At 68.0% G+C, this 44,413-nt stretch carries 47 protein-coding genes, 1 tRNA gene and 2 pseudogenes; 27 read left to right on the top strand and 23 right to left on the bottom strand.

The window, feature by feature from the left end; all coding sequences use genetic code 11:
- The first annotated feature begins 25 nt into the window (after positions 1-25).
- Both QK291_RS14295 and QK291_RS14290 read left to right on the top strand, forming a co-directional pair.
- The gene (locus QK291_RS14295) at positions 26-1,033 is read left to right on the top strand and encodes a glycosyltransferase family 2 protein (protein WP_282383053.1); all 1,008 of its coding nucleotides are present in this window, start codon (positions 26-28) and stop codon (positions 1,031-1,033) included.
- Between the two features lie 173 nt (positions 1,034-1,206).
- Entirely contained in the window at positions 1,207-1,818 is a 612-nt protein-coding gene (locus QK291_RS14290) for a DUF1992 domain-containing protein (RefSeq protein WP_282383048.1), read from the top strand.
- A 37-nt stretch (positions 1,819-1,855) separates the two neighbouring features.
- Here the strand turns inward: QK291_RS14290 and QK291_RS14285 are convergent, their stop codons facing one another.
- The 3 genes from QK291_RS14285 to QK291_RS14275 all read right to left on the bottom strand — a co-directional run bounded on the left by QK291_RS14285 (position 1,856) and on the right by QK291_RS14275 (position 4,021).
- Entirely contained in the window at positions 1,856-3,175 is a 1,320-nt protein-coding gene (locus QK291_RS14285) for a S8 family serine peptidase (RefSeq protein ID WP_282383045.1), read from the bottom strand.
- Positions 3,176-3,415: 240 nt separating this feature from the next.
- Positions 3,416-3,733 (bottom strand): DUF6221 family protein, encoded by a 318-nt coding sequence (locus QK291_RS14280; protein WP_282383043.1) that lies wholly within the window; start codon positions 3,731-3,733, stop codon positions 3,416-3,418.
- 63 nt (positions 3,734-3,796) lie between these two features.
- Positions 3,797-4,021 (bottom strand): hypothetical protein, encoded by a 225-nt coding sequence (locus QK291_RS14275; protein ID WP_282383040.1) that lies wholly within the window; start codon positions 4,019-4,021, stop codon positions 3,797-3,799.
- A gap of 196 nt (positions 4,022-4,217) precedes the next feature.
- Here QK291_RS14275 and QK291_RS14270 point away from each other — a divergent pair, with 196 nt between their 5' ends.
- Positions 4,218-4,970: a GAF and ANTAR domain-containing protein gene (locus tag QK291_RS14270; RefSeq protein WP_282383037.1), complete on the top strand. Its 753-nt coding sequence runs from the start codon at positions 4,218-4,220 to the stop codon at positions 4,968-4,970.
- Positions 4,971-5,001: 31 nt separating this feature from the next.
- On the opposite strand, the gene QK291_RS14265 is transcribed toward QK291_RS14270, so the two are convergent.
- Positions 5,002-5,736 (bottom strand): GAF and ANTAR domain-containing protein, encoded by a 735-nt coding sequence (locus QK291_RS14265; RefSeq protein WP_282383034.1) that lies wholly within the window; start codon positions 5,734-5,736, stop codon positions 5,002-5,004.
- Between the two features lie 282 nt (positions 5,737-6,018).
- The gene (locus tag QK291_RS14260) at positions 6,019-6,270 is read right to left on the bottom strand and encodes a DUF2630 family protein (RefSeq protein WP_282383031.1); all 252 of its coding nucleotides are present in this window, start codon (positions 6,268-6,270) and stop codon (positions 6,019-6,021) included.
- Positions 6,271-6,488: 218 nt separating this feature from the next.
- Between QK291_RS14260 and QK291_RS14255 the strand changes: the two genes are divergently transcribed.
- A complete protein-coding gene (locus QK291_RS14255; RefSeq protein WP_282383029.1) occupies positions 6,489-7,055 on the top strand; it encodes a type 1 glutamine amidotransferase domain-containing protein in 567 nt (188 codons plus the stop codon).
- 143 nt (positions 7,056-7,198) lie between these two features.
- Positions 7,199-7,606 (top strand): VOC family protein, encoded by a 408-nt coding sequence (locus QK291_RS14250; protein WP_282383027.1) that lies wholly within the window; start codon positions 7,199-7,201, stop codon positions 7,604-7,606.
- 67 nt (positions 7,607-7,673) lie between these two features.
- Here QK291_RS14250 and QK291_RS14245 read toward each other — a convergent pair whose 3' ends face one another.
- Complete coding sequence (locus QK291_RS14245; protein WP_282383026.1) at positions 7,674-7,919, bottom strand: hypothetical protein; 246 nt, start codon at positions 7,917-7,919, stop codon at positions 7,674-7,676.
- 181 nt (positions 7,920-8,100) lie between these two features.
- Between QK291_RS14245 and QK291_RS14240 the strand changes: the two genes are divergently transcribed.
- From QK291_RS14240 to QK291_RS14210, 7 genes are all read left to right on the top strand, one after another.
- The gene (locus QK291_RS14240; protein WP_282383024.1) at positions 8,101-8,310 is read left to right on the top strand and encodes a hypothetical protein; all 210 of its coding nucleotides are present in this window, start codon (positions 8,101-8,103) and stop codon (positions 8,308-8,310) included.
- Positions 8,311-8,389: 79 nt separating this feature from the next.
- Positions 8,390-9,196, top strand: coding sequence for an alpha/beta hydrolase (locus tag QK291_RS14235; RefSeq protein WP_282383022.1), 807 nt, complete (start codon positions 8,390-8,392; stop codon positions 9,194-9,196).
- Positions 9,193-9,876: an alpha/beta hydrolase gene (locus tag QK291_RS14230; protein WP_282383016.1), complete on the top strand. Its 684-nt coding sequence runs from the start codon at positions 9,193-9,195 to the stop codon at positions 9,874-9,876. Before QK291_RS14235 ends, QK291_RS14230 begins: the two co-directional genes overlap by 4 nt.
- An 82-nt stretch (positions 9,877-9,958) precedes the next feature.
- Entirely contained in the window at positions 9,959-10,162 is a 204-nt protein-coding gene (locus QK291_RS14225; protein ID WP_282383014.1) for a hypothetical protein, read from the top strand.
- Between the two features lie 8 nt (positions 10,163-10,170).
- The gene (gene mgtA / locus QK291_RS14220) at positions 10,171-12,897 is read left to right on the top strand and encodes a magnesium-translocating P-type ATPase (RefSeq protein ID WP_282383012.1); all 2,727 of its coding nucleotides are present in this window, start codon (positions 10,171-10,173) and stop codon (positions 12,895-12,897) included.
- 100 nt (positions 12,898-12,997) lie between these two features.
- Positions 12,998-14,356: a phosphoribosyltransferase gene (locus QK291_RS14215; protein ID WP_282383009.1), complete on the top strand. Its 1,359-nt coding sequence runs from the start codon at positions 12,998-13,000 to the stop codon at positions 14,354-14,356.
- Positions 14,353-14,766 carry a DUF302 domain-containing protein gene (locus QK291_RS14210; protein ID WP_282383006.1) on the top strand — a complete coding sequence of 138 codons (414 nt, stop codon included), beginning with the start codon at positions 14,353-14,355 and terminating at the stop codon, positions 14,764-14,766. The genes QK291_RS14215 and QK291_RS14210 overlap by 4 nt, the downstream gene beginning before the upstream one ends.
- A 4-nt stretch (positions 14,767-14,770) precedes the next feature.
- Here QK291_RS14210 and QK291_RS14205 read toward each other — a convergent pair whose 3' ends face one another.
- From QK291_RS14205 to QK291_RS14185, 5 genes are all read right to left on the bottom strand, one after another.
- Entirely contained in the window at positions 14,771-15,523 is a 753-nt protein-coding gene (locus QK291_RS14205; RefSeq protein ID WP_282383004.1) for a hypothetical protein, read from the bottom strand.
- A 127-nt stretch (positions 15,524-15,650) separates the two neighbouring features.
- Positions 15,651-16,349: an SRPBCC family protein gene (locus QK291_RS14200; RefSeq protein WP_282383001.1), complete on the bottom strand. Its 699-nt coding sequence runs from the start codon at positions 16,347-16,349 to the stop codon at positions 15,651-15,653.
- The gene (locus QK291_RS14195; RefSeq protein WP_282382999.1) at positions 16,346-16,477 is read right to left on the bottom strand and encodes a hypothetical protein; all 132 of its coding nucleotides are present in this window, start codon (positions 16,475-16,477) and stop codon (positions 16,346-16,348) included. The genes QK291_RS14200 and QK291_RS14195 overlap by 4 nt, the downstream gene beginning before the upstream one ends.
- Positions 16,478-16,483: 6 nt before the next feature.
- The gene (locus QK291_RS14190) at positions 16,484-17,434 is read right to left on the bottom strand and encodes a hypothetical protein (protein ID WP_282382997.1); all 951 of its coding nucleotides are present in this window, start codon (positions 17,432-17,434) and stop codon (positions 16,484-16,486) included.
- Positions 17,431-17,895 carry a universal stress protein gene (locus QK291_RS14185; protein ID WP_282382994.1) on the bottom strand — a complete coding sequence of 155 codons (465 nt, stop codon included), beginning with the start codon at positions 17,893-17,895 and terminating at the stop codon, positions 17,431-17,433. The genes QK291_RS14190 and QK291_RS14185 overlap by 4 nt, the downstream gene beginning before the upstream one ends.
- 199 nt (positions 17,896-18,094) lie before the next feature.
- Here QK291_RS14185 and QK291_RS14180 point away from each other — a divergent pair, with 199 nt between their 5' ends.
- The 3 genes and pseudogenes from QK291_RS14180 to QK291_RS14170 form a co-directional block, all read left to right on the top strand.
- Positions 18,095-18,967, top strand: a complete 873-nt coding sequence (locus QK291_RS14180; protein WP_282382991.1) for an NAD(P)-dependent oxidoreductase — start codon at positions 18,095-18,097, stop codon at positions 18,965-18,967.
- A gap of 11 nt (positions 18,968-18,978) precedes the next feature.
- The gene (locus tag QK291_RS14175) at positions 18,979-20,010 is read left to right on the top strand and encodes an aldo/keto reductase (protein WP_282382989.1); all 1,032 of its coding nucleotides are present in this window, start codon (positions 18,979-18,981) and stop codon (positions 20,008-20,010) included.
- Between the two features lie 3 nt (positions 20,011-20,013).
- Positions 20,014-20,388, top strand: a pseudogene (locus tag QK291_RS14170) (enolase C-terminal domain-like protein); the annotation flags it as partial.
- Between the two features lie 155 nt (positions 20,389-20,543).
- Here the strand turns inward: QK291_RS14170 and QK291_RS14165 are convergent.
- Together QK291_RS14165 and QK291_RS14160 are read right to left on the bottom strand one after the other, a co-directional pair.
- Positions 20,544-20,753, bottom strand: coding sequence for a hypothetical protein (locus QK291_RS14165; protein WP_282382986.1), 210 nt, complete (start codon positions 20,751-20,753; stop codon positions 20,544-20,546).
- Between the two features lie 63 nt (positions 20,754-20,816).
- Positions 20,817-21,950, bottom strand: a complete 1,134-nt coding sequence (locus tag QK291_RS14160; protein WP_282382984.1) for a DNA alkylation repair protein — start codon at positions 21,948-21,950, stop codon at positions 20,817-20,819.
- A gap of 122 nt (positions 21,951-22,072) precedes the next feature.
- Here QK291_RS14160 and QK291_RS14155 point away from each other — a divergent pair, with 122 nt between their 5' ends.
- Together QK291_RS14155 and QK291_RS14150 are read left to right on the top strand one after the other, a co-directional pair.
- Positions 22,073-22,855, top strand: a complete 783-nt coding sequence (locus QK291_RS14155; protein WP_282382983.1) for a phosphatase PAP2 family protein — start codon at positions 22,073-22,075, stop codon at positions 22,853-22,855.
- Positions 22,856-22,908: 53 nt separating this feature from the next.
- On the top strand, positions 22,909-23,133 hold the full coding sequence (locus QK291_RS14150; protein ID WP_282382981.1) for a hypothetical protein: 225 nt from the start codon (positions 22,909-22,911) through the stop codon (positions 23,131-23,133).
- A 49-nt stretch (positions 23,134-23,182) separates the two neighbouring features.
- Here the strand turns inward: QK291_RS14150 and QK291_RS14145 are convergent, their stop codons facing one another.
- Positions 23,183-23,476, bottom strand: a complete 294-nt coding sequence (locus QK291_RS14145) for a MerR family transcriptional regulator (protein WP_282382979.1) — start codon at positions 23,474-23,476, stop codon at positions 23,183-23,185.
- Positions 23,477-24,336: 860 nt separating this feature from the next.
- On the opposite strand from QK291_RS14145, the pseudogene QK291_RS14140 reads away from it, so the two are divergent.
- Both QK291_RS14140 and QK291_RS14135 read left to right on the top strand, forming a co-directional pair.
- Positions 24,337-24,740, top strand: a pseudogene (locus tag QK291_RS14140) (hypothetical protein).
- Between the two features lie 106 nt (positions 24,741-24,846).
- The gene (locus QK291_RS14135) at positions 24,847-26,373 is read left to right on the top strand and encodes a family 1 glycosylhydrolase (protein WP_282382977.1); all 1,527 of its coding nucleotides are present in this window, start codon (positions 24,847-24,849) and stop codon (positions 26,371-26,373) included.
- Positions 26,374-26,493: 120 nt separating this feature from the next.
- On the opposite strand, the gene QK291_RS14130 is transcribed toward QK291_RS14135, so the two are convergent.
- A complete protein-coding gene (locus QK291_RS14130; protein WP_282382975.1) occupies positions 26,494-27,564 on the bottom strand; it encodes a phosphatase domain-containing protein in 1,071 nt (356 codons plus the stop codon).
- A 59-nt stretch (positions 27,565-27,623) separates the two neighbouring features.
- Complete coding sequence (locus QK291_RS14125; RefSeq protein WP_282382973.1) at positions 27,624-28,379, bottom strand: DUF72 domain-containing protein; 756 nt, start codon at positions 28,377-28,379, stop codon at positions 27,624-27,626.
- Between the two features lie 138 nt (positions 28,380-28,517).
- Between QK291_RS14125 and QK291_RS14120 the strand changes: the two genes are divergently transcribed.
- From QK291_RS14120 to QK291_RS14100, 5 genes are all read left to right on the top strand, one after another.
- Entirely contained in the window at positions 28,518-30,317 is a 1,800-nt protein-coding gene (locus QK291_RS14120) for a glycoside hydrolase family 15 protein (protein WP_282382971.1), read from the top strand.
- A 117-nt stretch (positions 30,318-30,434) separates the two neighbouring features.
- Entirely contained in the window at positions 30,435-30,743 is a 309-nt protein-coding gene (locus QK291_RS14115; protein WP_282382969.1) for a DUF1508 domain-containing protein, read from the top strand.
- Between the two features lie 43 nt (positions 30,744-30,786).
- Entirely contained in the window at positions 30,787-31,497 is a 711-nt protein-coding gene (locus tag QK291_RS14110) for an HAD family hydrolase (protein WP_282382968.1), read from the top strand.
- Positions 31,498-31,569: 72 nt separating this feature from the next.
- Entirely contained in the window at positions 31,570-31,890 is a 321-nt protein-coding gene (locus tag QK291_RS14105) for a hypothetical protein (protein WP_282382966.1), read from the top strand.
- Between the two features lie 82 nt (positions 31,891-31,972).
- The gene (locus tag QK291_RS14100) at positions 31,973-32,734 is read left to right on the top strand and encodes an SDR family oxidoreductase (RefSeq protein WP_282382964.1); all 762 of its coding nucleotides are present in this window, start codon (positions 31,973-31,975) and stop codon (positions 32,732-32,734) included.
- 16 nt (positions 32,735-32,750) lie between these two features.
- On the opposite strand, the gene QK291_RS14095 is transcribed toward QK291_RS14100, so the two are convergent.
- The 3 genes from QK291_RS14095 to QK291_RS14085 are packed head-to-tail and all read right to left on the bottom strand — an operon-like array spanning position 32,751 to position 35,865.
- Positions 32,751-33,158, bottom strand: coding sequence for a sterol carrier family protein (locus QK291_RS14095; RefSeq protein WP_282382963.1), 408 nt, complete (start codon positions 33,156-33,158; stop codon positions 32,751-32,753).
- A 2-nt stretch (positions 33,159-33,160) separates the two neighbouring features.
- Positions 33,161-34,177, bottom strand: coding sequence for an asparaginase (locus tag QK291_RS14090; protein WP_282382961.1), 1,017 nt, complete (start codon positions 34,175-34,177; stop codon positions 33,161-33,163).
- Between the two features lie 35 nt (positions 34,178-34,212).
- The gene (locus QK291_RS14085) at positions 34,213-35,865 is read right to left on the bottom strand and encodes a molybdopterin-dependent oxidoreductase (protein ID WP_282382960.1); all 1,653 of its coding nucleotides are present in this window, start codon (positions 35,863-35,865) and stop codon (positions 34,213-34,215) included.
- Between the two features lie 338 nt (positions 35,866-36,203).
- On the opposite strand from QK291_RS14085, the gene purD reads away from it, so the two are divergent.
- Together purD and QK291_RS14075 are read left to right on the top strand one after the other, a co-directional pair.
- Positions 36,204-37,508, top strand: coding sequence for a phosphoribosylamine--glycine ligase (purD, locus tag QK291_RS14080; RefSeq protein ID WP_282382958.1), 1,305 nt, complete (start codon positions 36,204-36,206; stop codon positions 37,506-37,508).
- 2 nt (positions 37,509-37,510) lie between these two features.
- A complete protein-coding gene (locus QK291_RS14075) occupies positions 37,511-38,488 on the top strand; it encodes a phosphoribosylaminoimidazolesuccinocarboxamide synthase (RefSeq protein ID WP_282382955.1) in 978 nt (325 codons plus the stop codon).
- Positions 38,489-38,538: 50 nt separating this feature from the next.
- Here QK291_RS14075 and QK291_RS14070 read toward each other — a convergent pair whose 3' ends face one another.
- Positions 38,539-39,804 (bottom strand): helix-turn-helix transcriptional regulator, encoded by a 1,266-nt coding sequence (locus tag QK291_RS14070; protein WP_282382952.1) that lies wholly within the window; start codon positions 39,802-39,804, stop codon positions 38,539-38,541.
- A gap of 144 nt (positions 39,805-39,948) precedes the next feature.
- Between QK291_RS14070 and QK291_RS14065 the strand changes: the two genes are divergently transcribed.
- On the top strand, positions 39,949-40,194 hold the full coding sequence (locus QK291_RS14065) for a hypothetical protein (RefSeq protein WP_282382950.1): 246 nt from the start codon (positions 39,949-39,951) through the stop codon (positions 40,192-40,194).
- Positions 40,195-40,351: 157 nt separating this feature from the next.
- Here QK291_RS14065 and QK291_RS14060 read toward each other — a convergent pair.
- From QK291_RS14060 to QK291_RS14050, 3 genes are all read right to left on the bottom strand, one after another.
- Positions 40,352-40,428: transfer RNA gene (locus QK291_RS14060), tRNA-Pro, on the bottom strand.
- Positions 40,429-40,533: 105 nt separating this feature from the next.
- Positions 40,534-42,363, bottom strand: a complete 1,830-nt coding sequence (locus tag QK291_RS14055; RefSeq protein ID WP_282382948.1) for an ABC transporter ATP-binding protein — start codon at positions 42,361-42,363, stop codon at positions 40,534-40,536.
- Positions 42,360-44,192 (bottom strand): ABC transporter ATP-binding protein, encoded by a 1,833-nt coding sequence (locus QK291_RS14050; protein WP_282382945.1) that lies wholly within the window; start codon positions 44,190-44,192, stop codon positions 42,360-42,362. The genes QK291_RS14055 and QK291_RS14050 overlap by 4 nt, the downstream gene beginning before the upstream one ends.
- Positions 44,193-44,413 lie beyond the last annotated feature (221 nt).

Genomic DNA, 44,413 nt, shown 5'->3' with positions numbered 1-44,413 from the left:
ATCACCATGGCGAAAGGAGCCTAAAGTGCTCGACTTCAATTTCCGGCCATCCGCGTCGGTGGTTATCTGCTCCTATACCGAGCAGCGCTGGGACCTACTGATGGACGTCATCGACTCCGTCCACGCCCAGACGCTCCGGCCCAAACAAGTGATAGTTGTGGTGGACCACAATGAGGACCTGTACAAGAGGCTGGTGGCCGCCGTGCAGGACGTAACACTGGTGGAGAGCTCGGGACTTCAAGGGCTCTCCGGAGCCCGTAACACGGGTGTAGGGCTGGCCACCTCCGACATTGTGGCGTTCTTGGACGACGACGCCGTGGCGGCTCCGGACTGGCTCGAAAAGCTAACGGCCCTCTACGACGATTCCGACGTACTGGCCGTCGGCGGAAAGGTCGATCCTGTCTGGGAAGGCGGCCGGCCCGGTCATTTCGGCCCGGAACTTGACTGGATCGTCGGCTGCAGCCACCGCGGCATGCCGAAGGTGGCATCCGAAGTGCGCAATGTCATCGGCGCCAACATGTCCTTCCGGCTTCAGGTGCTCCAGCAGGTTGGCGGATTCAATCTCGCCCTCGGACGCCAAGGCACGAAACCGCTGGGATGCGAAGAAACCGAAATCTGCATCCGCGCTGCGATTGGCTCCCCGGGGTCGCGCGTCGTGTACGAGCCGGCAGCCATGGTGCGTCACCACGTCCCGGTCCATCGGGGGACCTTCCGCTACATGCTGGAGCGTTCCTGGTCGGAGGGCATTTCCAAAGCCCAGGTCAGCCAGGTGGTGGGCCATAAGAGGGCCCTCGGCCCCGAGCGGCGGTACGTGCGCAGCGTCTTGCCGCGGGCGGTCGTTTCCGCTCTGGCGGATTGGAGCAGGGGGCGGGACCCCGAGGGCTTGCGCCGTGCCGGGGCCTACGTGGCGGTTCTCGCGTTCACCGCCGCAGGGTACTTCCGTGGCCGGCGACTCGCCCAAGGCTCCGGATCCCTCCAGACCGGTTCGGCACCCCTGCCCCATCGCAGCCCTCCCTGGCGGGAAGCCACCTGATCGAGGCCGGAAATGAGTCTGCGCTGACATCCCGGGACTCCACGGGCTATCACCGTGCGTGCTTGCCGGTGCGCAGCGGGCCGTCCGTCCTCGACCTTCCGTCCTTGGCCGCCGGGGCTTTGATTCGCATACTGGAAGCAGGCGTATAGCCGCGCTGACAGGAAGGGGAATCCATGGGAGGCGGGTCAAACGGGTCGTTCCGGCGCCGGGTGGAGCGTGCGGCGGAACTTCGCTCCTTCCGGGTGAGCGGAATGACGGTCCAGGAAGAGGAGGAACTGGCCGCCGCCGACGAGAAGGAAAGGGAGCTGCGCGCAAAATTCGACGATGCCGCCAGAGCTGAGTACCTGATCCGCGACGCCATGGCGCAGGGCAAATTCGACCATCTAAAATACGCCGGAAAACCCATCCCCGGGCTGGGGGAGAAGTACGACCCCGACTGGTGGGTCAAGGGCCTGATGGAACGCGAAAACATCACCGGGATGGGTCCCAAGGCCATCCTGCTCCGCACCGAGGACGCCGGGCTCGATGACCGGATCGACGAGCAGCACTCCGAAACGCAGGTCCGCCAGCTGCTGGAAGACTTCAACGCCCGCGTGATCGATGCCAGGCGGCAGCTGCAGGGCGGTCCGCCGGTCGTCACCAAGACCCGCGACGTCGAGTCCGAGGTGCGACTCTGGGCGGAACGCCGCGCGGTCCGTGCCGCCGTCGTCGCTGAACTTGAAGCGCAGCTGGAACCGGACCGGATTCGCCGCCGGTGGTGGCGGCGGTTCTGGCCCGGTTCCTAGCGGGCTGGCGCCTCTTGGCCCGTGGCCGCGACCCGGTTCAGTACCGTGCGATCTGGGTCAGATAACCGTAGTAGTGCCCATCGATCGGGCGCAGTGGGTCGCCCTCGAAGCCGAAGTCGCGGTGTTTCTGGTTGTACGAGGATGTGATGTCCAGGAACTGGGACATCACATCCTCGCCCGAACCCTCACACTCCCCTAAACCGATGCACAGCGCCACGGAGCCGGCGACAGCAGGGCTGGCAAAGCTGGTTCCGTGGGCCACGGAATAGCCGCCCGGCGCGGTGGAGGTCACACAGACCCCTGGGCCGGCAATGGTGTGGGCCTTGTCCCTGGCCTTGCTGGCGTAGTTGGAGAAGAACGCCGGACGGTCATCCAGCTGCCCCACGCCAGACCAGTCCTCGGCCCCGCATACCGGGGCCCCGAGGCCGTCAGGTTTTCCGTCGAAGTCTGCCATCGCCGTGGCGGTCAGCACCTCGTCGTACGTGGCAGGGACCGTGCCGGCGATGTCCTCACCGGAGTTTCCGGCGGCGACGGCGTACACGACTCCGGCCTTCACCGAGCGGCAGATGGCGTAGTGCATCGGATCCGTGCCCTTGCCGCAGTCGGCGGTATCGGCACCCGGACCGCCGATGCTGATGTTGGCCACCTCAATGTCGTTCTTCGGGTCCTCGTCCTTGCGCGTCGCCGTTACCCAGTCGATGGCGCAGATGAGCATGTCCTCCGTGATCACGCCGGCGTCGTCAACTACGCGAACGGACCACAGCGGGGTTCCCGGTGCCGCGCCGATCACGCCCTCGTTGTTGTCCTTCGCTCCGATGACCCCGGCCACAAAGGTCCCGTGTCCAACGTCATCCGTGGGGTCCACCTTGACCGGCGACCCGGTGGAGCAGTCGATGCCGCCGCGCACGTTGAGGTCGGGATGGCTACCGTCGATGCCGCTGTCAATCACGGCCACGTTGACGCCTACGGGATCCGCGCCTGCGTCGGAGTCCGTGGCCGCAGAGGCAGAGCCGCCGATCCTCAGCCACCAGAGCGGTTCCACCTGGGTGCCCGGCCCGGGGGCCCGGGGCTCCTCGAAGGCCCGGGCAAGAGTGACGAAGTCAACGCCGGGGTCAGCAGCGAGGCGGGCCGCGACGGATGCCGTCATAGTGGCGGCGTACCCGCTCACGGCGGCCCGGTAGACCGTGGAAACGGAAAGGCCATAGCTGCTCTGTTGTGTCGCGGCCGCTGCGCCGGCGTCAACAACGCCGTCCTTGAGCACCACGATGTAGCGTTGTTCCTGCTCGGCGCCGGTTGAGGGGGCTGCCGCGACAAGGCCTCCGGCCACGGCCAGGGTCAGCGCTGCGAGGCCGACCACGAGTCGCCGGAACCTCGACGTCATTTTCGGCGGTGGCGCGGCGGTCCCAGCATTCCGGTGAGCCCCCGCGGCTGCACGCACTGGTTCCCGTGATGATCCCGGACGGCGGACGTGGCTGAACATAGTGGCCTCCCTTAAGCGTCTACGCTACTGAACGCCCCCCGCTCATAGCTTAGGCCCGCAACTGTCTCTTGCACACGGACCTTTGGCATTACTTGGAAAAAGGGCAGCGCCGGGCCCCTAGGTGCGGAGCCAGTCCTGATCGAAGTCCGGGTGGTCGTAATAGGGCAGGGCCAGGGCGTTCAGCGACTGCTCAAGCCATTCAAGTGATTGCGGGATCCAGCCGGCGTCCTGGGCCGTGTCGCTGACCAGTGACGCGAGGGCCGCCTGGCGGGCGGATTCCACGACGCGGATCAGTCGCCGCTTGGCTTCGCACTCGAGCAGCAGGCGTTGTTCGTACCAGGCGCCGGATTGCGAAACTGTCCGGTCGCCGAGGAGGGTCCGCGCCACGGCCTCGTCCTCTGTGATCCGCTCAGACAGGAAATCAACAATGTCCACACCGCGAGCGTACGCGCGGTGCTTGGCCGGCAACCAGCCCCAACCGCCCTGCCGCCACGGCGCTTAGTGCACTGCCAGGTTTTCCGCGTCCTCGGGACCGACGAAGCGGCAGGATCCCTCGTGACGCTCGGGCACATCACAGGTCCGGCCGGTCGGCAGGTGGACGTTGCCGCATAGTCCAGTGATGGCCACGTCCTCGCGGACGTGCAGGCTGCTCAGGTCGGGCCGGCCCTGGCTTTCCTCGTGGATCTGGGGGAGGGCGGGGGAACTCTGCTCTGGACTGTTCATGTCTACTGCTCCTTGGAGGGCTTGCTTTGCAGGGAGGTGCCAGTCTCGATTGAGTCCGATGCCCCAGTCTCACACGGCCACGTTGATACCTGGAGACCGCCCCGCCAGATATTTGCTTCGGGCCCGGTTCCGGTGGCGTTCGCGGGGGTATATTTCGAAGGAGAACCGTGACTAAACCAGGTGGAAAGGGTGCGCCATGATGGTGCCAAATTCGGCGGACATCGGTGACCGGGGACGGGACGTCCAGACCGAGGAGCCGATCACCGCGGACGCCCTTGCCACCCGGCTGGGTGACATTGCCCGGGAACTCCAGCACGAGGAAAACCCTGACACCGTGCTGGCCGGGATCGTGCACGCCGCGTTGGAACTGGTTCCGCATGTGGCCGCCGCCTCGGTCAGCCTTGTCACGGGCCGCCGGACGATCGACTCGCGGGCTGCTTCCAGTGATCTGCCGCGCCGGGTGGATGCCCTCCAAAGCGAAACCGGGCAGGGGCCGTGCCTGGACGCTTCCTATGAAGAGCTGATTGTCCGCGTTCCGGACCTGAGCTCGGACCAGCGCTGGCCGGATTTCTCGCGGGCGGCGTTCAAGCTTGGAGCGCGGAGCATGCTCTCCTTCCAGCTCTTTGTGGACGGCGCCCACCTTGGAGCTTTGAATCTGTTCGGGAGCGAAGCGGGCGCCTTCGACGCCGAATCCGAGCGGATCGGGGCACTGGTGGCGGCCCACGCCGCCGTCGCCGTCGCCGGCAGCAAGCAGGTCAGCCAGCTCACCCAGGCGCTGGACACCCGGGACCTGATCGGGCAGGCCAAAGGAATCCTGATGGAGCGCTTCAAGATCACGGCCCAGGAGGCGTTCCTGCTGCTCTCCCGGGCCAGCTCGGAGCTGAATATCAAGCTGCACGACGTGGCGGAGCAGCTGACCCTCAGCGGGGAGATGACCAAGAAGCGCTGACGCCGGCCGGGCTCGCGCCCCGGCGCGGGTTTCAGCTGCCGGCGGGCAGCTGTGCACCATCGACAAGCCCGGAGCACACCACGGACAGCGGTGTTCCGTCAGCCCGGGCGCGGCGGAGCAACTCCCTCAGGGCCTGCTCCGCCGACAGCCCATGGCGTTCCATCAGGATCCCGCACGCACGGTTGGTGTTGTCCCGGCCGTAGAGGGCTCCTTTGAGCGGGCCGCTGAGGTGCCGGGGCGTCTCGGAGCTTTGAACATGGGCGATCAGGGTCGCAGCGGGCACCGCGAATTTCTCGAGCAGCAGCACGGTGGCGGCGGTATAGGCTGCCGGCAGGACTGCGTAGATTTTCAACGTTCCGATGGGTCCGCTGGCGGCGGCCAGCGGCGTGCTGACGACGGAGCGGACGGGCAGCGACGCGACAGCCTCGCTCCAGAGCGGCCACCGGTCATCCGCTGCGGCGTCGTGGACCAGCACGGGTGTCCCTGCCGTCCAGGCCTCGACACACGGGCCCTGACCCAAGTCGTGCTGGGCGGCGTCCGCCTCCCCCACGAGCTGTGCTGTCGACGCGGTGCTGCTTCCGCGCCCTTGCTCGTCGAACAGTGAGATGCCGGCGCCGGCGGATCCCGGAATGGCATCCCGGACGGCCTGGACAAGCAGCTGTAGGGCGCGGTCTACCTTATCCTCGGTCAGGAGCAGGCCTTTGATGCGCGCGAAGACTGCGGTGAGTTCATCGAGGGGGAGGGGATTGAATGGCTGGTTGAGCACTTGCGGGCCTTATGGCGTGAGGGCACAATCGCCCTGCTTATGCCCCCTGCTGAGCCGGGACGCCCTGAAGGACGGTCCACCTCAAGCATAACCCGCTCCGCTGTCCGGTGGGTAAGCAACGGGTAACGGTCGACGACGGCGCGACGTCCCGCCGTCGTCGACCGGCCCTCCCGGCCCGTGCGGCCACTCCCGACCAGTCCCGGCCGCGCCGGGCCCCGCCGGATGGAGCGCCACCTCGTTGGATAGGAGCAGTCCAATCAACATCGCATTCCCGCCTGGGGCTCAGGACTCGTAGTTTTCCACCTGCTTGACGGGGCGGGGCTCCGCCTCGTCGGGGTTTTCGCCGTACTGCAGCTTGGCCCGGCGCTGCCGCAGGAGGTCCCAGCACTGGTCCAGGTCCTCCTCGATGCGCTTCAGCCGGGCGTGCTCGGGGCTGTGCTCGTAGTCCGGCGAGGAGGACGGGGCCTTCTCGCGGAGCGCCTGTTCTTCCTCCACCAGCGCTGAAATGCGTTCCAGGATGTGTCGTTCGTCCATGACGGCCTTCTTTCGGGTAGCAGTCCTTCCGCCAGAGTAGCGAGGCGGTGACGCACTGGCCAGAGGACTGTTGACCGGAGACGGCCCCAACATAATCAGCTTGCTTATCAGTTTGTCGCTTCCTAAAGTGGGACCTGTAAGCCATCAATCTCTCCGCGCGGAGGGTCCCGGCCGGTCCACCGGCTGCGTGAACCTCCCCGGGCACCAGAGGAGGACCCATGTCAGAGCACAATATTTCCGGTAAGAAGGTCGCCTTCCTGCTCACGGACGGCGTGGAGCAGGTGGAACTGACCAGCCCCTGGAACGCGGTGAAGGAGGCCGGCGGAGAGCCCACGCTGGTGGCCCCCACGGGAGGTAAGCTCCAGGGCTACAACGGCACCGAGAAGGGGCAGCAGTTCGACATCGACCTCACCGTGGCCGAGGCGAACGCCTCCGATTTCCACGCGCTGGTGATCCCCGGCGGGGTCGTCAACGCGGACCACCTCCGGGCCGACAAGGGCGCCCAGGCCTTCACCCGGGCCTTCTTTGAGCAGCACAAGCCGGTGGCCTCGATCTGCCACGGCCCCTGGCTGCTCATCGACGCCGGCGTCATCAGCGGCCGGCATGTCACCTCCTACCACACGCTCCAGACCGATCTGAAGAACGCCGGCGCCAACTGGAGCGACCAGGAGGTCGTGGTCGACCAGGGTCTCGTGACCAGCCGGAACCCGCACGACCTTCCCGCCTTCAACGACAAGCTGCTGGAGGAAATCGAGGAGGGCGAGCACGCCGGCCAGACGGCCTGAGCGGCGCCGCCACTGAAAAAGGGACGGGCGGCGACACCTACCCTGGTGGGCTGATCTGGGGCAGGATATGCCCTGTAACGTGCACGGCCAGCGTGCGCCACACGGCACCCTGGCCGGCACCCCATCCGCAAGGAGTCCCGGATATGACCACGCTCAACCCGTACCTGAGTTTCCGCGACAACGCGAAGGAAGCCATGACCTTCTACCAGTCGGTATTCGGCGGGGAACTGAACATGAGCACCTTCGGCGAATACCACGCCAGCGAAGATCCTGCCGAGCAGGACAAGATTATGCACGCCATGCTGAGCACGGCCAACGGGATGGTGCTGATGGGTGCGGACACACCCAACGGCATGGACTACAAACCCGGCAGCAGCGTTTCGGTGTCGCTCAGCGGCTCCGATGAGGCCGAACTGCGCGGCTACTTCGACAAGCTCGCCGACGGCGGACAGGTGACCGTCCCTATGGAGAAAGCACCCTGGGGAGACGTCTTCGGCATGTGCACGGACCGGTTCGGGACCGACTGGCTCGTCAACGTCGGCCCCGCGTAGCCGGGCCCGACTGCGCACTGAGGCCCGCCGGCTGCTGGGCCGGGCGGCCCAGGGGGTAGCCAGGGTCCTAGTCCGGGCTGGAATCCGTCGTGAGCCCGCGGCCGTCGGCGGACTGCTCGTCATGTTCCTGCGCCGGGCCTGTGGCCTTGTTGTCGTCCGTCGCCCCGACTGTTGCCTGGGCCTCGGTGGAACCTGACCCCGCCGGGCTCCCCTCCTGGCCCTCCTCGCGGGCCACAGGCGCTACACCCGGCTCGCTTCCCTCCCCGACGCCGTCCTTGACGATGTCCTCGGGGTCCTTGCGTTCGCTGCCCATCGGGTCCTCCCCGCTCCGGCTACTCCGGTCAGATTGACTGGGCCGGGTTGCGGGCCCTGACTGCCCAAATTACACCGCGGCCCGGCCGGCGTATTCCACTCTTAGTTGACCACAGCTATTCTGAAGGCGGCCGGGACGCAGAAATTCGAGTCCACTTTCCCCTGCCCAGAGAGGCATTGACATGACCGAGAAGTTGCACCTCACGCCGGAGGATGAATTCCCGGAGGACCTTTCCGAGGTGGAGGACAAGGATCTGCAGGTTCTCGACAGCCAGGTCCAGCGCCAGCTGGACCACGAATACGTGGCGGACGGCGAACCGAACCCGGAGACCGAATTCAGGCACTACGACCTTGATGAGGAGTTCAGCGAGCGCGACAAGAGGAGTGACTGACCGGCGGGTTCTGTCAGTATGCTTACTAGACGCTGACGAGTGGCGCTGAGCTAAAGCGCCGAACAGAAATGAGCCCACCATGAGCAGGCCCGACCGCATCGAGATCGAGGCCGCAGGCCAGCTGGGCCACGTGTTCGTCTCCACACGACCCGCCGGCGCCGCCGCCGGGGAGGCGGGTCCCGCCGTCGTGCTGATCCACGGAATCGGCGTCTCGCACCGCTATTTCAGCCGGCTCCACGGCCTGCTGGCGGAATCCGTTGACACCTACTCGATCGACCTGCCCGGCTTCGGCGCCACGCCACGCCCGGAACACACCCTCACGGTCGCCGACCACGCCACCTATATCCTCGGCGCCCTGGAACAGCTGGGGGTCCTGGAGTTCGTTCTGGTCGGGCACTCGATGGGCACCCAGTTCGCGATCGAAGCGGCGTTGCAGCAGCCTGGCCGGATTTCCCAGCTTGTCCTGATGGGACCGGTAGTCGATGCGAAGCGCCGCACCGTGGTGCAGCAGGCCCTGGCGCTGGGCCGGGACAGCGTGTTCTTCGAGAGTTTGTCCTCGAACGCCCTCGTCTTCACGGACTATTTACGCTGCGGGCCCGCCTGGTACCTGAAGACCCTGCGCGTCATGATGGGCTACCCCACGGAGCAGAAGGTCACCGGGGTGTCTGCCCCGGTCCTTGTGGTGCGGGGCGCCGACGATCCCGTCGCCTCCGCTGACTGGTGCCGCCGGCTGGCCGCGCACGCGTCCCAGGGGCACCTGCTCGAAATCGAGGGCACCGGACACGTGGTGCAGCACAACCGCTCCGGGGAAGTGGCGGGCGCCATCCTGGACTTCGCCGGGCTCCGCCGGACCGCCGGAGAGGCTTCCCAGGGGCGCCCGGCATGAGCCGGGTCCTGCAGGCCGCCCGCTGGTGGGCCCAGGACTACCTTTATGCCGCCGGCCGGCAGGTCCTCAGCGCTGTGGCGCGGACCAGGCCGGAGGATTTCCTCGGCGGGACCGGACGGCCCGTGGTGGTGATTCCCGGGGTTTACGAGGATTGGCGCTTTATGCTGCCGCTGGTTCAGCGGCTTCATGAGGCCGGCCATCCGGTGCACGTGCTGACCCTGCTGCACCGGAACCGGCTTGCGGTGCCCAAAGCTGCGGACCTGATTGCCGGATACATCCGGGACCGTGACCTCTCGGACGCGGTGATCGTGGCCCACAGCAAAGGCGGACTGATCGGCAAATTCGTGATGATGCAGCTGGATCCGGATCGCCGGATCGCCGGCATGGTGGCGGTCTGCTCACCCTTCTCCGGCTCACGCTATGCCTCGTTCATGCTGCTGCCGAGCCTGCGCGCCTTCTCGCCACGGAACGCCGTGACCATGCAGCTCTCCCGTGAAGAACGCGTCAATGAGCGCATCACCTCGGTGTACGGGCGCTTTGACCCGCATATCCCTGAGGGGAGCATGCTCCCCGGCGCCCGGAACATCCAGCTCGAGACCGCCGGCCACTTCCGGATCCTGGCCCACGAGGACACGATCCGCACCATCCTGGACGTAGCAGCTGCCCCTCCGCGCCAATAGTCGCCCCGCCGCCCCTCGACGGCTACTCTGACAGTGAACGAATCAATGTCCGGATCCCGGACTGACCTTTCAAGGGTTCAGCATGACTCCTCGCCGGCCACAACCCGCGGCCGGGGCGTCGCCCCACGTTGTCGACGGCGTTCCCCCCGAGCACCTTGTCCGTGCCCTCAAAGCCACGTCCGAGCTCGCCCTCATCACCGAAGCGAAGGTGCTGGATTCCGACGGCGGCTCCCGGCCCGCCGTCGCCGTCGATTTGCCGCTCCGGGAAATCCGGCGGGGGGCCTAGACATCGAAATGCGTCCGCTCGATGTCCGGGAACCTCACTCCCTGCCGTTAGCGATCTCCGACGCTGCCCACCGGCCAGCCGAAGAGGTCGCCGCCCGGCTTGGCTCCGGCGCGGGGGGCCTGGGCAGCGGCGAGGCCGCCCGGCGCCTCGCCGAGCTGGGACCCAATGCGCTCCGCACCCACAAGGCCAGCGCATTATCGGTCCTGGGGCGGCAACTACGCAGCCCTATCCTGATCCTGCTGCTTGTCACCGCCGGGCTTTCGCTCTTCCTCGGCGATGCCACTAACGCGATCGTGATCGGCGTCATCCTGGTGGTCAGCGTCGGTCTGGGGTTCAGCAACGAGTTCCGTGCCGAACGCGCCGCTGAGGCGCTGCACTCCCGCGTCACCCACCGCGCCGTTGTGGTCCGCGACGGAACGCCCCAGGAAGCCGACGTCACCGTCCTGGTGCCCGGCGACGTCGTGCACCTGGCTATCGGCGCGATCATCCCCGCCGATATGCGGCTGCTGACGGCGAAGGACCTGCTCTGCGACGAAAGCATCCTTACGGGTGAATCGATGCCGGTCAGCAAGGACCCCGCCCCCGTGCCCGGCGCCGCGGCGCTGGGGGACCTGACGTCGTGCCTGTTCATGGGAACCGTGATCCAGGCCGGCAGCTGCACCGGGGTGGTGGTCTCCACCGGCGGCCGAGCCGAATTCGGCCGGATTGCCCTCGGCCTCGGCGAGCGCCAGCCCCAGACCGAATTCCAGCTGGGCCTGCAACGCTTCTCCTACCTCCTGCTCCAGGTGGCCATCGGCCTCACGTCCCTGATCTTCATCGCCAACCTGCTGCTGCAGCGGCCGGTGATTGAATCGCTGCTGTTCTCCCTCGCGATCGCCGTCGGGATCACGCCGCAACTGCTGCCCGCCATCGTCAGCACGAGCCTGGCCACCGGAACCCGGCAGCTGGCCAAACGCAAAGTCCTCGTCAAACGTCTGGTCTGCATCGAGGACCTCGGCGACATGGACGTATTGGTGACCGACAAAACCGGGACGCTGACGGAGGGCCGGATCAGCTTCACCGCCGCCCTGCCCGCTGCCCCCGGCATCTCCGCCGGGGAGCTGCTCACCCTGGGGCTGCTGGCCACCGAGGCCGACTACGTGGAATCCCAAAGCTCCCCGGTGGGCCTGAACCCCCTGGACGCCGCACTGTGGGCTTCCGCCGGCGCCGCGGCCTTCCGGCCCGTCCGGTACGAGCGACTCGACGTCATCGACTTCGATCATCTGCGGCGCCGGACCAGCGTGCTGGTCCGGGAAGCAGGCGCCCCGGCCCGGATTCTCACCAAGGGGTCACCGGAAGACGTCCTGGCGCTCTGCGCCGACACCCCGGCCAGCGTGCAGGCAATGCTGGACGAACAGTTCGACGCCGGATCCCGGGTGGTTGCCGTCGCCACCCGGGCCGCCCCGGGCCTGACCGCGATCGGGCCCGCCGACGAAAAAGAGCTGGTCCTCGCCGGTTTCCTGATCTTCCTGGACCGGCCCAAGGCCACCGCACGAGCCTCCCTGGACCGGCTCGAGGAACTCGGCATCACCGTCAAGATCGCCACCGGGGACAACGCCAGGGTGGCCGAAAAGGTCTGCGACGAGCTCGGAGTCCTCTCCGGCGGAACACTGACCGGCGCCGCGGTCGAGGCGATGTCCGATCCGGAACTGGCCGCCGCGGCGCGGGAGGCCAGCATTTTCGCCCGGGTCTCGCCCGAACAGAAAGCCCGGATCATCAGGCTGCTGCGGCAGAGCGGAGGGTCCGTCGGCTTCATGGGCGACGGCGTCAACGACGCCCTCGCCCTGCACGCCGCGGACATCGGCATCTCCGTCGACAGCGCCACCGACGTCGCCAAGGACGCGGCCGACGTCGTGCTGTTGGACAAGGACCTCGGCGTCCTGGCCGAAGGCGTGATGGAGGGCCGGCGGATCTTCGCCAACACCATCAAGTACGTTCTGATGGGGACCTCCAGCAACTTCGGCAACATGTTCAGCGCGGCCACGGCCTCGGTGGCGCTGAGCTTCCTGCCGATGCTGCCGGGGCAGATCCTGCTGAACAACCTGCTTTACGACGCCGGCCAGCTCGCCATCCCGGGGGACCGGGTGGACAAGGAACAACTGCTGGCGCCCTCGCACTGGGACATCGGTTTCATCCGGCGCTTCATGTTCCTTTTCGGCCCGATCAGCTCCCTCTTCGATTTCGCCACGTTCGCCCTGATGCTGTTTGTCTTCGACGCCGTCCCCGGCGAATTCCGGGCCGGCTGGTTCATCGAGTCCATCGTGACCCAGACGCTGATCATCTTCGTCATCCGGACCCGGCGGGTGCCCTTCTTCCGCAGCCGGCCGTCGGTGGGCCTGGTCGGAGCTTCGCTGGGCGTCGTGGCCCTCGGGGTGTACCTTCCGCTCTCGCCGCTGGCCGGGGTGCTTGGCTTCGATCCGCTGCCCGTCCCGTTCTTCCTGGCCCTGCTCGGGATGGCCGCGGTGTACCTGGTGATGGTCGAAGTGGCCAAACTCTGGTTCTACTCCCGCGCCGCGCAGCAGCCCGTCCTGCCCAGGCCTGCGGGGGTCCGGCGGCGCGTCCGGACCCACCACATCGCGCGCCGGGCCGCGCGGTTCAGCACCGCGACAACGGGCCATATGCTCCGCCGCCGCGGCCCCGGGCGGGGGCGCCGGCCAATCCGGGCACAAAGGCCCTCACGTCCCGGGACCTCCTGACAGATAGTGGGAGAGAGCGGCCAACTGGTCAATTTCCGGGCCTGCAAAGCGCACGCCTGGATGAGGTCACGGCCGATGTCCCGATTGGAAAGCCATACCGATGACCATTTTCGAAGACAGGGTCGACGCCGGCCGGCAGCTGGGAAGGCGGCTCGCAGAATTCCGCGGCCAGGACATCGTGGTCCTGGGTCTGCCCCGCGGCGGCGTCCCCGTGGCCTTCGAAGTCGCCGCAGCCCTCGACGCGCCGCTGGACGTGATCGTGGTGCGGAAGCTGGGCCTTCCCTACCAGCCGGAGCTTGCCATGGGAGCGATCGGGGAGGGCGGCGCCCGCGTGCTTGAAGAACACGTGCTCGCCCATGCCCGGGTCAGCGACGCAGAGTTGCAGGCCGTCGAGGACCACGAACGCGCCGTTCTGGAGAGCCGTGTGGCCCGGTTCCGGAATGGCCGGACCCGGCAGGACCTCACCGGGCGCATCGCCATTATTGTCGACGACGGGATCGCCACCGGATCCACCGCCCGGGTCGCGTGCCGGACCGCGCGGAAGCTCGGTGCCGCGAGGGTCATCCTGGCCGTCCCGGTCGCCCCCGCCGACACCCTCAGGAGCCTGGCCGAGCCTGACGAGGTGGTCTGCCTCGCCACCCCGCACCAGTTCTCCGCGGTCGGTTACCACTACCGCGATTTCTCGCCCACCGAAGACGAAGAGGTTGTGCAGCTGCTCGATGCCGCGACCAAGCGCCTGCAGAACTCGCAGCCCGAGTCCCGGAAGCCCGCCGCGGCCAGCGTGCAGGATGCGACGGTGTTCGATGCGGAAGTCGAAATCCCGTCGCGCGGAGTACGGCTCCAGGGCCAGCTGCACCTGCCGGTCCCGGCCCGCGGCGTGGTCCTGTTCGCGCACGGCAGCGGCAGCAGCCGGCACAGCCCGCGGAACCGGTACGTGGCCGGAGTCCTCCAGCAGGCAGGGCTCGGCACTCTGCTGCTGGACCTGCTGACCCCGGCGGAGGAACAGAACCGGGCCAACGTCTTCGACATCGAACTGCTGGCCCGCCGGCTGTCCGCGGCCACCGACTGGCTCGCCACCCGCCAGGACACGGCCGCCTGCACCGCCGGCTATTTCGGCGCCAGCACCGGTGCCGGCGCCGCGCTCTGGGCCGCCTCCGAACCAACCGCCAGGATCGACGCCGTCGTCTCCCGCGGCGGCCGCCCGGACCTGGCCGGCCCTCGGCTGTCCGCCGTCCGGGCGCCAACCCTCCTCATCGTGGGCAGCTACGACCACGAGGTGCTGGAGCTGAACCGCAAGGCGAAGTCCATGATGCGCTGCCCCAACCAGCTGGCCGTCGTCCAGGGCGCCACGCATCTCTTCGAGGAACCCGGTACGCTGGCCGCGGCAGCCATCCTCGCCAGGGACTGGTTTGTCGACTACCTTTTGCCGGCCAACACCACTCCAGGAGCAACTGCATGACCTACACCTACACGGCCGTTGTCCCGCTGAGCTGGGAGGACGCCGTCGAAAAGACGCGTGCCGCGCTAGCCGCCCAGGGGTTCGGGATCCTCTCGGAAATCGATGTGCGCGCGACCTTTGCCGCCAAACTCGGCGAGGACGCCGCGGACGCCCTGGGGGACTATGTCATCCTCGGTGCCTGCAATCCGATGCTCGCGAGCCGGGCGCTCGCCGCCGAACCGGAAATGGGGGCGCTCCTGCCCTGCAATGTGGTGGTGCGCCGCGGAACGGACGCCACTGCGACGACGGTCCAGGCCATCGACCCGCAAACCATGGTGCAGCTCAGCGGGAACCCCGCGGTCCGCGACGTGGCGGACGACGCCGGCACACGCCTGCGGGCGGCCATGGCCGAGCTGGCCGGGGACAGCTGATCCGTCAGGCCCCGTGCACCTTGTGCTGGCCGCCGGTGCGGTGGCGGTAGGCGTAGACCAGCAGCGCCACGCCGGCGAGGACCAGGAGCACCGGGACGAAGTACTCGCTCGCGGTGAGTAATGTCGTAGCCTGCACGGCGAAAATCAGCCCCAGCATGGCCAGGACCGCGGCCGGAATCAGGGGCCACTTCATCCTGGCCGGTTCCGCATCCCCTTGCTTGCCGGCGACGGCGGCAGGCTGGCCGGGGCGGGCGGCAGGCTGGCCGGGGCGGGGTTCGGGCATAACGGGAACCAGGGCAAGCACCACGAACGTGGCAGCCAGGCCCAGGAACAGCACGGCGGCAACCGGCATGCCCTGCCAGGTCGGAGGGAGGGCCACCACCAGTGCCAGCGTCAGCATCACCCCGCAGGGGATCAGTGCCCACCAGTTGGAGCGTTCGCGCACATACACCGCACCGAAGCCTGCGCCCATGAACAGGAACAGGAGGGCACCGGCCCAATAGGCGGCCGGCCCCGCCCAGAGCTGGGTGGCCAGGACAACCGCCGCCAGCCCCAGGAACACCGAGCCGGGGATGGCGGCCCACCAGTTGTCCCGGCTGCGGACGAACAGGACCACGAACGCGGTCCCTGCCGCAGCGAAAATCAACGGCCACACGATGGCCGCGCTGTCCAGGATCCCGAGCAGATCCAGCAGCAACAGGACTCCGGCCGCCATTAGTGCAATGCCGGCGATGATGCTGGTATTGGCTGATTTCACGGTTTGCCTCCCGGAACCCGGCGGGCGGACGCGCACCGCCCTTGAGCTTTCAGGCTATTCCCGAGTCGGCAGCCGGCGTAGGGCACAAGGTCATGAAGGCCCCGCGGGGCGACCAGCTCGCGCCCGGCTACCGGCGAAGGCCTTCTGCCCGGGACTTGATGCCCAGGAGCATGTGCCGTTCCAGCATGAACTGCAGTGGTTCCAGCACTGGCCGGAGGATCAGGCCCACGGGCAGCGGGGAATAATCGTAGCGTGTCCGGGACAGAAGCCGCGTGCCGTCCCCGTTCACTGGCTGCAGCACAAACGTCCAGCCGAGCTCCACCCGCGGCCCGGCGGGAGCACCGCCGGAGGGTTTGATCTGTCCGGTGCGCGGATCCATCGTGCCGCCGAGACCCAGCACCGATCCGTCCTCCACGCGCCGGACGGGAATCCCCACGTCCCGCCCCCTCCTGAATACCAGCGGGACGGCATCACCGACGTCGAGCTGCTGGAATTCGGGAAGGATCCGGTCTGCGCTGTGCAGGCCGGGGCCCGCGGCGTTCCCCCGCAGGTCGTAGCCGTACAGCCCGCCGCGTCCGGCCCCCAGCTGGACCAGCCAGGGCCAGACGCTCGCGGGCGGCGCGTTGATGGTGACGGCCCGTGTGCTCTGCATCCGGGGGGTCCGCACGAGCTCGTCGCCCGGAAGCGGGGCGGCGGTCTCCTGGGCGCTCGCACCCCAGTGCAGCATCCGGGGACGGACGGCGAGGACGTAGCCGGCGGCAACCGCTGCCGCCGCCAGGGCAGCCAGCGGTCCACGGAGCAGGAGGGAGGCAGGGGTCCGGCTCATCGGATGCGGCTTCCTTCCAGTGTTTGCTGGATCCCGCCGGTGAAGAGGAAGAAGCCGCCCACGATTCTTCCCGGCCGTCCGGTTCGCTCCGCGTGCCGGACCTGGTCCGCGGCCTGCAACTGTGCCATGAGCTCCTACCTCCCCGGACCGGGTCCCGGACCCGCGCCCGGAACGGCGTCGGCGCCCGGACCGGAGCCCGCGCCCCTTCCTCGACCCGCGCCCGGACCGGGAACGGCGTCGGCGGCATCCGCCGTTTGGGTCAGGGGAGTCCGGGTGCGCCGCGCCGCGCCGCCGCCGGGATTCAAATCCAGCTTCCAGAGGTGCAGCCCGCCCACCAGCAGGAACAAGGCCGAGAGCAGTACCGAGGACCACAGGGACGACGCGGAGACCGGGACGTTGAAGAGCGGCTTGAACAATTCCCCCAGCGCCAGGGAAAGGATCAGCGTGAAGCCGAGCAGATCGAGCGAGGGCATGAACACCAGCCCGGGCCAGCGGCCGCGGAACGTCAGGACGGCGAGGATGAGGAACGCCGGCATGATGAAGCACAGGTCAAGGACGAAGACGGAATAGAGCGAATCGATCTGATCGCCGGTCCGCATCAGCGGAAGCAGCATGGCGATCCACAGCGGATAAAAGATAAGCGGCTGCAGGAGTGCGCCCGAGGCGGACAGCAACCGGATGCCCCTTTGCAACCGCGCCCGCCTCGGCCCGTCCGCCCGGAGCTCCAGGGCCGTGTAGACCATCCCCCAGAAGGACAGGGCAAAGACGGCCAGGTAGACAAGGTAGAAGCCGTTGTACGTCCGCTCGATGGAGTAGATGCCGTACGCGTAAAACAGGTAGCCCAGGATTCCCAGCGCCACGACCTGCACCTTCGAAGACCCCCGCCGGTCGGCGAAGGCCAGGACCGGCAGGGCAACGCCGGCGACGGCGGACATCAGGTCCTGGGACACCGCGCCGGGCAGGAGTTCCGCTGCCACGACGCCCCGGTAGATCTCCGGGATCAGCAGCCCCGTCACCGCGGCGGGGAGGGTCAGCACACCGGTGAGGGTCCAGAGGGCCCGCGCCGGCCACCGGCTGCGGTTCATTCCGCAGCCTGGCGTTTTTCCTCGTCGTCGCCGACCACCAGGACCGGGCAATGGGCATGGGCCGCGCAGGCCCCGCTGACCGATCCCATGATCTGGGCGAGGAAGCCGCCGCGGCCGCGCCGGCCGACCACCAGGAGCTGGGCATCCCGGCTCGCCTCGACCAGGACCTTGGCCGGCGGGCCGAACTGCACGGTCCGGGTCAGGGCTGCCGGGACGTCGCCGCCGAAGGCCCGCTCCAGGGATTCGTCGACGAACCGTTTCGCCGTCTCCTCCAGTTGGGTGGTGGTGGGGGAGCTCTCTTCGGGCAGGTGCGAGGCCAGGAAGAGGTCCGAGGTGCCCAGGCAGGTGACGACTTCCAGCGGAGCATCCAGGCTGCGCGCCATGCGCCCGGCAAGCCGGAGCGCCTTCGTCGAGAAATCCGAACCGTCCACGCCCACGACTATCCTTTGATCAGCGTTCATGGCCCCAGCCTGACCTGTCACCCCGGCCGCGCCTAGGGCCAAAAGTCACGCGGGGGCGCCCGCAACTGGACTCGGAGCCGAGCGGGAACCCTGCCTCGGGGCTCCGGTTCCGCGGGCGGGCCGGCCAGGGGTGTGCACCGGCCCCGGCCCCCTCTAGGGTGGGACACACGCCACACACCACATGATGCGAGGAGTACTGATGAGAGTTGCTGTTACCGGAGGAAGCGGAAAGCTCGGCCGGAGCGTCGTCCGGCGGCTGGGCGAGGACGGGCACGAGGTCACCAACCTGGACCGCACCGGCACTCGCGGGCACGGGTTTACCGAGGTGGACCTGCGCGACTACGGCCAGGTGGTGGACGTGCTCCTGGGCCTGGAGGACCGGCACTCGGGGTTCGACGCGCTGGTGCACCTGGCCGCGATCCCGGCACCAGGCCACGCCCCGGATGCTGCAACCTTCGAGAACAACATGCAGGCCACCTACAACGTGTTCCAGGCGGCCCGCCGCGCCGGGATCAAGAAGATTGTCTACGCATCCAGTGAGACGGTACTGGGACTGCCGTTCGACGTCGACCCGCCCTACATCCCGGTCGACGAGGAGTACCCGGCCCGGCCGGAAAGCACCTACTCCCTGGTGAAGCACCTGGAGGAACAGATGGCGGTCCAGCTCACCCGCTGGGATCCGGAGCTGAGCATCATAGGCCTGCGCTTCTCCAACGTGATGGACCCGGAGGACTACGAGGCGTTCCCCGGCTTCGACACCGACGCCAGGCTGCGCAAGTGGAACCTCTGGGGCTACATTGACGGCCGGGACGGCGCGCAGGCGGTCGCCCGCGCCCTCGAGCACGGCACGCCGGGGTTCGAGGCGTTCATCATCGCCAACGCGGACACGGTGATGAGCCGCTCCAGCGCCAGCCTCGCCGCGGAGGTGTTTCCCAACGCGCCTGTGGTCAAGGACCTCGGCGAGCACGAAACCCTGCTTTCGATCGACAAGGCCAAGCGGCTGCTGGGCTACGCGCCCGAGCACAGCTGGCGGAACTACCACCCGCTGCGCACCACTCCCACCGAAGACTGAAGAGGAGTCCCATGCGCTACCGCACCCTGGGCACCAGCGGCGCCGTCGTCTCCAGCTACGCGCTGGGCACCATGACCTTCGGCGCCGAAGCCACCGAGGAACAGTCCCACGCCCTCCTGGATGACTACCTCGCCGCGGGCGGCAACTTCATCGACACCGCCGATGTCTACGCCGCAGGGGTCTCGGAGGAGATTATCGGCCGCTGGCTCGCCGCGCGCCCGGAGGTCCGGGACCGCGTGGTGCTCGCCACCAAGGGCCGCTTCCCGACCGGCAAGGCCCCGAACGACGTCGGCACCTCCCGCCGGCACCTGAACCGCGCGCTGGATGACTCGCTGCGCCGCCTCGGCGTGGAGCAGATCGACCTGTACCAGCTCCACGCCTGGGATCCGATCACGCCGCTGGAGGAATCCCTGCGGTTCCTGCACGACGCCGTCTGCAGCGGCAAAATCGCTTACTACGGCTTCTCGAATTTCCTGGGCTGGCAGCTGACGAAGGCCGTCCACGTGGCCCGTGCCCACGGCTGGAACGGACCCGTGACGCTGCAGCCGCAGTACAGCCTGCTGGTCCGCGAGATCGAGTCCGAGATCGTTCCGGCCTCGCTCGACGCCGGGATCGGGCTGCTGCCCTGGTCGCCGCTGGGCGGGGGCTGGCTCTCCGGGAAATACAAAAGGGACCGGCAGCCCGCCGGAGCCACCCGGCTGGGCGAAAACCCGGAGCGCGGCATGGAGGCGTGGAAGGCCAGGAACGCGGACCCGCGGACCTGGGAGATCGTGGAGGCGGTGCATGAAATCGCCGGGCGGCACGAGGCCAGCGCCGCCCAGGTGGCCCTGGCCTGGCTGGCGGCACAGCCGGCCGTGACCTCCGTGATCCTGGGTGCCCGCAGCACGGCACAGCTCGCCGACAATCTCGCGGCCGCCGACCTCCTGCTGACCGAGGGGGAGCTGCTGCGGCTCAGCGAGGTGAGCCGGCCGCGCGTCGGGGTCTACCCGTACGGGCCGATGGCCCAGGAGCAGCGGAGCCGGAAGATCACCGGCGGCCGCTAGACAATCGACTATGTTCGGGCCGCGTCGACGCACTTCGGCGGGATTTCGCCGCTTAAGAAGGTGATGGACTACGCCGCGCAGTACCAGATCAAGTCCGGCTTCCACGGACCCACGGACATTTCCCCGATCGGGTTCGCCGCGCAGCTGCACGTGGGCCTGGCGATCCACAACTACGGGATCCAGGAATACATGCCGCATTCAGACGCGACGAAAACCGTCTTCGAGCAGTCCATGACGTTCGTCGACGGCTACCTGCACCCGGGCGAGGCGCCCGGCATCGGCGTCGAATTCAACGAGGAAGCCGCCAACAGCTACCCCTACCAGCAGGCCTACCTGCCCTACAACCGCCTCGTCGACGGAACGGTCCACGACTGGTGACGGTCCCGGCCTGACGGTCCCTGCCTGAAAGGTACGTCCAGGCAACAGTTCAGACACAAAAAAGTCCCGGGCGGGAGTCGATGCTCCGCAGCCCGGGACCTGTCTTTGTGCCCTGCAGGCAGGCGCCCACGTCAGGCACCGTGGCTCCGCCAGGTTCAGTTAATGAGTTCCCGGGTCATGCCGAAGGGCACCTGGTCGGACAGCGCCGCCGTGTAGTGGCCGGCCTTGTGCCGGGTGAGCAGGATGCCCTGCGTCCCGGTTTCCATGGCGATCTGCTGAAGCCCGCGGACGGCGTCGTCGAGCCGTTCGTCAAGGACCTGACGGCTGTCGGCCTGGATCTCAATGCACTCGGTTGCTGTGGTCATGGCTTAGTTCCTTCTTGGAGTTACTCGTCGGCCCCAATGATTGAAGCGACAATAACGTCATATTTATCGGCCCGTCAAATCACCGAGCCGGCCCTCAACCGTGTCGGTCCGGACCAGGAATTCGGTCGGCGCGTACCGCACGCCGTTGACCTGCAGTTCCAGTAGATGAGCCCCCGGATAATGGCGCCGCGTCGTCATTTGGCGGAAAGCATGGCGCTTCGAGAATCTCGCGGACTCGCCCGGACCGAGGACAGTCGTTCCCAGCTTGAAAACCTTCTCCGCGCGGGTGCCGTTCGCCTTGGCATAATGCACCACATAGTCGACGGCGAGCCGGGCCTCCGCCGGCCCGATATTGGACACCTCGAAGTGAAAGGCGAGCTCTCCGGGAAGCTCGACGACGGTGCGGTCCAGCCGCGCCGGCGTTACCGCGAGCGACGCCGGCGGGAACCCCAGCAGCTCCAGGGCGCCGGGGTGGGCCTTCTTGAGCAGGGTCCGCAGCCCGTGCCGGACCACCCTGGGCGTGTTCTCGTCCGGCGCGGCCAGCCATCTGGCCGCCGTGGCGACCACCTCGTCGGGGGCATGCCGGGCCAGATCGTTGAGGTGGTTGGCCACCGAGCGCCGGACAGCTTCGACCGGGTCCCGGTACAGGGCATCGAGGACCGGCAGGGTCGCAGTGGGCCGGCCCGTGATCTCCGGAACGCGGATCGCCCACGGCAGGTAGGCCCGGGTGCCCTCGCTGGCGAGCCGGCGGACCTGCCAGTCCGGGTGGGAGGTCCAGCCCCGGACGACGGCCAGTGACCGGTCCAGGTCGGCCGCGAGAAGCCGCCGGATCGCGAATTCCGCCGTGAGCCGCGGCGTCAGCTCAGCGAGGAGCGCCAGGCAGTCCTCGAAATCGTCGGTTTTCCGGACCAGGGCGAGGGCGGCCGCCGTCTCGGTCACGGGCCAGATCATCCAGCCGGTGAAGTCCGGATCATCCAGCGCCCGGCGGAAAATGGCTGCGGTGCCGGAGTAGGTTCCGGGCAGGTCAGCCAGCAGGGCGCGGCTCAGAAGTTCCGTGCGTTCCCGCAGGCTCAGGTCGTCGAGTTCCCCGGCCGTGGCAGCGAGCAGAGTCAACTCTCGGCCCGGTGCGGCCGCGGCGAGGATCCGCTCCAGCGAGCGGACCACACTCGGGTTGATCAGTTCATTCATGACGCCCATGGCATCAGGCTACCGGGGCGCGCGACGCGGGGCGGCCGGGCCGCACCAGCCCCGGCGGGAACGGAATCGGGATATTCTTCACGAAGGCAATAACCACAAACGGCGCAGAGGCGGATACGGGAATGGCAGAGGAAACAACCGGGAAATCGCCCGGCCGGTGGCGGGTCTTCCACGACAAGTTCGTGGTGGAGGAACGCTACATGAGCGAGCGGGACCGAAAAAACCTGTACCGGATCGCCGTCGGCCTCGTGATACTTGGCACCGTGCTGTTCTTCTCCATCCTTGCCGGGGTCCTCCAGCAGAACGGCCTCACGGCGGGCGACGAACCGGTCCGTTCCTGGCTCCTGACCCTCCGCTCCGAACCACTCACCACGAGCATGATCATCCTCGCGATCATATTCGGCCCCGTGGCCCTGCCGATCATCGTCCTCGTGGTGACGGTGGCCTGGGGCCTGCTGGCCAAGCACGCCTGGCGGCCAATGCTCCTGGCCGCCGCCATGCTCACCGGCGTGATCCTTGCCCAGATCATCGGGCGCGCGATCGGGCGCCAGCGCCCGCCTGTGGACCTTATGCTCTTCGGCGCGGACTTCACCTTTTCCTTCCCGTCCGGCCACGTCCTGGGCGCCTGCGACTTCCTGCTGGTCAGTGCGTTCCTGGTTTTCTCCCGCCGGGACAACCGCTGGGCCGCCGTTGCAGGTTTCGTGCTGGCCGGCGTCGGGATCTTCTTCGCCGCGGCGAGCCGGCTCTACCTGGGCTACCACTGGCTGACCGACGCGCTGGCGTCGCTGTCCATCTCGTTCGTGGTCCTGGGCGGTGTGATCGCGCTGGACACCTGGCGGACCGCACGCATCCGCGGTGAGCAGATCACCGGAACGCTGTCCAGGGCCGACACCAGCCAGACCTAAAGCCGCTTTGGCTGCCTTTTGTCCCACCCCGGCGCCGGTGCCACAGTGGGGCCATGGCTACCGAAGCTGATGTCCGCCGCGCGGCCCTGGCCCTGCCGGGCGTCGTTGAACGGCCCAGCTGGGGCAATCCGGCCTGGTTCGCGGCCACGCTCATGGCCCGGATCTGGGAAGAAGGCGTGCTCTGGACCGGATCGGTACCGAGGAACTGGCAGAACTCCTCGAGGAATCCCACCGCCTCGCCGCTGGGCCGGAATTCGGGGAGGAAGACCCAGGCGTAAACTCCTGGCTGCGTAAGTCCAGGCGCCGTAGTTCCTTGCCCCGCAATTCCTAGCTCCGGCGCGGGCGGAGGCGGTTCAGCTCTCCCTGCAGCCGGGCGTTGACCGCTTCCAGCTCCAGCACCTTGGCGACCCCGGCCAGGTTCAGCCCCTCCTCAAGTAGTTCGCTGATCCGCCGCAGCACCGCCAAATCCTCGTTGCTGTACTGCCGTGTTCCGCCGGCGGTGCGGTCCGGTGTCAGCAGGCCTTTCCGCTCATAGAGCCTGATGTTCTGCTGCCCGGTCCCGACCAGGCGGGCCACCACGGAGATCGCGTAGACGCCCGGCTCCTGTCCACGTTCCGTCACGGTGCTCCTTTGCAGTCTGCATCCGCCGGTTCCGGCGGGCCAAAACGTTTCCTCTTGCATCAGTGTCGCACCGGTGCTACACGAAATCTATATCCACCACTACAGATAGTCAGGCTGGCTGGATACATCAAGAAGACACAACCCTGGCATGAAGGAGTGGGAAATGATGTTGATGCGTACGGACCCGTTCCGTGAGCTGGACCGGCTGACCCACCTACGCCGACGCCGTCCTGACGCTCCGCATTCCGGTGCTGGAGCAGGCCAAGCCGCGGAATATTGAAATCACGCACACACAGGACAAGATGCAGGAGACGGGGAAGTAGCCCCGGCGGCCGACGCGCACCGTCGGGCCGTCGATGAGCGCGGGGACCAGAGGGCGCCGGCCGCGGCCGGCGCCCTCTGGTCCCCGCCCCGGTCCGTGCAGAGGGCGGTGAATCGATGAATCGCGACCCCCGTGGCTACTACGCTGCCTTGCACGTGACGCCGGATGGGACGGTGGCTGAGATCCAGCACGCCTTCCGGGCGCTGATGCGCCTCCGCCATCCCGACGTCGAAGCGGCCGCCGGTGCCGGAAACGGTGCCGTGAACGGTGCCGTGAACAACGACGGGGACGACGCGCGGCGCATCCTCGAGTCCTTTGCGGTCCTTCGGGACCCCCGATCCAGGGCGGAGTACGACCCTGCGGCGGCGACGCCATCTCCATCTCCCGGCCGCACGCCCCCTGGAGGGCAGGAGATTCCGGTCCGTCACTACCGGCAGGAGCGCCCGGTCCTGCGGGTTACCCCCGTGCGGTGGGAGCGGGTCCGCTGTGACCGGGACGCAGCAACGCAGCCAAGAGCCGCAAGAGAAGGAGGGCGGCCATGAGCGCATGGCGCCGCTACGATTCGCATCTGATGCCGGTGTTCCACGAACGCTTCGAAGCGCGTTGGGGCAAGGGCACAGCCCCGTTCCTTGACCCGGAAGCCCACGAAGCGCCGCTGCCGCGGGCCCAGTGGATCAACATCGACACCGGGGCCGCGCTCGCGGTGGTTCCGATCTCGACCGCCGATGACAGCCAGCAACGCTCCTTTGGTGTTTTCTACCTGCTGCCGGGCGGCGATATCTGGGTGTTGCGGCCGGGTACACGAGTTATCTGGAGCCCTCCGTGGATGAGACCGAACAGCTCCTGGCGCTGCGGAACGACGCGTTCAAAAAGGCCGTGGCGCACGCCAAGACATTCCTGTTCGGGCCGGAGGCCGGGGCCCACCGAGGTCCTCGGGAGTAATTCCGGACAGCTGGCCGACCGGGCACGCGGGCGCCGGTCGTGGCGCGCGGATGCGCTGCGGCCTAAAATCAGTGAACTGCCCGAAACTACATAGGGGAATCCACTGATGAAAGCATCAGCCAAGGACTTGGCCGCCCTGCTGCCGCCGCGTTTCACCCTCGGCGTGGCGACTGCAGCCTTCCAGATCGAAGGCGCCCTGGATGAGGACGGACGCGGCCCCTCGGGCTGGGACCACTTCGCCGCCCGGCCCGGTGCGATTGTCGGGGACCACAGCCCAGCAATTGCATGCGACCACTACCACCGGATGCCCGAAGACGTGGCCCTGATGAAAGAACTCGGGGTCGACTCCTACCGGTTCTCACTGTCCTGGTCACGCATCCAGCCCGGCGGCAGCGGGCCGGTCAATCCCGCGGGCCTCGACTTCTATGACCGGTTGATCGACCTGCTGCTGGCCAACGGGATCGCACCGATGGCCACGCTGTACCACTGGGACACGCCCCTGGAACTGGATGAGGCCGGCGGCTGGATGAACCGGGACACGGCCTACCGGCTGGGGGAGTTCGCCGCGATCGCGGCCGCCGCGTATGGAGACCGGGTGACCCGCTGGGTGACGGTCAACGAACCCGCCACGGTCAGCACCAACGGCTACATGCTGGGTATGCACGCGCCGGGCGAAGCGCTTATGCTGAAGGCCCTGCCCAGCGTCCACAACCAACTGCTGGGTCACGGTTTGTCGCTGCAGGCGCTCCGAGCCGCCAATGTGCCCGGCGACATCGGGATCACGAATGTCTATTCGCCGATGGTTCCCGCCTCGATCAACCCCCTGGACAAGCTCAGTGCCGGTCTCATGGACATGGCGCAGAACCGGCTCTACGCGGATCCCGTCCTGCTCGGCAAGTACCCCGACGCCATCCGGGCCGCCACTTTCTTCTCCGCCTTCAGCCCGTCCAGCGAAGACATGAAGCTGATCTCGCAGCCGCTGGACTTCTACGGGCTCAACTACTACATGCCAACGCGTGTGGCGTCCGGACCGGGTGACGGCGCGGTGCCCAAGGGGATGGCCGAGGCTATGGGCGATGACCTGAGCGGCACCGCGCCCGGCTCCCCGTTCCACATTGTCGCGTTCCCCGACACCGAGACCACAGCCTATGGCTGGCCCATCAAACCGGAGTACATGGCCGTCGCGCTCGCGGAAATGGCGGAGCGCTACCCGAACCTTCCCCCCGTCTACATCACCGAGGGTGGGGCGAGTTTCGAAGACCTCGAGATCCGGAACCCGGACGGAGGGCTGATCATCCCGGACGAACGCCGAGTGCGCTATCTGGCGGACCATATTGCCACCGCCATCGAAGCGACGTTGCCCGGCGGCGCAGCGGAGTCGGTCGAGCTTCGCGGGTACTACGTGTGGTCACTGATGGACAATTTCGAATGGTCGGGCGGCTACAAGCAGCAATTCGGGCTGCTCCACGTGGACCGCAAGAACCAGGAGCGCACCAGGAAGGCCTCGTTTTACTGGCTGCAGGAGGTGCTCGCAGCCCGGCACCGGGACGCCGTCCCGGAGACCCCCGACGACGGTGCCCTGCCGGTCACGTCCGACACCGCCAACCCCATGCCTGCAGGTCCGGGTTCGTAGTCGGGAATTCCTGGTCCGTGTCTGTGGCGGGCCAGGGGTGCCCGGCCCAGATGTGGTCCCAGTCGGGAAGGGGTCCGGGGGCAGGTCCAGTTGGGGATCCCGGCCCGGACCCGCCGGCGCCTAAAGAATCTCCAGCTCCTGCAAGCTTTTTGCCATGCCTGCGCCGTCCGGGGAGTAGATCCACGGAACATCGGAGCCTGTGTGGTCACGGTTCTCCGAGTGCCCGCCGGCCAGGACGGCTTCGCTGGCGGAGAGCTGCCGGATGCCGATGGCGGCCACCCGGTCGCCGTGCTGCTGGGCGAAGTCTGAGTAGATCGCTTCGTCGTGCTGGCCGTTGTCCCCGAAGAGCAACCAGCGCATGTTCGGGAACTCCTCGGCGAGCAGTTCCAGGTTGCGGCGCTTGTGCTCCTGACCGCTGCGGAACCAGCGGTCATTGGTGAGGCCCCAGTCGGTGAGCAGCAGGGCGCCGGAGGGATACATGTTCCGGGTGATGAAGCGCGCCAGGGTCGGGGCGGCGTTCCACGGCCCGGTGGACAGGTAAATAACCGGGGCTTCGGGGTGTTCCACCTTGATCCGGTCCAACAGCACGGCCATCCCGGGCGTCGCCATCCGGGCGCGCTCGTTGAGCACGAAGGTATTCCAGAGCGCAAGGAACGGCCGGGGGAGCGCCGTGACCATGATCGTGTCATCGATGTCGGACACGATCCCGAGCTTGGTGTCGGGGGCAATGATGAAAATCTTTGCCGAAGCCGGCTTGGTCCCTTCGGCCCGCAGCACCGCGGTGTGCCAGCCCGGGGTGAGCTCCACCTGCACGACGGTGTCCACCAGCCCGCCACGGTCCGCATGCACCCGGGCGGTCACCCCGCCGATCTCGATCTCCACCTCGGAGTACTGGATTGGCACGGACGTGAACGCCCGCCAGCCGCGGATGTTCTGGTTGCCGTTCTGCGCTGCCTGCTCAACCCGGCTGCCGGGATGGGGCTTGCTGGTCAGTACTACCCGGCCCAGGACCCGGACCCAGGTGGTTGAACCGTAGCCTTGATACGCAACGGTCGTCGGGACGAAGTCCCAGCGCCGGGCCGCCTTCAGGCGGCCACTGTTCACGGTGTCAGAGACCAAATGCGCCAGGCGAAACGCCCTGTTGCCGGTGACTGGTTGCTGCCGGGGAGATTCCTGTGACGCCAATTCCATGCCTCCACTCTCCCATAAGGGTTGGGCCCGCCGCGGACCGTGTCCGGAAACGCCACGTTTCAATGGACGCCCAGCACATCCCTCAGCACCGTGGCGTTGCGCACGGCGTTCCCGCCGCCGTCGTTGTTAAAATACACAAAGACCTCCTTGCCGGCCCCCTGCCATTCGCGGATCCGGTCTGCCCACCAGTGCAGCTCGTCGTCCGAATAGGAGCCGCCGTAGAGGTGCTCCCGGTCCGGGCCATGCAGCCGGACGTAGACGAATGCCGCGGTGGCCCGGAGGATGCACGGCAGTCCGGCGCCGCTCATGACGCAGTAGGCGGCGCCATGCCGTTCCAGCAGCGTGTAGACCTCCGGCGCGTCCCAGCTCGGGTGGCGGAATTCCACGCTGACCCGGATCCAGTCGGGCAGCGCCGCCAGGAAGTACTCCAGCCGCGCGTCGTCCCGGGCGAGGTTCGGCGGCAGTTGGACCAGCAGCACCGCCCGTTTGTCGCCGAGTTCGTGCCAGCAGAGGGCAATCCGCTCGATCCAGACGTCCGGGGCGTAGAGCTTTTTGCCGTGGGTCAGGCCGCGGGGGGCCTTGACGGAAAGGAGGAACCCCGTCGGAAGCCGCCGGCGCCAGCCTGCGAAGGACGTGTCCCGGGGCCACCGGTAGAAGCTGGCGTTGAGCTCCACCGTGGTGAAGCGCGCCGCGTAGTGCGCCAGCCGCTCCCGCGGCGGCAGCCCCTGCGGGTAGAGCACGTTGTCCCAGTGGTCATAGCTCCAGCCGCTGGTGCCGATGTGCACCGCCCCATGCTGGGTCGCGCCGTGGTCCATCCCGCCATCCCCTTTCCGGCCGCCCGTGCCTAGAGTTCCCCGGCCTGCTCGCTGGCCGGCAGGGACGTTGTTCCGAAGTTCCATAGCGGCATCTATGGATCCTAGTCCGGGGGAAACCGGTGTGGCACTGTAGGTCCCATGGCTCGCATCGAGGACTACGCAATGGTTGGCGATTTGCACACCGCGGCGCTGATCAGCACCGACGGTTCGATCGACTGGCTCTGCCTTCCCCGCTTCGACTCGCCAGCCTGCTTCAACGCCCTGCTGGACACTCCCCGGGCAGGGCGCTGGCTGCTGGCGCCCGAGGACGGCGGCGAATGCACCCGACGGCACTACCGCAAGGGCACCCTCATTCTGGAAACCGAATGGGAGACGCCCACGGGGAAGGTCAAGGTCATCGACTTCATGCCGCCCCGCGACGCGGTCGCGGACATCGTGCGGATCGTCGTGGGCGTCCGCGGAACGGTCAGGATGCGCGGCGAACTGGTCCTGCGTTTCGACTACGGCCACATTGTCCCGTGGGTCCGCCACGACGATCAGGGGATCCACGCAATCGCCGGCCCCGATGCCGCGTACCTCGTGACCGAGGCGCCGCTCCGGGGCGAGCGCCTGCGTACCATCAGCGACTTCACGGTCAAGGCAGGGGAGCGGGTGCCGTTCGTGCTGACCTGGACGCCGAGCCATCTGGGCCGTCCCCGCACCGTGGACCCTGAGCGGGTGCTTGCTTCGACTGACGAATTCTGGGAGCAATGGTCTGCCAAGTGCACGGTCACGGGGCGATACCGCTCGGCCGTCCAGCGGTCGCTGATCACCTTGAAAGCACTCACGTTCGCCCCGACCGGAGGCATCGTGGCGGCCGTAACAACGTCCCTGCCGGAGGAGCTCGGCGGGGAACGGAACTGGGACTACCGGTTCTGCTGGCTCCGTGACGCCACCCTGACCCTCCAGGCGCTGCTCGCGGCCGGGTACACGGAGGAGGCCGCCTCCTGGCGCGACTGGCTGCTGCGGGCGGTGGCGGGAGACCCCAAGGACCTGCAGATCATGTACGGCCTCCATGGCGAGCGCCGCCTTCCCGAGGTGGAACTGCCCTGGTTGCGGGGGTACGAGAATTCCGCCCCGGTCCGGACCGGCAACGGCGCGGCCGGGCAACTTCAGCTCGATGTCTGGGGCGAGGTGCTGGACTGCCTGTCCCTGACCCGGAACTCGCTGCTCACCAGCACCGATGAATCCTGGGACGTGCAGCTGGCCCTGATGGAGCACCTCGAAGCGGCCTGGGACCGTCCAGACAACGGGCTCTGGGAGATGCGCGGGCCCCGAAGGCACTTCACCCATTCCAAGGTGATGGCGTGGGTGGCGGCCGACCGCATGGTGAAGGGTGTCCGGGACTTCGGCCTGGCCGGCCCCGCGGACCGCTGGGAGGAACTCCGGGACACGATCCGCGCCGACATTATGGCCAAGGGGTTCGACGCCGAAAGAAACACCTTTGTGCAGTCGTACGGGCGGCCGGAGCTCGACGCGAGCCTGCTGCTCATCCCGCGCGTCGGGTTCCTGGCCCCGGAGGACCCGCGGGTGATCGGAACGATTGATGCCGTCCAGCGGGAACTGACCCATGACGGCTTCCTGCGCCGCTACAAGCCGGCAGAGTGCGACGACGGGCTGCCGGGCGGGGAGGGAGTGTTCATCGCCTGTTCGTTCTGGCTGGTCGAGGCGCTTCTGGGGGCAGGCCGCCGCAACGAAGCGCGGGAACTGTTCGAGCGGCTGCTCGCGCTGCGAAACGACGTCGGACTCCTCAGCGAGGAATGGAGCATCGAGGCCGGGCGGCAGCTGGGAAATACACCGCAGGCGTTCAGCCATTTCGCGCTCGTGATGAGCGCCTTGGAGCTGCACGAGGACGGCGCGCGGCGCAGCGACGCACCAGCCCCGGGCCGTCGACCGTGAGCACTGCGCCGGGCAGAAGCTCGCTCCCAGATTTCCGGGGAGGGGTGTTCGTCAAGACCTTAGCTAAGTATACTTACTAACACCCCAGTGTGGGGTGGAGAATTAAAGGAGTGTGCGATGGCTGGATATTTCGAGGTCGTGGACGTGCCCGACGGCGGCTACCGGATCCGGATGCTTGACGGGGCAGGAAACCTGATGGCTGTTTCGGTCACTTTTCCCACGAAGCGGGCAGCTGTGGCCGGTATCGCCCAGGCCCGAGAAATCGCCGGCACAGGGCTCATCCGGGACCGCAGTGCCGGTGGGCAGGCCGCGCCGGCGGGGCCACTCTCCAGGGCGTCGAGGAGGGCCGCCGGAGGCGCCGGCCGCGGCACCTCCTTGTCCGGCGGATCGCTGGCAGCCGGAAAACGGGCACGCGCTCATCACTGATGCGACTCCTGACAGTCTCCGCCGCCGCGGTTCCGCAGACAGCATGACCGCCGCCCCGTCCCGTCGCCCGCGCCGTGCGGCCGTGCTGTTCGACGTCGATGGCACCCTGGTCGACTCCGTGTACCTCCACACCCTGGCCTGGTGGCAGGCGTTCGGGCAGGCCGGATATGACGTGCCGATGGCGAGCATCCACCGCTCGGTCGGCATGGGCGGGGACAGGATCCTCGCAAGGCTCCTGCCGTCTGACCGGGACGGGAACGAGGACAGCACCATCATGGCCTCGCACGCGGCAGTGTTCGCCACGTTCTGGCCCGCTCTGCGCCCGCTGGACGGCGCCCGGGACCTGCTGGCGCGATGCCACGAGGGCGGGCTCGCCGTCGCACTCGCCTCCTCCGCCCGCCGCCGGGACCTTGAGGTGCTGCGGGCCTCGATCGGCGCCGACGCCTACATTGATGCGGCCACGAGCTCGGCGGACGCGAAGGAGAGCAAACCGGCGCCGGACATCCTCGTCGCCGCCCTCAACGCCGTGGATGTGCCGGCATCCGATGCCGTCTACGTGGGCGACGCCGTCTGGGACATCTACGCCGCCGGGAAACTCGACATCCCGGCCATCGGGCTCACGTGCGGTGGCACGAGCGAAGCGGAACTCCGGGACGCCGGTGCCGTCGAAATCCATGCCAGCCCCCGGGTCCTGCTGCAAAACCTCGGGGACAGCGCGATCGGACGGCTCGCCGCCCGGTTCCCCCCAGGCTAGGAACCGGGGGCCGGACCGCGGGCCGTGAACCCACGCGGGTCCACGTCCCCGTCCGGCGGTTACAGTGTTTCCATGAATCCATCGGGGGACAGGGAATCCGGGCCGTCCCGGCAGAGGCGGCTGAGCGGGTTCGCGGTGCCGCTTCTGGGCGCGGTCCTGCTGGCGGCGGGGGCGGTCTTCCTGTCCCTGCCGGTGCGGCAGGAGGAGTTCGGCTGGTTTGCCTATGCCCCGCTGTCTCAACAGGCCTTTGCCGTCCAGGGCCTGCTGGTTATGGACGCGGAGAAATGGGCGGGCGTCGTGCTGGCCAGCCTCGGGCTGTTGACGCTCGCCTTCTGGTCCGGCCTCCTCGCCGGCCGGCACACCCGCCGGCACACCCGCCGGCATCCCCGCTGATGCGGGGCGGGCCGGCGACACTTCGCCGCAATGTTGGCGCGGAACACTGTCCTGGTGCGGGATCTCGGCATACGCTAGCCGGATGACACGACACCACCTGCCCGGCCGAGTGGCCATAGTCACCGGCGCAGGCTCAGGGATCGGCCGGGCGGTCGCCCGGCTCATGCTCGCGGACGGTTACCGGGTGGTGCTGGCAGGCCGGCGGGAAGCGCAGCTGCTGGAGACCGGGGCCGGACATGCCCAGGCGCTCGCCGTTGTCTGCGATGTCACCGTACCGGACGACGTCGACCGGCTCTTCGGCGCCGCCCTGGAGCGGTGGGGACGGGTGGATGTGCTGTTCAACAACGCCGGGGTGTTCGGACCGGCGGCCTCCGTGGACGAGATCAGCCTCGGGGACTGGGACGCCACCGTTGCGGTGAACCTGACCGGCTCCATGCTGTGCGCCGCCGCTGCCGTCCGGGCCATGAAGTCGCAGTCACCCCAGGGCGGACGGATCATCAACAACGGCTCGATCGCCGCCCACGCGCCCCGGCCCCGGACGGTCGCCTACACCGTTACGAAACACGCCATGACCGGGCTGACCAAGAGCATCGAACTCGACGGCCGCGGCTTCGGCATCAGCTGCGGCCAGATCGACATCGGCAACACGGCCACGGAGCTGATGGACACGATCGGCGTCGGCTCCGGGGCCGTCCAGGCCGACGGCAGCAGCCGCGTGGAACCAACGTTCCCGGTCGACGACGCCGCGCGTGCTGTCCTTTTGATGGCCGGGATGCCGCCCTCCGCCAGTGTCGGATCCCTCGTCATCACCGCCGCCGGGATGCCGTTCATCGGACGCGGGTAGCCGGGGCGCAGTCGGCTTAGAGCGGCAGCAGGCTGGATAGGTCGGCGCGCAGCCCGGAGGCGGTCACCCGGCCGGCGTCGACGGCGTCCGCCCAGCTCAACTGCCCGCTGACCATCGCCAGCCAGGTGGCGGCGTCGCACTCAATAACGTTCGGCGGCGTGCCGCGGGTATGCCGCGGGCCCTCCAGACACTGCGTGACGCCGAACGGCGGGACGCGCACCTCCACTGAATTCCCGGGCGCCCGGGCAGTGACCTCCTCCAGGGAGTAGCGCACCGCCGTCGCCAGCATGCTGCGGGGGACCTGGGCGCCGGCTCCGGGGCTGGCGGCATCCGCGGCGCCCGCTCCGGGGGCGTTGGCTGCCTGCCAGGCGGTGAGCGCTGCGCGGCCCTCGTCCAGGGCGATCCGGCGTCGGGCTACGGACATGGCTAGACGAGCAACGCCGAGACGGCGTTGCCCAGGCGGATTTTGCCGACCGGCCGGCCGCCGCCGAGCACGGGGGTGACCACCTTGTCCAGGACACTGGCCACTTCCGGGACGTCGACGGCGCCGGCGGCTGCCAGCAGCGTCAGCCCGACGAGCGTGGTGGCCCGGATGTTGCCGTCGAGGATCTTGATGGCGACCGAGGCGCCAGTGGGGGTGGCCATCGCCAGCACGCCCTCGGCGCCGATCTTGGCGAGGATGCCGAGGTCGTCCATGACGATTGTGTTGCATTCGCCCTTGCCCTGCACCGCCCACGGGTAGTCGAGCATCGACGTGGCGATCGTGGCGGCGCGGGCGTTCGAATGCTTGTCCCCGGGGGCCTTGGCCAGCTTGGAGAAGGCCCGGGCCAGTCCGGTCAGGGAGACGGCGGCCACCGGCGCGCCGCAGCCGTCGATGCCGAGGTGGGCGATGCTTTCGCCGCAGTATTCCTCGATGACGGAGCGGATGCGCTGCTGCAGCGGGTGGTTGGGTTCGAGGTAGCTGTGGGTGTCCCAGCCGTTTTCGGTGCAGGCCCAAAGGAACGCGGCGTGCTTGCCGGAGCAGTTGAACGCGAGCTTGGACTTGCCCCGCTCGGCGCGCACCAGCCAGTTCCGGGCGGTCTCGTCCTCGGGCCAGGCTGCCGGGCACTGGAGCTGCTCTTCCTTGACCCCGGCGGCCTTGAGCATGCCCTCGACGACGTCCATATGGTCCAGTGAGCCGACATGGCTGCCGCAGGCGATCGCTGCCTGCGCGCCGCGCAGGGGCACGCCGGACTGCATGGATGCGAGGGCCTGCAGCGGCTTGAGCGCGGACCTGGCGTAGATCGGGGTGGTGATGTCGCCCAGTTCGGTGACGACGGTGCCGTCCCCGGCAAGGAGGACGGCTGAGCCGATGTGCCGGGATTCCACAAAGCCGCTGCGTTCAACGACGGCCAGTTCGACGGCGGACTCGACGGTGAAGGTGGCGTGAGAATTCAGGGGCATGCAGCAAGTCTATGGTGCCCGCCGGTGATACCCCGTTATTCCACGGTCACCATCAGCGACTGCCAGCCTGAGGCGCCGTCGGGCACCGGATCCGCGCGCTGGTCTGTCTGGACCTCGCCGGTTCCGTCGGTGGCGCGGGCCTTGATGTAGTGCGGTCCCGGCGTGGCTTCCCAGTCGAAGGACCACTGCCGCCATGTCACGACGGACGCCTCGGTGGAGAGGACGGCCTCGGTCCACGGGCCGTTGTCGATCTGCACCTCAACCTTGGTGATGCCGCGTGTCTGGGCCCAGGCGGTGCCGCCGATCGCGACCCGTCCGGACGGAACCTTGGCGAAGGACTTGGGGACTTCGACCCGGGCCATGGTCTTGATCGGGCCGCGCTCAGACCAGCCGCGCTGGGTCCAGTAGGCCTGGCTGTCCGCGAAGCGGGTGACTTCCAGGTCCACAACCCATTTGGTGGCGGAGACGAAGCCGTACAGTCCGGGGACGACCATGCGCACCGGATACCCGTGTTCGAGCGGGAGCGCCTCATCGTTCATGCCGAACGCCAGCATGGCGTCCCGGTCGTCCTGGAGGGCCTCAAGTGGAGTGGAGGCGCTGAAGCCGTCAATGGAGGTGGAGAGCACCATGTCCGCGCCCTCCTGGGGCCCGGCCATTTTGAGCACGTCGCGGATGGGCATGCCCAGCCATTTTGCGTTGCCGGCCAGGTTCCCGCCGACCGGGTTCGACACGCAGGTCAGGGAAACGTGGGATTCAATCAGGTTGGCGTCGAGCAGGTCCTGGAAACTGAGTCGGATTTCCCGGTCCACGAGCCCGTGGACCCGCAGCTCCCAGTCCTGGGCGTTGATTTCGGGCACACTTAGGGCCGTGTCAATGCGGTAGAAATCGTTGTTGGGCGTCACCCACGGCGTCACCCCGGGCGCCATCGACTGCACTCCGGCGGGGACCGCGGGTGCTGGCTTCGCTGCCGCGGGCAGCTGCAGGGATTCACGGGCCTGGGCCACGTTGCTGCGGGCCGCACTGAGCAGGCGCCCGCCGGTCGCGGCGATGGCCGAGGCCGCGGCCGTGACACCGGTCGCGGCGAAGAAGGCACGGCGGCTCGTGACGGGTCGGTCCGGAGCCTTGGCGGACAGGTCCGAGTCCATGTCCGGCCACTGCCGCATCCGCCACAGCCTGGTGACCAGGAAGCGGAGCGCAATGAGTCCGGCCACGGTGCCGATCACCGTGGGAATCGCATCCAGCGGCTTCACCCCGGACCGCGTCACGACGGCCGCCACGATCACCGCGCCCATCAGCAGCACTCCGGCGACGCCGAGCGCCCATTTGCGGTACGCCACGATGCCGAGCACGCAGGCGAGCAGCAGGATGGTCACCGCCATGCCGACGAAGAGGGCGACCTTGTCGTTGGTGCCGAAGGTGGCGATCGCGAAATCCTTCAGCCACGACGGCGTGAAGTCAATGAAGGTCGAGCCCAGGGCGATCACCGGCGTGGCCCGAGCGGTGAAGAACGCCCCGATCAGTTCCGCCACGGACAGCACGACGGCGGCCGCGGCGACCCCGGCCAGCGCGGCAAGGACGGTGGGGCCGGTCAGCCGCTTCGAGGCTGGGTGCTGGCCGGGCCGCTTCCGGGCAGGCGTCTCTATCCGGAGTTCTTCCGCGCGGGGCGTCTGCGTGCTGGGCTTGTCCATACTGGGTCTTCGTAGCGGTCCGGGCCGCGGATTGCCTACCGGGGCGGCGGGACCCCGTCGGACATGTCCTCTCTTCGGGCGCGGGGATGGGCATGTTGGCCTTATGTCCAGCGGCCCTGGCCAGGACTGGGCATGTCCCGCGGGGGAGGGGACGCCCAGCGTGGGACATGTCCTCTCTTCGGGCGGGGGGATGGGCATGTTGGCCTTATGTCCAGCGGCCCTGGCCAGGACTGGGCATGTCCCGCGGGGCTGGAACAGGACGGCGGCCGGGACTGGGCATGTCCAGCGGTGGTCACAGCTTAGGAGCCTGCCCAGTCCACAAAGTACCCTTGGGAACTGTGAAGGTACTTGTCATCGGCCCCGGCGGCCGCGAACACGCCATTGTCCGATCCCTGCTTGCTGACCCGAACGTGTCCGAGGTCCATGCGGCCCCGGGCAACGCCGGCATCAGCAAACTGGTCCCCACGCACGCCGTCGACGCGAACAATCCCGACGCCGTCGCGGCCCTGGCCGCCAAGCTCACGGTTGACCTTGTGGTGGTCGGCCCCGAGGCGCCGCTCGCCGCCGGAGTGTCCGACGCCGTCCGCGCCGCCGGCATCCCCGTGTTCGGCCCCAGCAAGGCCGCCGCCCAGCTCGAGGCCTCCAAGGCCTTCGCCAAGGAGGTCATGGCCGAGGCCGGTGTCCCCACCGCCATGGCCCGGGTGGCCGGCAACGCCGAGGAAGCCGCCGACGCGCTCGATGCCTTCGGCGCCCCCTACGTGGTCAAGGACGACGGGCTCGCCGCCGGCAAGGGCGTGGTCGTCACCAAGAACCGGGACGAGGCGCTGGCGCACGCGCAGAGCTGCTTCGATGCGGGCGGGACGGTCGTGATCGAGGAATTCCTCGACGGCCCCGAGGTCTCCGTCTTCGTCCTCTGCGATGGCCGCAACTGCGTGGCACTCTCCCCGGCCCAGGACTTCAAGCGGATTTTTGACAACGACGAAGGCCCCAACACCGGCGGCATGGGCGCCTACACCCCGCTGGAATGGGCCCCCGAGGGCCTCGTGCAGGAAGTCCTCGACCGGGTCGCCCAGCCCACGGTCAACCAGATGGCGCACCGCGGGACCCCGTTCGTCGGTGTCCTGTTCGTCGGCCTGGCCCTGACCTCCCGCGGCACCCGCGTGATCGAATTCAACGTCCGCTTCGGTGACCCGGAAACCCAGGCCGTCCTTGCCCGCCTCAAGACCCCCCTCGGGGGGCTGCTGATGGCAGCCGCCAAGGGCGAACTGGACAAGGTCCAGCCGCTGCGCTGGTCCAAGGAGACCGCCGTTGCCGTCGTCGTCGCCGCCGAAAACTACCCGGACACGCCCCGCACCGGCGACCGCATCCGGGGGCTCAAGAAAGCCGAGTCCGTCGAGGGCGTCCACGTGATCCACGCCGGAACCAGGCTCGACGACGAAGGCAAGGTGGTGTCCGCCGGCGGACGGGTCCTCGCCGTGGTGGCGCTCGGCACCGACCTCGTGGAGGCCCGGGAACGGGCGTACGACGGCGTCGAACTGGTCCATCTGGAGGGCAGCCAGTTCCGCACGGACATCGGAGGCAAAGCGGCCCGCGGCGAGATCAAAGTGACGACCCCCGGCGCCGTCCCGAAAGCGAAGGCCTGAGCATGACCACCCCCGAATCCTCCGTTCCGGAAGCCGCCGGCCTCCCCTCGTCCGCGCCCAAGGGCGGCCTGGACACCGCAAGGCTGGACCTGCCCGGCTGGAAGCACATTTACTCCGGCAAGGTCCGTGACCTCTATGTTCCGGCGGACGAGTCCATCACGGAGCGCATCGGCCAGGAGTGCGTCCTCGTCGTCGCCAGTGACCGGATCAGCGCCTACGACCACGTCCTCGCCAGCGAGATCCCGGACAAGGGCCGCATCCTGACCCAGCTGAGCCTGTGGTGGTTCGAACAGCTCGGCGTGGAGCACCATGTGCTCGCGTCCACGGTCGAGGCCGGCGTGCCCGCCGCGGTGGAGGGCCGGGCGATGATCTGCAAGAAGCTGGGCATGTTCCCGGTCGAATGCATCGCCCGGGGCTACCTCACCGGTTCGGGGCTCCTGGAGTACCGGCAGTCCCGCACCGTGTGCGGCATCCTCCTGCCGGAGGGCCTGGTGGACGGGTCCCGGCTGGACGAGGCCATTTTCACCCCCTCCGCGAAGGCCGAGGTGGGCGAGCACGACGAGAACATCACCTACGACGCCGTCGTGGACATCGTGGGCGCGGACGTCGCCTCCCGGCTGCGCCAGCTGACGCTGGAGATCTACACGAAGGCCGAGGAGACCGCCCGCGGCCGCGGCATCGTCCTGGCCGACACCAAGGTGGAATTCGGCGTCGACGCCGCCACCGGCGTCATCACGCTCGGCGACGAGGTGCTCACCCCGGACTCCTCACGGTTCTGGGACGCCGCGACCTATGAGCCGGGCAGTGCCCAGCCCTCCTACGACAAGCAGTACGTCCGCGACTGGTTGACCTCGGCCGAATCCGGCTGGGACAAGTCCTCGGACGAGGCGCCGCCGGCACTGCCGGCTGAGGTCATCGCCCGCACCCGCATCCGCTATGTCGAGGCCTACGAAAAGCTCACCGGCCGTTCGTTCGCGTAGTAGGCCGCGCGGGAGAGGCCGCGTGGGAGCGATCGCGCGGGACAGGCCGCCTAGGTTCCGGTTGACGCGGCCTGCGCACGGCGCTGCGCGAGCCGGATTTCCAGCACGGCGTCCATCGCCTGCTGGACCCGGTCCGAGGCGCCGGCCGCGCTGAATTCCTTCTGGGCTTCGTCGAGATAGACGAGGGCCTCGTCGGACTCCCCGGCGGCCTTGAGCGCCTTGCCCAGCAGCAGGGCCACCTCCCCGGCGACGTGTTTGGCGAGCACATCCTTGTCGGCGTGGATCTCGCGCAGCTTTTGCACCGCCGCCATGATGTCCCCGGTCAGGTAGAGCCAGCGGGCCCGGATGAACGCGACCTCGAGCTGGTCCGTCTTGTTGCCGCCAACAATCGAGAGGGCCAGCTCGGCGCGTTCGATCGACGTCAGGGTTTCCGGTTCCACGATCCCGGAGGACAGGCGGACGGCAGCGGAGGCTTTGTTGAAGCGCGCCCAGAGGTCGATGTCGTTGGCGGGGGAGAGCAGTTGGGCCGCCCGCTCGTGGTATTTGATGCCCTCGGTGTAGTCATGCCGCATGAAGGCCACGTTCCCGATCACCCAGGCGACCTCGCCGGCGAGCTGGGTCATGGAGCGGTCATCCATCTGTTCGTTCATTGCCTGGCAGTACTCCCAGGCCTCATCGAGCCGTCCGCTTTCGGCCAGCGCGCCGATGAGGGCGCGCAGCGCACCAATGATCAGGGTGGAACCCTTGGGCAGCTCGGCGCAGAGCCGCACGGCCTCCTGAGCGTGTTCGACGGCGACTGTCAGCTGCCCCTGGCCGTGGCACACGGCCGCGAGCATCTGTCGGGCGCGGACCCCCAGGCCTGCCGATTCGGCCGCCATCGGGTGGTCCAGCAGTCGCTGCACAAGGTCCTGGCATTCCTTCAGCTGGCCCTGCTTCATCAGGCACTCGGCCTGCATGTAGCTCATGTTCCACCAGGCGCTGGTGTTCTTGGCGTCCAGGGCAATCTGGGCGGCAGCGGCGGCGTGGGTCGCCGCCAGCGCGTAGTCCCGGAGATCCCAGGCCTGGCGGGCATAGAGGCCCGCGAGAACATACTCGGCGTCGCTGACCGACACCGGCTGGCTCCACGCTTCCAGCGCCTTGGGGGCGAGTTCGAGCCGGCGGGCCAGTTCCTCGATCACATCCGCGGTCGGTTCACGGCGCCCGGTCTCCAGCAGGGAGATGTAGCTGGGCGAGTACAGATCGCGGCCCAATTCCGCTTGCGTCAGGCCGCGTTCGAGCCTTTCCGCTCGGAGTTTCGCCCCGAATCCGTTCCCCACGGATACCTCCTAATTCCGGACAGTCTTTGTACTAAATGCTTGACAGTCTCTGTGCAAGCCATTTTACAATGTATGTCAACAAGGGCTCGTGCTGGCTTTGTAATGTGTCCGACTCGCGTTTCCGACCCGTATTGAGGAACCCACATGATCAAGAAGATTGCAGCTTCCGTCGCCCTGGCGGGGGCGCTGGCTCTCTCCGCAACGGCTCCCGCAGTCCTGTCAATTAGCGCCATCGGCAACTGGCCTGACCCCATGGGCAGCACCACCCTGGCGATCGGCAACTGGCCCGATCCCATGGGTTCCAGCAAAGGAAGCCTTTCGGCCATCGGCAACTGGCCGGACCCGATGACCTTCTCCACCAACATCGGCAACTGGCCTGACCCAATGTAGGCAGCAGCCCTTGATCGATGGCTCCGGGACGGGTGTGAACCCCGTCCCGGAGCCGTCTTTTATGCCGGTCGCACAGCTGCCGGTGGCCGCCAACCCCGGCCGCGGCGGCCCGGGAGCACAAAAAAGAGGGCCTTCCACTGGAAGGCCCTCTTTTGACTGGTCGGGATGACAGGATTTGAACCTGCGACCTCGTCGTCCCGAACGACGCGCGCTACCAAGCTGCGCCACATCCCGATCCGTTACTTCAAAAGCAACTTCACAAGAGTATCCGATCAGGACCCCGGATGCGAAATCGGACGCCCGGCGCCCCGTATCAGAAGCCGCCCGGCACTGAGGCTCTCACACCAGCGAATCCTTCCAGGCCCCGTGCAGCTGCGCGAAGCGTCCCCCGCCGCCGATCAGCTGCGCCGGGGTGCCGTCCTCGACGACCCGCCCGTCGTGGACCACCAGGACCCGGTCGGCGGTCTCCACCGTCGACAGGCGGTGCGCGATGATGAGGGCGGTCCGGCCGCTGTCGGCGCCGGTTCCCTGCAGCAGTCTCGCGAGGCCGGCCTGCACGAGGCGCTCGGACGGGATGTCCAGCGAGGAGGTGGCCTCGTCCAGAATCAGCACGGCAGGCCGGGCCAGGAAAGCGCGGGCGAAGCTGATCAGCTGGCGCTGCCCGGCGGAGACTCGGCCGCCGCGCTTGTTGACGTCCGTGTCGTAGCCTTCCGGGAGTTCCTGGATGAACTCGTGGGCCCCCACGGCCTTCGCGGCTGCCTCGATCTCCGCACGGGAGGCCCCGGGCCGGCCCAGGCCGATGTTGTCCGCGACGGAGCCGCTGAACAGGAAGGCCTCCTGGGTGACCATCACGACGTTCCGGCGCAGATCCGCCGTCGCAAGCTCCCGGACGTCCACGCCGTCGAGCGTGAGGGAGCCGGCGGAGACGTCGTAGAAGCGGGCGATCAGCTTGGCGAAGGTGGACTTCCCGGCGCCGGTCTGGCCCACCAGAGCTACGGTCTGGCCAGCGGGGATGTGCAGGTCCATGGTGGGAATGATGACCGGGCCGTCGCCGTACCGGAATTCCACGCCCCTGAAGTCGATGGTTCCCTTGGCATCGTGCAGGGCCACGGAGTTCTTGGGCGGCCGGACGGTGGGGACCTCCTCGAGCAGTCCGGAGACTTTCTCCAGCGCCGCCTGGGCGCTCTGGAACGAGTTGTAGAAAATGGCCATCTGGTCCACCGGGTGGAAGAAGCGTTTGGTGGACAGGATCAGGGCCAGCAGCACACCGACGGCGAGCTCGCCGCCGAGCACCCGGAAGCCGCCGGAGAGCAGCACGACGGCGACGCAGACGTTGCCGATCAGCACCAGGCCGGGCTGGAAGATGCCGTTGAGGTTGATGGAGCGCACCGTGACCTTGCGGTAGTCCTCGGCGAGGTCGGCGTAGCGTGCGGCGTTTTCGCGTTCCTTGCGGAAGGCCTTGACCGCGCGGATGCCGGTCATGGTTTCAACGAAGTGCACGATCAGCCGGGCCGAGACAACCCGGGATTCGCGGAACGCGATCTGGGAGTGTTTCTGGTACCAGCGGGCCAGGAAGTACATCGGCACGCCGGCGGCCAGGACCAGGAGCCCGCTCCGCCAGTCCAGGGCGAACACCGTCACGGCGGTGAACACCATAAAGACCATCCCCGAAGCCAGCGAGCTGATCCCCGAGTCCAGGAGTTCGCGCAGCGCCTCCAGGTCCGAGGTCTGCCGGGCGATGATGCGCCCCGAGGTGTACTTTTCGTGGAATTCCAGGCTGAGCCGCTGGGTGTGCCGGAAAACCCGGACGCGCAGGTCCAGCAGCATCGCCTGGCTCAGCTGCGCCGTCGAGGTCACGTACAGGGCGGTGAGGCACGCCGTCGCGACGGCGGCGGCCAGGTAGGCGACGCCGGTCAGCAGCAGCGGGAGGTTGTCGCCGGCGCTCAGGGCGGGCAGGGCACGGTCGATGCCGAAAGCGATCAGCACGGGCCCGGCGACCCGCGCCGCCTGGGACAGCACGACCGCGGCAATGGTCAGCCAGAACCGCCGGCGGACCGGGCGGATGAGCGAACCGAGAAGGGCCAGGGAGCGGCGCCGGACAGTTTTGCTCTCACTCTTGGACAGGTGGGCGTTGTCCTCGTTCGCGGTGCCGAAGGTTGCGCTGCTCATCGGGAGACCTCCTCGGCGTTGAGCCCTGACAATTCGGAGTCCATCAGATCGGAGTCGAGGTCGCGCGGCTCCGGGTCGAGGCTGGCGATCACGTAGCGATAGTGCCGGTTCTTCGAGAGCAGCTCGGTGTGGGTGCCGACCGCGGTGATCCGGCCCTCCGCCAGCAGCGCCACCCGGTCCGCCAGCGCCACGGTCGAGGGCCGGTGGGCCACAATCAGCGTCGTGGTGTCGGTCAGCACCTCCCGCAGCCTCGTCCCGACGAGTTCCTCGGTGTTGACGTCCAGGGCGGAGAGCGGATCGTCCAGGACCAGGACCCTGGGCCGGGCGGCGATGGCCCGGGCCAGGGCGAGGCGCTGCCGCTGCCCGCCGGAGAGACTAAGGCCTTCCTCGCCGATCAGGGTGTCCAGGCCCTCCGGGAGCGAGTAGGCGAAGTGGGCCTGGGCGACGTCGAGCGCCTCCTCGAGGGCGGCCTCGCGGAGCTCGGCCGACAGGCCGGCCGGGGCGCCGAGCAGAACGTTGTCGCGGACCGAGCTGGAGAACAGGATGGTGTCCTCGAACGCGACGGCGACCACCGTGCGGAGCTCCTCGACGCTGAAATCGCGCAGGTCCACCCCGTCGATGGTGATGGATCCGTCGGTGACGTCGTAGAGCCGGGGAACCAGCTGGAGCAGGGCGCTTTTGCCGCTGCCGGTGGTGCCCACCAGGGCCATGGTTTCGCCGGGCCGGATGTCCAGGTTGATGTCCTTGAGGATCGGTTTGTCCGGGGCGTCCTCATAGGCGAAGGTGGCGCTCTTGAAGCTCAGGGCGCCCTTGAGCTCGGCGGGGCGGCGGGGCTGTTCGGGGCCTGTGATGGTGTTCGCCGCGTCCATGACCTCGAAGTGCCGGTCCACGGCGGTCTTGGCGGTGAGGGCCATGGCCAGCAGCATGCCGGAGAACTCCACCGGGGTGGCGATTACGGCGGCGGTGGCGAAGAACGCCACGAGGGCCCCGATACTCAGCTCTCCGGTGGAGGCCAGGACGACGCCGACGACGAGGCCGGCGCCGAGGGCCAGCTCGGGCAGGAGGGTTACGACGAGGCTGAAGGTCGCGAGGTGCTTGGCCTTGATGATCTCCGTCTGGCGGAGCTCCTCGGCCTGTTCGTTGAAGTTCTCCAGCGCCTCGCGGCTGCGGCCGAAAGCTTTGAGCACGCGGATCCCGTGGACTGATTCCTCGACCGTGGTGGCGAGGTCGCCGGCCTGGTCCTGGCTGCGGCGGGCCACCTTGCTGAAGCGGGTGCGGAACCGGAAGCCGTAGATCATGATCGGCACGGCGGCGGCGAGGAAGATCAGCGCCAGCTGCCAGCTCATCGTGAACATGACCACAACGCCGATCAGCACCGTCAGGGTGGTCACCACCAGCATGATGGCGCCGAAGGCCATCCAGCGGCGCAGGAAGTTCAGGTCCGTCATGGCGCGGGAGAGCAGCTGCCCTGAGCCCCAGCGGTCGTGGAAGGACACCGTCAGGTCCTGCAGATGGTCATAGAGGGACACCCGCATCCGCGTCTCGACGGTGGTCGCGGGGTTGATCACGAACTGACGGCGCAACGCCACCAGGCCGGCTTCGGCGATGCCGAGGCCCAGGATGATCAGGGAGGCGATCCAGACCGCGTCTGCGCTGCCGCCGGGCTGGAGGGACTCGTTGACCAGCACCCGCAGCACCTGGGGGATGGTCAGGGCCACCACGCTGGCGAGCAGGGCGCAGAGCAGCCCCAGGATGAGCCGCGGGATGATGGGCCTGACGTGGGGGTAGAGGCGGCTGATGGAGGAGAAAAATGAGGTCTGCTTGGCCATGCCTGCTTCTTCAAGTGCACGTGCGGAGATCTAACGCAACTGGATGTAGTTTCCTGTAGCAACTACCCTAGGCCATCGGGTGACCGGGTTCACATGAAAATTGACAGCATCAGGATCTCGCCCAGTAATTACATTCCGCAATGGGCCCGCAGCGCGCCGTCCCCCCGCTGGACATGTCCAGTCCACCCCGGGGGACATGTCCAGTCTTGGCCGCGGGGAGT

The organism is Arthrobacter sp. AL12, assembly GCF_029960645.1.
Lineage (GTDB): Bacteria > Actinomycetota > Actinomycetes > Actinomycetales > Micrococcaceae > Arthrobacter.
The sequence above is the reverse complement of the archived record's forward strand: the minus strand, read 5'-3'. Positions and strand labels throughout refer to the sequence as shown.

Excerpts from the sequence above, each read along its gene's own strand:
- QK291_RS14210 (WP_282383006.1), top strand. The coding sequence starts at position 14,353 with ATGACCTACACCTACACGGCCGTTGTCCCGCTGAGCTGGGAGGACGCC.
- QK291_RS14105 (WP_282382966.1), top strand. The coding sequence starts at position 31,570 with ATGAATCCATCGGGGGACAGGGAATCCGGGCCGTCCCGGCAGAGGCGG.
- QK291_RS14115 (WP_282382969.1), top strand. The coding sequence starts at position 30,435 with ATGGCTGGATATTTCGAGGTCGTGGACGTGCCCGACGGCGGCTACCGG.
- QK291_RS14120 (WP_282382971.1), top strand. The coding sequence starts at position 28,518 with ATGGCTCGCATCGAGGACTACGCAATGGTTGGCGATTTGCACACCGCG.
- QK291_RS14150 (WP_282382981.1), top strand. The coding sequence starts at position 22,909 with ATGGCTACCGAAGCTGATGTCCGCCGCGCGGCCCTGGCCCTGCCGGGC.
- QK291_RS14245 (WP_282383026.1), bottom strand. The coding sequence starts at position 7,919 with ATGGGCAGCGAACGCAAGGACCCCGAGGACATCGTCAAGGACGGCGTC.
- QK291_RS14110 (WP_282382968.1), top strand. The coding sequence starts at position 30,787 with ATGACCGCCGCCCCGTCCCGTCGCCCGCGCCGTGCGGCCGTGCTGTTC.
- QK291_RS14290 (WP_282383048.1), top strand. The coding sequence starts at position 1,207 with ATGGGAGGCGGGTCAAACGGGTCGTTCCGGCGCCGGGTGGAGCGTGCG.
- QK291_RS14125 (WP_282382973.1), bottom strand. The coding sequence starts at position 28,379 with ATGGACCACGGCGCGACCCAGCATGGGGCGGTGCACATCGGCACCAGC.
- QK291_RS14255 (WP_282383029.1), top strand. The coding sequence starts at position 6,489 with ATGTCAGAGCACAATATTTCCGGTAAGAAGGTCGCCTTCCTGCTCACG.
- QK291_RS14190 (WP_282382997.1), bottom strand. The coding sequence starts at position 17,434 with ATGAACCGCAGCCGGTGGCCGGCGCGGGCCCTCTGGACCCTCACCGGT.
- QK291_RS14165 (WP_282382986.1), bottom strand. The coding sequence starts at position 20,753 with ATGACCACAGCAACCGAGTGCATTGAGATCCAGGCCGACAGCCGTCAG.
- QK291_RS14200 (WP_282383001.1), bottom strand. The coding sequence starts at position 16,349 with ATGAGCCGGACCCCTGCCTCCCTCCTGCTCCGTGGACCGCTGGCTGCC.
- QK291_RS14075 (WP_282382955.1), top strand. The coding sequence starts at position 37,511 with ATGACCACCCCCGAATCCTCCGTTCCGGAAGCCGCCGGCCTCCCCTCG.
- QK291_RS14155 (WP_282382983.1), top strand. The coding sequence starts at position 22,073 with ATGGCAGAGGAAACAACCGGGAAATCGCCCGGCCGGTGGCGGGTCTTC.
- QK291_RS14095 (WP_282382963.1), bottom strand. The coding sequence starts at position 33,158 with ATGTCCGTAGCCCGACGCCGGATCGCCCTGGACGAGGGCCGCGCAGCG.
- QK291_RS14090 (WP_282382961.1), bottom strand. The coding sequence starts at position 34,177 with ATGCCCCTGAATTCTCACGCCACCTTCACCGTCGAGTCCGCCGTCGAA.
- mgtA (WP_282383012.1), top strand. The coding sequence starts at position 10,171 with ATGCGTCCGCTCGATGTCCGGGAACCTCACTCCCTGCCGTTAGCGATC.
- QK291_RS14185 (WP_282382994.1), bottom strand. The coding sequence starts at position 17,895 with ATGAACGCTGATCAAAGGATAGTCGTGGGCGTGGACGGTTCGGATTTC.
- QK291_RS14100 (WP_282382964.1), top strand. The coding sequence starts at position 31,973 with ATGACACGACACCACCTGCCCGGCCGAGTGGCCATAGTCACCGGCGCA.
- QK291_RS14055 (WP_282382948.1), bottom strand. The coding sequence starts at position 42,363 with ATGAGCAGCGCAACCTTCGGCACCGCGAACGAGGACAACGCCCACCTG.
- QK291_RS14250 (WP_282383027.1), top strand. The coding sequence starts at position 7,199 with ATGACCACGCTCAACCCGTACCTGAGTTTCCGCGACAACGCGAAGGAA.
- QK291_RS14260 (WP_282383031.1), bottom strand. The coding sequence starts at position 6,270 with ATGGACGAACGACACATCCTGGAACGCATTTCAGCGCTGGTGGAGGAA.
- QK291_RS14180 (WP_282382991.1), top strand. The coding sequence starts at position 18,095 with ATGAGAGTTGCTGTTACCGGAGGAAGCGGAAAGCTCGGCCGGAGCGTC.
- QK291_RS14275 (WP_282383040.1), bottom strand. The coding sequence starts at position 4,021 with ATGAACAGTCCAGAGCAGAGTTCCCCCGCCCTCCCCCAGATCCACGAG.
- QK291_RS14230 (WP_282383016.1), top strand. The coding sequence starts at position 9,193 with ATGAGCCGGGTCCTGCAGGCCGCCCGCTGGTGGGCCCAGGACTACCTT.
- QK291_RS14130 (WP_282382975.1), bottom strand. The coding sequence starts at position 27,564 with ATGGAATTGGCGTCACAGGAATCTCCCCGGCAGCAACCAGTCACCGGC.
- QK291_RS14240 (WP_282383024.1), top strand. The coding sequence starts at position 8,101 with ATGACCGAGAAGTTGCACCTCACGCCGGAGGATGAATTCCCGGAGGAC.
- QK291_RS14050 (WP_282382945.1), bottom strand. The coding sequence starts at position 44,192 with ATGGCCAAGCAGACCTCATTTTTCTCCTCCATCAGCCGCCTCTACCCC.
- QK291_RS14270 (WP_282383037.1), top strand. The coding sequence starts at position 4,218 with ATGATGGTGCCAAATTCGGCGGACATCGGTGACCGGGGACGGGACGTC.
- QK291_RS14175 (WP_282382989.1), top strand. The coding sequence starts at position 18,979 with ATGCGCTACCGCACCCTGGGCACCAGCGGCGCCGTCGTCTCCAGCTAC.
- QK291_RS14135 (WP_282382977.1), top strand. The coding sequence starts at position 24,847 with ATGAAAGCATCAGCCAAGGACTTGGCCGCCCTGCTGCCGCCGCGTTTC.
- QK291_RS14085 (WP_282382960.1), bottom strand. The coding sequence starts at position 35,865 with ATGGACAAGCCCAGCACGCAGACGCCCCGCGCGGAAGAACTCCGGATA.
- QK291_RS14225 (WP_282383014.1), top strand. The coding sequence starts at position 9,959 with ATGACTCCTCGCCGGCCACAACCCGCGGCCGGGGCGTCGCCCCACGTT.
- QK291_RS14160 (WP_282382984.1), bottom strand. The coding sequence starts at position 21,950 with ATGGGCGTCATGAATGAACTGATCAACCCGAGTGTGGTCCGCTCGCTG.
- QK291_RS14195 (WP_282382999.1), bottom strand. The coding sequence starts at position 16,477 with ATGGCACAGTTGCAGGCCGCGGACCAGGTCCGGCACGCGGAGCGAACC.
- QK291_RS14065 (WP_282382950.1), top strand. The coding sequence starts at position 39,949 with ATGATCAAGAAGATTGCAGCTTCCGTCGCCCTGGCGGGGGCGCTGGCT.
- QK291_RS14235 (WP_282383022.1), top strand. The coding sequence starts at position 8,390 with ATGAGCAGGCCCGACCGCATCGAGATCGAGGCCGCAGGCCAGCTGGGC.
- QK291_RS14215 (WP_282383009.1), top strand. The coding sequence starts at position 12,998 with ATGACCATTTTCGAAGACAGGGTCGACGCCGGCCGGCAGCTGGGAAGG.